The 55,971-nt window shown below is 67.7% G+C and carries 54 protein-coding genes (1 of these 54 only partly in view); 13 read left to right on the forward strand and 41 right to left on the reverse strand.

Annotated elements, in window-relative coordinates; genetic code table 11:
• Window positions 1–560 precede the first annotated feature (560 nt).
• From tyrS to argC, 8 genes are all read right to left on the reverse strand, one after another.
• The gene (gene tyrS / locus ABVF28_RS01505; protein WP_371029246.1) at window positions 561–1,865 is read right to left on the reverse strand and encodes a tyrosine--tRNA ligase; all 1,305 of its coding nucleotides are present in this window, start codon (window positions 1,863–1,865) and stop codon (window positions 561–563) included.
• Between the two features lie 28 nt (window positions 1,866–1,893).
• Window positions 1,894–2,535 (reverse strand): DNA-3-methyladenine glycosylase, encoded by a 642-nt coding sequence (locus ABVF28_RS01510; protein WP_371029247.1) that lies wholly within the window; start codon window positions 2,533–2,535, stop codon window positions 1,894–1,896.
• 8 nt (window positions 2,536–2,543) lie between these two features.
• Window positions 2,544–3,977 (reverse strand): argininosuccinate lyase, encoded by a 1,434-nt coding sequence (gene argH, locus ABVF28_RS01515; RefSeq protein WP_211891556.1) that lies wholly within the window; start codon window positions 3,975–3,977, stop codon window positions 2,544–2,546.
• Window positions 3,978–3,979: 2 nt separating this feature from the next.
• Window positions 3,980–5,179 carry an argininosuccinate synthase gene (locus tag ABVF28_RS01520; RefSeq protein WP_104311539.1) on the reverse strand — a complete coding sequence of 400 codons (1,200 nt, stop codon included), beginning with the start codon at window positions 5,177–5,179 and terminating at the stop codon, window positions 3,980–3,982.
• 55 nt (window positions 5,180–5,234) lie between these two features.
• Window positions 5,235–6,164 carry an ornithine carbamoyltransferase gene (gene argF / locus ABVF28_RS01525; RefSeq protein ID WP_371029248.1) on the reverse strand — a complete coding sequence of 310 codons (930 nt, stop codon included), beginning with the start codon at window positions 6,162–6,164 and terminating at the stop codon, window positions 5,235–5,237.
• Window positions 6,165–6,219: 55 nt separating this feature from the next.
• Window positions 6,220–7,110, reverse strand: coding sequence for an acetylglutamate kinase (gene argB / locus ABVF28_RS01530; RefSeq protein WP_371029249.1), 891 nt, complete (start codon window positions 7,108–7,110; stop codon window positions 6,220–6,222).
• A gap of 89 nt (window positions 7,111–7,199) precedes the next feature.
• Window positions 7,200–8,363 carry a bifunctional glutamate N-acetyltransferase/amino-acid acetyltransferase ArgJ gene (gene argJ / locus ABVF28_RS01535; RefSeq protein WP_104311536.1) on the reverse strand — a complete coding sequence of 388 codons (1,164 nt, stop codon included), beginning with the start codon at window positions 8,361–8,363 and terminating at the stop codon, window positions 7,200–7,202.
• Window positions 8,360–9,409, reverse strand: coding sequence for an N-acetyl-gamma-glutamyl-phosphate reductase (argC, locus tag ABVF28_RS01540; RefSeq protein WP_104311535.1), 1,050 nt, complete (start codon window positions 9,407–9,409; stop codon window positions 8,360–8,362). The genes argJ and argC overlap by 4 nt, the downstream gene beginning before the upstream one ends.
• A gap of 243 nt (window positions 9,410–9,652) precedes the next feature.
• On the opposite strand from argC, the gene ABVF28_RS01545 reads away from it, so the two are divergent.
• On the forward strand, window positions 9,653–10,924 hold the full coding sequence (locus tag ABVF28_RS01545) for a SufS family cysteine desulfurase (protein ID WP_371029407.1): 1,272 nt from the start codon (window positions 9,653–9,655) through the stop codon (window positions 10,922–10,924).
• Window positions 10,921–11,376, forward strand: coding sequence for a Fe-S cluster assembly sulfur transfer protein SufU (gene sufU, locus ABVF28_RS01550; protein ID WP_179557574.1), 456 nt, complete (start codon window positions 10,921–10,923; stop codon window positions 11,374–11,376). The genes ABVF28_RS01545 and sufU overlap by 4 nt, the downstream gene beginning before the upstream one ends.
• Before the next feature lie 90 nt (window positions 11,377–11,466).
• Here the strand turns inward: sufU and pheT are convergent, their stop codons facing one another.
• Window positions 11,467–14,034: a phenylalanine--tRNA ligase subunit beta gene (gene pheT, locus ABVF28_RS01555; RefSeq protein ID WP_371029250.1), complete on the reverse strand. Its 2,568-nt coding sequence runs from the start codon at window positions 14,032–14,034 to the stop codon at window positions 11,467–11,469.
• Between the two features lie 2 nt (window positions 14,035–14,036).
• Window positions 14,037–15,083, reverse strand: coding sequence for a phenylalanine--tRNA ligase subunit alpha (pheS, locus tag ABVF28_RS01560; protein WP_179557572.1), 1,047 nt, complete (start codon window positions 15,081–15,083; stop codon window positions 14,037–14,039).
• Between the two features lie 274 nt (window positions 15,084–15,357).
• Here pheS and ABVF28_RS01565 point away from each other — a divergent pair, with 274 nt between their 5' ends.
• From ABVF28_RS01565 to ABVF28_RS01580, 4 genes are all read left to right on the forward strand, one after another.
• Entirely contained in the window at window positions 15,358–16,107 is a 750-nt protein-coding gene (locus ABVF28_RS01565) for an amino acid ABC transporter ATP-binding protein (protein WP_371029251.1), read from the forward strand.
• A 67-nt stretch (window positions 16,108–16,174) separates the two neighbouring features.
• Window positions 16,175–17,083, forward strand: a complete 909-nt coding sequence (locus ABVF28_RS01570) for a glutamate ABC transporter substrate-binding protein (protein WP_104311531.1) — start codon at window positions 16,175–16,177, stop codon at window positions 17,081–17,083.
• 91 nt (window positions 17,084–17,174) lie between these two features.
• A complete protein-coding gene (locus ABVF28_RS01575; protein ID WP_104311530.1) occupies window positions 17,175–17,828 on the forward strand; it encodes an amino acid ABC transporter permease in 654 nt (217 codons plus the stop codon).
• Window positions 17,825–18,826, forward strand: a complete 1,002-nt coding sequence (locus tag ABVF28_RS01580; protein WP_104252997.1) for an amino acid ABC transporter permease — start codon at window positions 17,825–17,827, stop codon at window positions 18,824–18,826. The genes ABVF28_RS01575 and ABVF28_RS01580 overlap by 4 nt, the downstream gene beginning before the upstream one ends.
• A 91-nt stretch (window positions 18,827–18,917) precedes the next feature.
• Here the strand turns inward: ABVF28_RS01580 and ABVF28_RS01585 are convergent, their stop codons facing one another.
• The 4 genes from ABVF28_RS01585 to infC form a co-directional block, all read right to left on the reverse strand.
• Window positions 18,918–19,718 (reverse strand): RNA methyltransferase, encoded by an 801-nt coding sequence (locus tag ABVF28_RS01585; protein WP_104311529.1) that lies wholly within the window; start codon window positions 19,716–19,718, stop codon window positions 18,918–18,920.
• A 197-nt stretch (window positions 19,719–19,915) separates the two neighbouring features.
• On the reverse strand, window positions 19,916–20,302 hold the full coding sequence (gene rplT / locus ABVF28_RS01590) for a 50S ribosomal protein L20 (protein ID WP_104252999.1): 387 nt from the start codon (window positions 20,300–20,302) through the stop codon (window positions 19,916–19,918).
• Window positions 20,303–20,342: 40 nt separating this feature from the next.
• Window positions 20,343–20,537: a 50S ribosomal protein L35 gene (gene rpmI, locus ABVF28_RS01595; protein WP_068481113.1), complete on the reverse strand. Its 195-nt coding sequence runs from the start codon at window positions 20,535–20,537 to the stop codon at window positions 20,343–20,345.
• Window positions 20,537–21,208 (reverse strand): translation initiation factor IF-3, encoded by a 672-nt coding sequence (gene infC, locus ABVF28_RS01600; protein ID WP_104253000.1) that lies wholly within the window; start codon window positions 21,206–21,208, stop codon window positions 20,537–20,539. Before infC ends, rpmI begins: the two co-directional genes overlap by 1 nt.
• A gap of 292 nt (window positions 21,209–21,500) precedes the next feature.
• Here infC and ABVF28_RS01605 point away from each other — a divergent pair, with 292 nt between their 5' ends.
• A complete protein-coding gene (locus ABVF28_RS01605) occupies window positions 21,501–21,875 on the forward strand; it encodes a DUF1844 domain-containing protein (RefSeq protein WP_104311528.1) in 375 nt (124 codons plus the stop codon).
• A 50-nt stretch (window positions 21,876–21,925) separates the two neighbouring features.
• On the opposite strand, the gene ABVF28_RS01610 is transcribed toward ABVF28_RS01605, so the two are convergent.
• The 12 genes from ABVF28_RS01610 to ABVF28_RS01665 all read right to left on the reverse strand — a co-directional run bounded on the left by ABVF28_RS01610 (window position 21,926) and on the right by ABVF28_RS01665 (window position 33,206).
• The gene (locus tag ABVF28_RS01610; protein ID WP_371029252.1) at window positions 21,926–23,467 is read right to left on the reverse strand and encodes a phytoene desaturase family protein; all 1,542 of its coding nucleotides are present in this window, start codon (window positions 23,465–23,467) and stop codon (window positions 21,926–21,928) included.
• On the reverse strand, window positions 23,464–24,303 hold the full coding sequence (locus tag ABVF28_RS01615; RefSeq protein WP_371029253.1) for a carotenoid biosynthesis protein: 840 nt from the start codon (window positions 24,301–24,303) through the stop codon (window positions 23,464–23,466). Before ABVF28_RS01615 ends, ABVF28_RS01610 begins: the two co-directional genes overlap by 4 nt.
• An 82-nt stretch (window positions 24,304–24,385) precedes the next feature.
• Window positions 24,386–25,078 (reverse strand): hypothetical protein, encoded by a 693-nt coding sequence (locus ABVF28_RS01620; RefSeq protein WP_371029254.1) that lies wholly within the window; start codon window positions 25,076–25,078, stop codon window positions 24,386–24,388.
• Window positions 25,075–26,643 (reverse strand): phytoene desaturase family protein, encoded by a 1,569-nt coding sequence (crtI, locus tag ABVF28_RS01625; protein ID WP_371029255.1) that lies wholly within the window; start codon window positions 26,641–26,643, stop codon window positions 25,075–25,077. The genes ABVF28_RS01620 and crtI overlap by 4 nt, the downstream gene beginning before the upstream one ends.
• The gene (locus ABVF28_RS01630; RefSeq protein WP_104311524.1) at window positions 26,640–27,509 is read right to left on the reverse strand and encodes a phytoene/squalene synthase family protein; all 870 of its coding nucleotides are present in this window, start codon (window positions 27,507–27,509) and stop codon (window positions 26,640–26,642) included. Before ABVF28_RS01630 ends, crtI begins: the two co-directional genes overlap by 4 nt.
• Entirely contained in the window at window positions 27,506–28,627 is a 1,122-nt protein-coding gene (locus ABVF28_RS01635) for a polyprenyl synthetase family protein (RefSeq protein WP_104311523.1), read from the reverse strand. The genes ABVF28_RS01630 and ABVF28_RS01635 overlap by 4 nt, the downstream gene beginning before the upstream one ends.
• Before the next feature lie 99 nt (window positions 28,628–28,726).
• Complete coding sequence (locus ABVF28_RS01640; RefSeq protein WP_371029256.1) at window positions 28,727–29,584, reverse strand: SseB family protein; 858 nt, start codon at window positions 29,582–29,584, stop codon at window positions 28,727–28,729.
• Between the two features lie 18 nt (window positions 29,585–29,602).
• Window positions 29,603–30,346 carry a bifunctional 1-(5-phosphoribosyl)-5-((5-phosphoribosylamino)methylideneamino)imidazole-4-carboxamide isomerase/phosphoribosylanthranilate isomerase PriA gene (gene priA / locus ABVF28_RS01645; protein WP_104286150.1) on the reverse strand — a complete coding sequence of 248 codons (744 nt, stop codon included), beginning with the start codon at window positions 30,344–30,346 and terminating at the stop codon, window positions 29,603–29,605.
• A gap of 121 nt (window positions 30,347–30,467) precedes the next feature.
• Entirely contained in the window at window positions 30,468–31,121 is a 654-nt protein-coding gene (gene hisH, locus ABVF28_RS01650; RefSeq protein WP_179557567.1) for an imidazole glycerol phosphate synthase subunit HisH, read from the reverse strand.
• Complete coding sequence (gene hisB / locus ABVF28_RS01655; protein ID WP_104311520.1) at window positions 31,118–31,726, reverse strand: imidazoleglycerol-phosphate dehydratase HisB; 609 nt, start codon at window positions 31,724–31,726, stop codon at window positions 31,118–31,120. Before hisB ends, hisH begins: the two co-directional genes overlap by 4 nt.
• 9 nt (window positions 31,727–31,735) lie before the next feature.
• Window positions 31,736–32,824, reverse strand: coding sequence for a histidinol-phosphate transaminase (locus tag ABVF28_RS01660; RefSeq protein ID WP_371029257.1), 1,089 nt, complete (start codon window positions 32,822–32,824; stop codon window positions 31,736–31,738).
• A 67-nt stretch (window positions 32,825–32,891) separates the two neighbouring features.
• Entirely contained in the window at window positions 32,892–33,206 is a 315-nt protein-coding gene (locus tag ABVF28_RS01665; protein ID WP_104311518.1) for a LysM peptidoglycan-binding domain-containing protein, read from the reverse strand.
• A 225-nt stretch (window positions 33,207–33,431) separates the two neighbouring features.
• Here ABVF28_RS01665 and lexA point away from each other — a divergent pair, with 225 nt between their 5' ends.
• On the forward strand, window positions 33,432–34,085 hold the full coding sequence (gene lexA, locus ABVF28_RS01670; RefSeq protein ID WP_104253014.1) for a transcriptional repressor LexA: 654 nt from the start codon (window positions 33,432–33,434) through the stop codon (window positions 34,083–34,085).
• Between the two features lie 96 nt (window positions 34,086–34,181).
• Here lexA and hflX read toward each other — a convergent pair whose 3' ends face one another.
• Entirely contained in the window at window positions 34,182–35,705 is a 1,524-nt protein-coding gene (gene hflX, locus ABVF28_RS01675; RefSeq protein ID WP_104311517.1) for a GTPase HflX, read from the reverse strand.
• Window positions 35,706–35,741: 36 nt separating this feature from the next.
• Here hflX and ABVF28_RS01680 point away from each other — a divergent pair, with 36 nt between their 5' ends.
• Window positions 35,742–36,353, forward strand: coding sequence for a class I SAM-dependent methyltransferase (locus tag ABVF28_RS01680; RefSeq protein WP_371029258.1), 612 nt, complete (start codon window positions 35,742–35,744; stop codon window positions 36,351–36,353).
• Here ABVF28_RS01680 and dapF read toward each other — a convergent pair.
• From dapF to miaB, 3 genes are read right to left on the reverse strand one after another with little or no spacing between them, the layout of a single operon-like run.
• On the reverse strand, window positions 36,322–37,233 hold the full coding sequence (dapF, locus tag ABVF28_RS01685) for a diaminopimelate epimerase (protein WP_371029259.1): 912 nt from the start codon (window positions 37,231–37,233) through the stop codon (window positions 36,322–36,324). The two genes, ABVF28_RS01680 and dapF, sit on opposite strands and share 32 nt — an antisense overlap.
• Before the next feature lie 51 nt (window positions 37,234–37,284).
• Window positions 37,285–38,202 carry a tRNA (adenosine(37)-N6)-dimethylallyltransferase MiaA gene (gene miaA / locus ABVF28_RS01690; protein WP_371029408.1) on the reverse strand — a complete coding sequence of 306 codons (918 nt, stop codon included), beginning with the start codon at window positions 38,200–38,202 and terminating at the stop codon, window positions 37,285–37,287.
• Window positions 38,199–39,722, reverse strand: a complete 1,524-nt coding sequence (gene miaB, locus ABVF28_RS01695; RefSeq protein WP_371029260.1) for a tRNA (N6-isopentenyl adenosine(37)-C2)-methylthiotransferase MiaB — start codon at window positions 39,720–39,722, stop codon at window positions 38,199–38,201. The genes miaA and miaB overlap by 4 nt, the downstream gene beginning before the upstream one ends.
• Window positions 39,723–39,789: 67 nt before the next feature.
• Here miaB and ABVF28_RS01700 point away from each other — a divergent pair, with 67 nt between their 5' ends.
• The gene (locus tag ABVF28_RS01700) at window positions 39,790–40,731 is read left to right on the forward strand and encodes a hypothetical protein (protein WP_371029261.1); all 942 of its coding nucleotides are present in this window, start codon (window positions 39,790–39,792) and stop codon (window positions 40,729–40,731) included.
• Here the strand turns inward: ABVF28_RS01700 and ABVF28_RS01705 are convergent.
• The 10 genes from ABVF28_RS01705 to lepA all read right to left on the reverse strand — a co-directional run bounded on the left by ABVF28_RS01705 (window position 40,693) and on the right by lepA (window position 52,402).
• Entirely contained in the window at window positions 40,693–41,556 is an 864-nt protein-coding gene (locus tag ABVF28_RS01705) for a regulatory protein RecX (RefSeq protein WP_371029262.1), read from the reverse strand. The two genes, ABVF28_RS01700 and ABVF28_RS01705, sit on opposite strands and share 39 nt — an antisense overlap.
• On the reverse strand, window positions 41,553–42,635 hold the full coding sequence (gene recA / locus ABVF28_RS01710; RefSeq protein ID WP_104311510.1) for a recombinase RecA: 1,083 nt from the start codon (window positions 42,633–42,635) through the stop codon (window positions 41,553–41,555). Before recA ends, ABVF28_RS01705 begins: the two co-directional genes overlap by 4 nt.
• Before the next feature lie 258 nt (window positions 42,636–42,893).
• Window positions 42,894–43,124, reverse strand: a complete 231-nt coding sequence (locus ABVF28_RS01715) for a DUF3046 domain-containing protein (protein ID WP_104311509.1) — start codon at window positions 43,122–43,124, stop codon at window positions 42,894–42,896.
• Between the two features lie 90 nt (window positions 43,125–43,214).
• The gene (locus ABVF28_RS01720) at window positions 43,215–43,526 is read right to left on the reverse strand and encodes a helix-turn-helix domain-containing protein (protein WP_104253024.1); all 312 of its coding nucleotides are present in this window, start codon (window positions 43,524–43,526) and stop codon (window positions 43,215–43,217) included.
• 170 nt (window positions 43,527–43,696) lie between these two features.
• A complete protein-coding gene (locus ABVF28_RS01725) occupies window positions 43,697–44,236 on the reverse strand; it encodes a CinA family protein (RefSeq protein WP_371029263.1) in 540 nt (179 codons plus the stop codon).
• Window positions 44,233–44,862, reverse strand: coding sequence for a CDP-diacylglycerol--glycerol-3-phosphate 3-phosphatidyltransferase (pgsA, locus tag ABVF28_RS01730; protein ID WP_179557558.1), 630 nt, complete (start codon window positions 44,860–44,862; stop codon window positions 44,233–44,235). The genes ABVF28_RS01725 and pgsA overlap by 4 nt, the downstream gene beginning before the upstream one ends.
• Before the next feature lie 14 nt (window positions 44,863–44,876).
• The gene (locus ABVF28_RS01735) at window positions 44,877–47,732 is read right to left on the reverse strand and encodes a DNA translocase FtsK 4TM domain-containing protein (protein ID WP_371029264.1); all 2,856 of its coding nucleotides are present in this window, start codon (window positions 47,730–47,732) and stop codon (window positions 44,877–44,879) included.
• Between the two features lie 85 nt (window positions 47,733–47,817).
• Window positions 47,818–49,491: a ribonuclease J gene (locus tag ABVF28_RS01740; protein WP_104311506.1), complete on the reverse strand. Its 1,674-nt coding sequence runs from the start codon at window positions 49,489–49,491 to the stop codon at window positions 47,818–47,820.
• 45 nt (window positions 49,492–49,536) lie between these two features.
• On the reverse strand, window positions 49,537–50,511 hold the full coding sequence (gene dapA / locus ABVF28_RS01745; protein ID WP_371029409.1) for a 4-hydroxy-tetrahydrodipicolinate synthase: 975 nt from the start codon (window positions 50,509–50,511) through the stop codon (window positions 49,537–49,539).
• A gap of 46 nt (window positions 50,512–50,557) precedes the next feature.
• Window positions 50,558–52,402, reverse strand: a complete 1,845-nt coding sequence (lepA, locus tag ABVF28_RS01750) for a translation elongation factor 4 (protein ID WP_371029265.1) — start codon at window positions 52,400–52,402, stop codon at window positions 50,558–50,560.
• Window positions 52,403–52,511: 109 nt separating this feature from the next.
• Here lepA and ABVF28_RS01755 point away from each other — a divergent pair, with 109 nt between their 5' ends.
• From ABVF28_RS01755 to ABVF28_RS01765, 3 genes are all read left to right on the forward strand, one after another.
• The gene (locus ABVF28_RS01755; protein WP_371029266.1) at window positions 52,512–54,113 is read left to right on the forward strand and encodes an ABC-F family ATP-binding cassette domain-containing protein; all 1,602 of its coding nucleotides are present in this window, start codon (window positions 52,512–52,514) and stop codon (window positions 54,111–54,113) included.
• Between the two features lie 141 nt (window positions 54,114–54,254).
• Window positions 54,255–54,515: a 30S ribosomal protein S20 gene (gene rpsT, locus ABVF28_RS01760; RefSeq protein ID WP_068493103.1), complete on the forward strand. Its 261-nt coding sequence runs from the start codon at window positions 54,255–54,257 to the stop codon at window positions 54,513–54,515.
• 10 nt (window positions 54,516–54,525) lie between these two features.
• Window positions 54,526–55,116 (forward strand): DUF1697 domain-containing protein, encoded by a 591-nt coding sequence (locus tag ABVF28_RS01765; protein WP_371029267.1) that lies wholly within the window; start codon window positions 54,526–54,528, stop codon window positions 55,114–55,116.
• Between the two features lie 151 nt (window positions 55,117–55,267).
• Here the strand turns inward: ABVF28_RS01765 and holA are convergent, their stop codons facing one another.
• Window positions 55,268–55,971 carry the 3' portion of a DNA polymerase III subunit delta gene (gene holA, locus ABVF28_RS01770; protein ID WP_104311502.1) on the reverse strand. It continues 310 nt past the right edge of the window, so 704 of the gene's 1,014 nt are visible here — the last part of the coding sequence; the start codon falls outside the window, past its right edge — the gene reads right to left on this strand; the stop codon is at window positions 55,268–55,270.

Below are 55,971 nucleotides of genomic sequence, written 5' to 3' on the forward strand. Positions count from 1 at the left end.
ATAAACATCACGCCACCACACCGAAGTGCGATGACAAGTTTGAAACTGACAAAAAACAAAACAACACCAAACCCGAAGGCTCAGTACTGACTTGTATTGTCCAAATATGTTTCCAAAAGGAATCCTTACCCCTCCAAAAAGAAGAGGCACGGGATCAAATTGGCATTTGACATAGTGCACGCTGTTGAGTTCTCAAGAATCGAGCGCTTCCCTCTTCAGACCTCACGGCCATCTCTAAGGAGCAATCGCTTGCACTGCGAACCCCGGACAAGAACCACGGACCGTGAGCATGAAGCTCATCCTCCGCACAACCACCTGGAAGAACCAGAGGCCGTTGATCTCGCTACCCGGTGAGGCAGGAGTTCCGAGTGTAGATCATGTTGCTCCAACTTGCAAGAACAAGTGGCAGATGCTGATCTTTCTTTCAGAACTGTCCGGCCCGTGCGACCCGCTCTCGCGTTTCGCTCCGTCGGCCTGACGAGTGATTACATTACGCAGGGCCAGCCCGGCGCACAACTCGACGCACATCCCGGGCGTGTCGGTGACAGCCGGACGAGCCGTCAGGCCCGGAATACCAGGCCTGCGAGCGTCTTCTTGCCCCGACGCAGCACAGCTACTCCGCCGGCAAGCGCGGCCGATTCACTCACGACGGTGGACTCATCGGTCACTCGCTCGTTGTTGAGCGAGACCCCACCCTGCGAGATCGCACGGCGGGCCTCACCGAGACTCTTCGCGAGTCCGGTGTCGACAAGGGCCTGCGCGACCGGCGCACCATCCACGATCTCTGCGTTCGGAAGTTCGAGGATCGCCGAGCGCATCGTCTGGCCATCGAGCTCGGAGAGCTCGCCCTGCCCGAAGAGCGCCGCGGAAGCTGCGATGACCGCTTCGGTCGCTGCCTCACCGTGCACCAGCGAAGTCACCTTCGAGGCGAGCGTCTTCTGCGCGACTCGCTTGAAGGGCTCGGTCTCGACAAGGGTCTCGAGCTCGGCGATCTCGGCACGAGTGAGGAACGTGAAGATCTTGATGCGCGCGATGACATCGGCGTCGTCGGTGTTGAGCCAGAACTGGTAGAACGCGTACGGACTCGTGAGCTCGGCGTCGATCCAGATCGCATTGCCCTCGCTCTTGCCGAACTTCGTCCCATCCGCGTTGGTGATGAGGGGCGTCCCGAGCGCATGGACGCTTGCGCCTTCCGTGCGGCGGATCAGATCGACACCGGAGGTCAGGTTGCCCCACTGGTCGCTGCCACCCGTCTGCAGAACGCAGCCGTAGTTGCGATGCAGCTCGAGGAAATCGATCGCCTGCAGGATCTGGTAGCTGAACTCCGTGTACGAGATACCCGCCTCGGAGTTGAGCCGGGCCGAGACGGCATCCTTCTTGAGCATCGAACCGACACGGAAGTGCTTGCCGATCTCACGCAGGAAGTCGATCGCCGAGAGCGGCGCCGTCCAATCCAGGTTGTTCACCATGCGCGCCGCGTTGTCACCCTCGAACGACAGGTAGCCATCGATCTGCCCGCGGAGGCCCTCGACCCATTCGGCGACGGTCTCTCGGGAGTTGAGCGTGCGCTCCGCAGTGGGGCGCGGATCGCCGATGAGACCGGTCGAACCGCCGACGAGTCCAAGCGGCTTGTGGCCGGCGAGCTGCAGGCGACGGAGGAGGATCAGCTGCACCAGGTGGCCGAGGTGCAGGCTCGGAGCGGTCGGATCGAACCCGCAGTAGTACGTGATCGGCCCCTCGTTCATCCGCTCCTTGAGCTCGGCCAGATCGGTCGAGACGTGGATGAACCCGCGCCACTCGAGTTCGTCGATGACGTGCTCGAAGGTGGCGTCGTTGTGCTGGGTCGTCAGATCACGCGTAGTCACCGCGCAACCGTATCAAGCAGTTGACAACTCAGTGCCGCCCCGCGCGGAGTGACCTGTGCGCGATGTAGCGGGAGACGGACGCCTCGCCGTCGAGCCAGAGGCGCCAGTCGAACGGATGCGCACCACCCGGGGCGCCAACCCCGACGCGAAGCCCGCGCACGACAGCACGCCGCGCGTTCGGCGCAGGCGGCTCAAGCGCGAAGGGGTCGGCGTCGAAGCGGGCGCCGTCATCGCCGATCATCGCGCCGAGCGCCGTGACCAGGTTTCCCGGTCCGCGGGCCAGCTCATGGTCGCGCAGCGGAGCAGCCGAACGGCGGCCCTCGCTGCGCCGAGCCCTCGCCAGCTCGACCCCGTCGACGACCTCCCCGGCTCGCAGAAGGACTGCGGATGAGATCCCGGCCTCCCCCGCCACAACGTTGAGGCAGGTGTGGATGCCGTAGATGCGGTACGCGTACAGGTGCCCGGCGGGGCCGAACATCGTCGAGTTCCTCGCCGTTCGACCCCGGAAGCCGTGCGACCCCGGGTCATCCGATCCCGCGTAGGCCTCGACCTCGGTGAGGCGGATGGACACGGTGCCCTCGGGCGAGGTACGCGAAAGGACCGCCCCCAGCAGCGCGTCTGCTGCGGGGAGCGGTCCTTCGCGAAGGGCCCCGTGGAGGTCCTGGTGCACTTGGGAGCCTAGGACCTGAGCGACGCCAGTCGCTCGCGGAGTTCTGCGATCTGCTCGGTCACACGGACGGGAGCCGTGCCGCCCCGTCCGTCTCGGGTCGCGACGGAGCCGTCGACCGACAGGACCTCGCGTACCTCAGGTGAGAGATGCTCGGACACCGCCGAGATCTCGTCGTCGCTCAACCCGTCGAGGTCGACTCCCCTGGATTCTGCAGCCTGGACCATGGACCCGGATACCTCGTGGGCCACCCGGAATGGGACCTGGCGCTTCACGAGCCACTCTGCGACGTCCGTCGCGAGCGAGAAGCCCTGCGGCGCGAGCTCACGCATCCGCTCACCGTGGAACGTGAGCGTCGCCACCATTCCCGTGAAGGCGGGCAGCACGAGCTCGAGCGTCTCGACGGAGTCGAAGATGGGCTCCTTGTCCTCCTGCAGGTCGCGGTTGTACGCGAGCGGGAGCGCCTTGAGCGTCGCCAGCAGGCCGGTCAGGTTGCCGATGAGACGCCCTGCCTTGCCGCGAGCGAGCTCGGCGATGTCCGGGTTCTTCTTCTGCGGCATGATGCTCGACCCCGTCGAGTAGGCGTCATGCAGCGTGACGAAGCCGAACTCCTTCGTGTTCCAGAGGATGATCTCCTCGGAGAGACGCGACAGGTCGATGCCGATCTGCGCCGCGATGAAGGCGAACTCCGCGACCAGGTCGCGGCTCGCCGTCGCGTCGATCGAATTCGGCGAGGAGGACGCGAACCCGAGCTCGCGCGCAACACGCACGGCGTCGAGCCCGAGCGTCGATCCGGCCAGGGCGCCCGCGCCATACGGCGACTCGTCGAGTCGCCGACCGAAATCGCGCAGACGATCGAGATTGCGAACGAGCGGCCACGCGTGGGCGAGGAGGTGGTGCGAGAGCAGCACCGGCTGGGCGTGCTGCAGGTGCGTCCGGCCAGGCATGATGACCTGGATGTTGAGCTCGGCCTGCTGCGCGAGCACGTCGACGAGCGTCTCGAGCTGCTCCGCGATGGTCGCACTGTGATCGCGCAGATACATGCGCACGAAGGTCGCGATCTGGTCGTTGCGGCTGCGACCCGCGCGCAGCTTGCCGCCCAGCTCCGGACCCGCGATCTCGATGAGCCCGCGCTCGAGAGCGCCGTGCACATCTTCATCGCTCTCCGCCGCCACGAACTCGGCAGCGACGACACGTCGCTCGAGCTCGGTGAGCGCGTCGAGCATGCCAGCGAGCTCAGCCTCATCGAGGTAGCCCGCGGCCGCGAGCGCACCAGCGTGCGCCCGCGACCCGGCGATGTCGTACGTGGCGAGCTGCCAGTCGAAGTGGGTGGACTTCGACAGCCGCGCGAGCTCCGGGGACGGCCCGTCGCTGAAGCGACCGCCCCAGAGCGCGCCCTGCGTGGTCACTCCCCCGGACTTCGGTCCGCCCTCGGATGCGACCATGCTCAGAGTTCCGGCTTGTCGCGGCGCGCGGAGATCTTGGACGGCAGGCTCCAGAGCTCGATGAAGCCCTTGGCGTGCGACTGGTCGAACGTGTCGCCGGTGTCGTAGGTCGCGAGGCTGTAGTCGTAGAGCGACTCCTCCGAACGACGGCCCGTGACGACGGCGCGGCCGCCGTGCAGCGTCATGCGCACCTCGCCGGAGACGTGCTCCTGCGTGTGGTTGATGAACGCATCGAGCGAGCGCTTGAGGCCCGAGAACCAGAGTCCGTCGTAGACCAGGTTCGACCACTCGGCCTCGATGCCGCGCTTGAAGCGTGCGACATCGCGCTCGAGCGTCAGGTCCTCGAGGTGCTCGTGCGCCTCGATGAGGGCCAGGCCGGCCGGGGACTCGTAGATCTCGCGGCTCTTGATGCCGACGAGACGGTCCTCGACGACGTCGATGCGACCGACACCCTGGTCACCGGCGAGCGTGTTCATGAGCTCGACGACCTGGATGGGCGAGAGCGCCTCGCCGTTGATCTTGACCGGGACGCCCTGCTCGAACGTGACCGTCACCTCGGTGGGCTCGCGAGTCTCGTCCGGGCTCTTCGTGTAGGTGTAGAGGTCTTCGATCGGCGGGTTCCAGGGGTCCTCGAGGAAGCCGGTCTCCACCGCGCGACCCCAGACGTTCTGGTCGATCGAGTACGGGCTCTTCTTCGACTGCTCGATCGGCAGGTTGTGCTCCTGCGCATACACGATGGCCTTGTCACGTGTGAGCGCGAGGTCGCGCACCGGCGCGATCGATGTGAGCTCCGGGGCCACGGCCGCGACGGCAGCCTCGAAGCGAACCTGGTCGTTGCCCTTGCCCGTGCAGCCGTGCGCGATCGAGTCGGCACCGAGCTCGCGGGCGGTCTTCGCCAGGTGCTTCGCGATGAGCGGGCGAGAGAGCGCCGAGACCAGGGGGTAGCGCTTTTGGTAGAGCGCGTTCGCCTTGAGCGCAGGCACGATGTAGTCGCTCGCGAACTCCTCGCGAGCGTCGACGACCACGGACTCGACAGCGCCGCAGTCAAGCGCTCGCTGTCGCACCTTCTCCATGTCCTCACCGGCCTGTCCGACGTCGATCGCGAGTGCGACCACGTCCTTGCCGGTGGCATCCTTCAGCCAACCGATGCCGACGGAGGTATCGAGACCTCCGGAGTATGCGAGAACGACGCGTTCCGTCATCAATGCTCCTAGCGTTTGAGTCTTGTGTTCAGTCTATGTGCGGTGGATGCGCGGGTCAGGCCGCGGCTTTGGCGAGCAGCCAGACGAGGAGTGCCTTCTGGGCATGGAGGCGGTTCTCCGCCTCGTCCCAGATGACCGACTGCGGACCGTCGATGACGGCAGCGTCAACCTCGTAGCCACGATCGGCGGGGAGGCAGTGCAGGAAGATCGCGCCTTCAGCCGCGTTCCCCATGGTCTCCTCGGTGACGCGGTAGGCGCTGAGCGCGTCGATGCGGGTCTGCTTCTCGTCTTCGCGTCCCATCGATACCCACGTATCGGTGACGACGACGTTCGCGCCTGCGACGAGGGCGTCGACGTCGTCGCCGACGACGACGGAGCCGCCGGTCTCCGCGGCGATGCGCTCGGCGTCGGCCACGACGTCGGCGCGCGGCTGGTAGCCGACGGGCGCAGCGATGCGGACGTGCATCCCCGCCGTCGCGCAGGCGAGGAGGTAGGAGTGACCCATGTTGCTCTCACCGTCGCCGAGGAAGACGAGCGCGCGCCCCGCAGGGTCACCGAGGTGCTCGTTGACCGTGAGCAGATCAGCGAGCAGCTGGCACGGGTGGAAGTCGTCACTGAGGGCGTTCACGACCGGAACGAGCGCGCCGTGCGCCATCTCCTCGAGGCCGCTCTGCGCGTAGGTGCGCCAGACGATGGCGGCGACCTGGCGCTCGAGGACGCGAGCCGTGTCCGACGCCGTCTCCTTGCCACCGAGCTGGCTGGACGCCGTCGAGATGATGAGGGGCGAGCCGCCGAGCTCCGAGATCCCGACGTGGAACGAGACTCGCGTGCGCGTCGAGGTCTTGTCGAAGATCACGGCGACGCTGCGAGGGCCCTCGAGCGGACGCGCGGAGAAACGATCGCGCTTGAGCACCGCGGCGAGCTCGAGCACCTCGCGCTGCTCGGCGGGTGTCAGATCGTCGTCGCGGAGGAAGTGGCGAATCACAGTGTTGCCTTTCAGTGGGTGACGGAGAGGTGTCAGAACGACGGGCGTACGCGCATCAGGCGGAGACCTTGGTGCCGAAGCCCTCGGAGGTGAAGATCTCGAGCAGCATCGAATGGGGCACCCGGCCGTCGATGATCGCGGCCTGGTCGACACCGCCCTCGACGGCTTCGATGCACGCCTGCACCTTCGGGATCATGCCGGCCGACAGCGTCGGAAGCAGGGTACGCAGCTCTTCGAGCTTGATCTCGGAGACGAGCGAGTCGACATCCGGCCAATCCCGGTACAGGCCCGCGACATCGGTGAGCATGATGAGCTTGGCCGCGCCGAGCGCCTGCGCCAGCGCCGACGCGGCTCGGTCAGCGTTGATGTTGAGCGCCTTTCGGGGCGTGTCGATGTCGCTCGCGATCGACGAGACGACGGGGATGCGGCCGGCCGCGATGTCGGCCTTGACCACCGTCGGGTCGACGCTCTCGATCTCACCGACGAGGCCGAGATCGACGGTCTCGCCGTCGACGAGGAGCTTCTTCCGCCTCGCCTGGAACAGGCCGGCATCTTCTCCGCTGGTCGCCACCGCGATCGGAGCGCGCTCATTGATCGCCGCCACGAGCTCACGCGCTACCTGGCCCCCGAGCACCATGCGGACGACCTCCATGGCCTCCTCACTGGTGACGCGGTAGCCGTCCTTGAACTCGCTCTCGATGCGCAGCCTGCCGAGCATGCGAGAGATGTGCGGGCCGCCGCCGTGCACGATCACGGGCTTGATGCCCGCGTAGCGCAGGAACGCGATGTCAGATGCGAACGCCTCGAACAGCTCGGTGTCGACCATGGCGTTTCCGCCGAACTTGATCACGAGGACACGACCCGAGAACTCCTGCATCCACGGCAGCGCCTCGATGAGCGTCTCGACCTTGGAGGTCGCCTTCTCGTACAGGTCAGGAGTGGTCATGCTGCCCCTTTCGGGCCGGTCAGAAACCGTCGGGCTGGTCCGGCAACCGCTCGGCGGCTGCCGCTCCTCATCTCGACTCGCGTGGCTCGTCAGGACGAGTACGCGCTGTTCTCGTGCACGTAGTCGTGCGTCAAGTCGTTGGTGAGGATGGTCGCCTCGCTGACGCCCGCATGCAGGTCGATCAGGACGCTCGTGTCGCGCGGGGTGAGGTCGACGAGCTCTGCGGGCTCGTGCGGAGTGCCAGCGCGGCAGACCATGACTCCGTTGATCGTGACGTCCAGCGCCTGCGGGTCGAACTCCGCGTCCGTCGTGCCGACCGCCGCGAGCACGCGACCCCAGTTCGGGTCATTGCCGAAGATGGCCGCCTTGAAGAGGTTCGACCGAGCGACGGCCCGTGATGCGTCGAGCGCGTCCTCCTCGGTCGCGGCTCCGATCGTCGTGATCGTCACGTCGTGGCTCGCGCCCTCGGCATCCTGCTGCAGCTGACGTGCGAGGTCGGCGCACACGTCGGTGAGCACCGCCGTGAAGGCCGCCTCATCTGGCGTGACGCCGCTCGCGCCCGATGCCATAAGCGTGACCTGGTCGTTGGTCGACATGCAGCCGTCCGAGTCGACACGGTCGAAGGTCACCCGCGTCGCAGCCCGCAACGCTCGGTCGAGCGCCACGGACTCGAGGTCGGCGTCGGTCGTGATGACGACGAGCATGGTCGCGAGCCCGGGCGCGAGCATCCCCGCACCCTTCGCCATGGCTCCGACGACGTACCCCTCGCCCTGGCGCACAGAGCGCTTGGGCTTCGAATCGGTGGTCATGATGGCAAGCGACGCCTCATCGCCCGCTTCTGCGGTGTCGGAAAGCGACTCGGCCGTGAGCTCGACGCCGCGCAGGACGCCGTCGCGGAAGCTCTGGTCGCCGACGCCGATGAGCCCGGTCGAGCAGACCAGCACGTCGCCAGCTCCGATGCCGAGCTTCGCGGCCACAGCCTCCGCAGTCTGGTGCGTGGTCTGGAATCCGAAGGAGCCCGTGTAGCAGTTCGCGCCGCCGGAGTTCAGGACGATGGCGGAGATGGAACCGCCCCTGATGGCCTCCTGCGACCACAGGATGGGGTTGGCCTTGCATCGGTTGCTGGTGAAAACCGCGGCGCAGGCCGCGCTCGGACCGTCGTTGACGACGAGGGCGACGTCACGTCGCCCCTCCGACTTGATGCCGGCGGCGACACCTGCCGCACGGAAGCCTGCTGCTGCGGTCACGCTCACGGTGCCACTCCGTCCAGGGGAAGGCCAAGCGACTCCTCGAGTCCCAGGGCGATGTTCGCTGACTGCACCGCGGCGCCCGCGGTGCCCTTGCCGAGGTTGTCGATCGCGGCGACCGCGACGACCCTGCCCGCTCGCTCGTCGACACCGATGCCGATGGATGCGCGGTTCGAGCCGGTCACGTCACCGGTCCGCGGCCACTCCCCATCGGGGAGGAGCTGCACGAAGCGCTCAGCTCCATACGACTCCTCATAGGCGGCGCGCAGCTGGGCCGCATCCACGCCATCGGACAGGCGCGCCGTCGTCGTAGCCAGGATGCCGCGTGCCATGGGCACCAGGACCGGAGTGAACGCAAGCGTGACCTCGGCCCCACCCGCGCGGCGGAGGTTCTGCCTGACCTCGGGGTTGTGCCTGTGCCCGCCCGTCACGGCGTACGGGTTGGCCGAGCCCATGAGCTCCGATCCGAGCAGCGAGACCGCTGCCTTCTTGCCAGCCCCGGATGGGCCGACGGCGAGGACGGCGGTGAGGTCGGACGGCTGCACGAGCCCGCGGTGGAGCGCCGGGGCGAGCGCGAGCGTGATCGCCGTGACGTTGCAGCCTGGGACGGCGACTCGTGAGACTCCCTTGAGGTTCGCGCGCTGCTTGGTCTCGGCCCCTGAGAGCTCGAGCTCGGGCAGACCGTAGGCCCAGGTGCCGAAGAAGTCGCCGCCGTAGTACTCGGCCCAGTCCTCCTCGCGCTCGAGGCGGTGGTCGGCTCCGCAGTCGATGACCAGCGTCTCCTCCCCCAGCTCCGCTGAGATCGCCCCGGATGCTCCGTGGGGCAGCGCCAGGAACACGACGTCGTGCCCTCTGAGCACATCCGCGGTCGTCGGCTCGAGCACCAGGTCGGCGTAGCTCGCGAGGTGCGGATGCACGCGCAGCAGTCGCTCACCCGCATTCGCGTGCGCGGTGACGGTGCGGACCTCGAGTTCGGGGTGCGAGGCGAGAATGCGCAGGAGTTCGCCACCTGCGTACCCGCTCGCCCCAGCTACTGCAACGGAGAAAGCCATGCCGTTCATCCTAGGCCGTGCCACCCCCACCCACGGTCGGGTGGGCCCGCGGGCACCTCCTGGGGCGTCCCCTGCGGGAATGTCGAGCGCGCCACGCGCGTTCCACTCGTAGGCTTGACAGGCTGAGGCCTCGACGTTCACGCGTCGGCGGCGCGATGCCGATGAGAGGACGACGTGACACTGAACACCGAAGACGCAGCTTCCACCACGAGCGCCGACGGGGCACCGACCGCGGTCCAGGCGCTGAGCGACACACGGGCGAACCAGTTGCGACGAGACTTCCCGATCCTCGACCAGGAGGTGAACGGCGAGCCGCTCGTGTATCTCGACTCCGGCGCGACGTCACAGCGGCCGACTCAGGTTCTCGAGGTCGAGCGGCGTTTCCTCGAGCACGAGAACGCGGCCGTCCATCGCGGGGCGCACACGCTCGCGGCCCTCTCGACGGTCGCCTTCGAAGATGCTCGCGAGACTGTCGCCGCCTTCGTCGGCGCCGCCCCGGAGCAGATCTCCTGGACGCTGAACGCGACCGACGCCATCAACCTCGTGACCGGTGGCATCCGCATCGCCAGCGCGGGCCGCGGCGGACCACGGGCAACACGCCTGGCGATCGGCGAGGGCGACGAGATCCTCATCACCGAGGCCGAGCACCACGCCAACCTGGTGCCGTGGCAGGAGCTGGCGCTGGACACCGGCGCGACACTCGTCTACGTGCCGGTCAACGATCGTGGGACCTGGAGCGTCGAGGATGCGGCCGCCCTCATCTCCTCGCGGACCAAGGTCTTCGCCTTCGCGCACGTCTCCAACGTGACCGGCCTGGTCGCGGATGCGAAGCGCCTGACCGAGCTCGCGCACGACGCGGGTGCGATCGTCGTCCTCGACGCCTGCCAGTCGGTGCCGCACCTGCCAGTGAACTTCCCGGCGATCGGCGTCGACTTCGCCGCGTTCTCCGGGCACAAGATGCTCGGCCCCAACGGCGTCGGCGTCCTCTACGGGCGCGCCGAGATGCTCGACGCGCTGCCGCCCGCCCGCACAGGCGGGTCGATGATCTCGACCGTCACCATGGAGGCCAGCGACTTCATGGCTCCCCCGACGCGCTTCGAAGCCGGCACGCAGCCGGTCTCCCAGGTCGTCGCGCTCGCCGAGGCCGTGCGCTACCTCGAGTCGGTCGGCATGGATGCGGTCGCGTCCCACGAGGCCGAGATGGGCCAGCTCCTGCTCGCCGGCCTCTCCGGTGTTCCAGGCGTGCGCATCATCGGCGAGCCAGCCGGCGTGCCCCGCGCGGGCCTCGTCAGCTTCGAGGTCGAGGGCGTCCATTCGCATGACGTGACCCAGTTCCTCGACTCGAAGGGCATCGCGGTTCGCGGCGGCCACCACTGCGCACAGCCCCTCCACCGGAGGCTCGGGCTCACGGCGTCCACACGCGCCAGCAGCTACCTCTACACGACTCGGGAAGACGTCGACCGCTTCGTCTTCGCGGTCGGGCAGATCCGCGCCTGGTTCGGAGTGCACGCGTGAGCGCGCTCGACGGCCTCTATCAGCAGCTCATCCTCGAGCATTCGAAGAAGCGGTCGGGAGATGGTCCCCTCGCTGACGCCGAGGCCGAGCACTTCGAACGCAACCCCAGCTGCGGTGACGAGATCACCGTGCGCGTGAAGCTCGACGAAGCCGGCACCGGTCTCTCGGAGCTCGCATGGCAGGGCGACGGATGCAGCATCTCCATGGCTTCCGCGTCGGTGCTCAGCGAGCTCGCCGTCGGCAAGACCACCGCCGAGATCGAGGAGCTCGTCGCCGCGTTCCGCCTCATGCTCCGGACCCGCGACGGCTCGGAGCCCGACGAGGACCTGCTCGAGGACGCGGTCGCGTTCCAGGGCGTCTCGAAGTTCGTCATGCGCGTCAAGTGCGCCATGCTCTCCTGGGTCGCCCTCGAGGCGAGTCTCAAGGAGGCGTCGGTCGCCCGCGAGCACTGACTCCGTCAGCACGAAGCGCCGCCCCATGCGGAATGGCATCGCCCGGCCCCATCGGGGCCGGGCGATTTCCGTCTGGAGCTCGTGCGTCCGTCAGGCGCGCATGGTCGCGCCGAAGCGCTCCGCCGCCAGCGTCGCGCCCGACTCCTTGGCTTCGCTCGCCTCGGCGGCCGTCAGCGTGCGGTCGGTCGCACGGAAGCGAAGCGCGAACGTCAGGCTCTTCTGCCCGTCCTCGAGCCCCGCACCGCGGTAGTCGTCGACGATGGTGAGCTGCTCGAGCAGCGCACCGGCACCTTCGGTCACAGCCGCCGACACGGCGGCGGCGGGAACGGTGGCGTCCACGACGAGGCTCAGGTCCTGCGTGGCTGCCGGGAAGGTGGAGATGGGCTCTGGCAGCACCTCGCGTCGTGCCAGGTCGATGACCGCGTCGAGGTCGACTTCGAACGCGGCGACGACGCGTGGCAGGTCGGCCCCCTCAGCGATGTCGGGGTGCACCTCGCCCGCGAAGCCGACGACGATCTCGTCGATGCCGAAGCTCAGGAACAGCTCCGCGCAGCGGCCGGGGTGGAAGGCGCGGTGTGTCCCCTGCCTCACCTGGATGTCCGCGCCGGTCGCGAGGCCGAGCTGTGCGACCAGCTCGAGTGCGTCTTCCCAGGACGCGGCGGTCGGGGCGTGGCCGGGGCGCTTGGGCTCGCGCTGTCCGAGCACGATGCCGGCAGCATGCCGCGGTTGTGGCGGCAGGCCGGCCTCGAGCTCCGCGATGCGCTCGGGAGTCGGTCGAACGGCGACCGACGGCACCTCGTCGACGCCGTACACGACCCCGGACTCCGGCTTGAAGACGGTGCCCGTCTCGAAGATCGCCAGGTCCGTGAGGCCACGGGACACGTTCCGGTGCGCGATGGTGAGAAGTCCCGGCAGGAGGCTCGTCCGGAGCCAAGCCGCACGCGGGTCGAGCGGGTTGGCGAGCTTGACCGCCGCCACCTCGCCAGCATCAGGTCGGCCGAACGTGACCGTGTCCGCCTCGGCGACGAACGGGTAGCTCTGCACCTCGACGGCGCCGGACGCCGCCAGGACATCCGCCGCAGCCCGACGCAGGCGCTGCTCGCGGGTCAGCCCTCGCCCGGGAGGGGCGACGGGGAGGCGGGACGGGATGCGCTCGAAGTCGCACAGGCGCCCGATCTCCTCGACGAGCGTGACCGGCTCGGTGAGATCGCCGCGCCAGCTCGGAACGGTGACCCCGAGGAGCCCCTCCGCTTCCTCCCAGACCTCGCAGCCCACGGCACGCAGCGCACCGATCGTCTCGTCGAGCGAGTAGTCGACGCCCATGATTCGAGACGCGGCATCAACCGGGAGGATCAGCGACTCGGGGGTGGGGATCTGCTCGTGAACGCTTCCCGCACGAACCACACGTCCGCCAGCATGCTCGACCAGCAGGTCCGCGACGCGTGCCGCGGCCGGCTGCGCGACGCGGGGATCGACGCGACGCTCGAAGCGACGCGAGGCCTCGCTCGGCAGCTTGTGCCTGCGCGCGGTGCGCGCGATGGAGATCGGTGAGAACGACGCGGCCTCGATGAACACGTTGCGAGTCTCGGTGCTGAGCTCGGTCTCCTCGCCGCCCATGACCCCGGCCAGACCGATCGGTCCCCGATCGTCGGTGATGAGGATGTCCTCGGCGCTCAGCGTGCGCTCCTTGCCGTCGAGGGTCGTGAGCTGCTCCCCCTCCGCCGCACGCCGCACCCGGATGCCGCCGCGCAGCTTGTCCAGGTCGTAGCCGTGGATGGGCTGCCCCAGCTCGAGCATGACGTAGTTGGTGATGTCGATGGCGATGCCGAGCGGACGGATGCCCGCGAGGCGAAGTCGCTGGGCCATCCAGGTCGGCGTCGGCCGAGTGGCGTCGATGCCCTCGACGACGAGGCCGACGAACACGGGGGCCATCGGCTGGTCCCGCACGGAGGCGTCATCGTCGACCGAGACCGGGACGCGCACATCCTGCGCGTCAGCGGCGACGGCTTCGGCCAGGATCGCCTCGAGCTGCGGTCGCAGCGCGGGATCGCTGAAGGCGACGCCGGTCGCGTTCGAGTACTCCCGGACGAGGCCGCGGATCGACATCGCGTAGCCGCGATCGGGGGTGACGTTGACCTCGACGGCCTGCTCGGTGAGGCCGAGCAGCTCGATGGCATCGGTGCCCGGGGTCGCGCTGACGCCGAGCCTGGACAGCACGATGATGCCCTCGTGGTCGTCGCCCATGCCGAGCTCACGCTGGGACGCGATCATGCCGTCGGACACATGCCCGTACGTCTTCCGGGCCGCGATGGCGAAATCGCCCGGAAGGACGGCGCCGGGAAGCGTGACGACCACCGAGTCGCCCACGCCGAAGTTATGCGCGCCGCAGACGATGCCGCGCACATCCGCACCGCCATCGGCCGCGAGCTGACCCTCAGGCGCAACACGCACCTGGCACCAGTTGATGGTCTTCCCGTTCGACTGCGGCTCGGGCTCGGACGAGAGCACCTCACCCACGACGATGGGGCCCTGCAGCTGCGTGCCGTGCACGGCTTCGTCCTCGAGCCCGACACGAACGAAGGCATCGAGCACCGATGCCGGGGACACCGAGGCGGGGATCTCCGCGTACTCGCGGAGCCAGGAGAGTGGAGCGCGCATGACTAGATCACCATTCCGAACTGAGTGCTGAAGCGGACATCGCCCTCGACCATGTCTCGCATGTCGGTGAGCGCGTTGCGGAACATGAGGGTGCGCTCGACGCCCATGCCGAACGCGAAGCCCTGGTACTCCTCTGGGTCGACACCGGCCGCCAGCAGCACGTTGGGGTGCACCATGCCGCATCCGCCCCACTCGATCCAGCGCGGGCCGCCCTTGGCTCCCGGGTGCCAGATGTCCATCTCGGCACTCGGCTCCGTGAAGGGGAAGTAGTTGTTGCGCAGACGGATGCGGGCCTCGTCGCCGAACATCGACGTCGCGAAGTGCTCGAGCGTGCCGCGAAGGTGAGCCATCGTGAGGCCCTTGTCGATCGCGATGCCCTCGAACTGCGTGAAGACGGGCGTGTGCGTCGCGTCGAGCTCATCGGTGCGGTACGTGCGACCCGGTGCAAGCACATAGAGGGGCACGCCGCGCTCGATGAGGGAGCGCATCTGAACGGGCGACGTGTGGGTGCGCAGCACGAGGTGCCGGTCGGCGGGCTCGACGAAGAAGGTGTCCTGCATGGCTCGGGCCGGGTGGTCGGCGTCGAAGTTGAGCGAGTCGAAGTTGAACCACTCGCTCTCGAGCTCCGGCCCTTCCGCGATCTCCCAGCCCATGCCGACGAAGATGTCGCTCACCCGGTCCTGCAGCACAGTGAGCGGATGCCGGGCTCCCGTTCCGCGAGCGGGTCGCGCGAGCGTGACGTCGACGGTCTCCGCAGCGAGACGCGCGGCGGCCTCAGCTTCGGCCAGCTCCCGCTCGCGAGCGGCGAAGGACTCGTTGACCCGGCTGCGGGCCTGCCCGATGAGCTGACCGGCTTCCTTCTTGCTCTCCTTAGGGACGGAGCGCATGGCGGCGTTCAGCGACGCGATCGCCGAACCCTCCGCCAGGTGCTCGGCGCGCACGCGCTTGAGTGCGGTCAGGTCGGGCGCCGCGGCGATGGCGGCGAGTGCCGCGTCGACCGCGGAGCCGACGGCTTCCTGCGTGATGGGGTTCGATGAGGCGTCAGACACAAGCGTCGAGTTTAGCGAACGCAGTGGACAACGGCTCCAGAACCATGGATCCGCTTTTCTCACGCTGTGAGACGAGGCGTGTCGGGGCCTCCGGGAGAACGCGGCTTCGTCCCGTTCCTCGATCAGGATCCGCGTGAATCCGGCGATCTTCCAGGGTCCAGGTGTATCCATGAGCACCGAAATTGTGGCCGACGTGCACCAATCAGGTAACCATCTCGTTGCGAAAGCGAGAAATAGGCAACCGCGCAGTCTGACGCTGTGGTGGAATCGCTCCATGCAAAATCAGAGCGAGCCCCTCGTCGTCGTTGATCACGTCGAGAAGCACTACGGTGAATTCCACGCCCTGAAGGACATCAATCTCAACGTCGAGCGCGGTCAGGTCGTTGTCGTCATCGGGCCCTCCGGTTCCGGCAAGTCGACCCTGTGCCGCACGATCAATCGACTCGAGACGATCACCTCGGGGGAAATCCGGATCGACGGGAAGGTGCTGCCCAAGGAAGGGAAGGCACTCGCCGCGCTCCGCGCCGACGTCGGCATGGTCTTCCAGTCCTTCAACCTCTTCGCGCACAAGACCATCCTCGAGAATGTGGCTCTCGGCCCCATCAAGGTCCGCAAGGTCTCGAGGGCCGACGCCGAGAAAGAGGCAAAGGCGCTTCTCGACCGCGTCGGCATCGGCCACCAGGCGGCGAAGTTCCCTGCCCAGCTCTCCGGTGGTCAGCAGCAGCGTGTCGCGATCGCCCGCGCACTGGCCATGAAGCCGAAGGTCATGCTCTTCGACGAGCCCACGAGCGCCCTCGACCCCGAGATGATCAACGAGGTCCTGGACGTCATGGTCGATCTCGCGAAGGAGGGCATGACGATGATTGTCGTGACCCACGAGATGGGCTTCGCCCGCAAGGCGGCCGACCGGGTCGTCTTCATGGCCGACGGCCAGATCCTCGAAGACCAGGCGCCTGAGGACTTCTTCACGCACCCGAAGACCGACCGCGCCAAGGACTTCCTCTCCAAGCTCATCACCCACTGACGGCAGGCGCGGACCGCGCCCCGACCGTCCTCCAGGACCAGACAGACTTCCAACAGAAGGAGAAGAAATGCGAAAGACCAAGCTCAGCGCCATTCTCGGCGCAGGCATCCTGGCCTCACTCGTACTGACCGGATGCGCCGAAGGCGCCCCGCCCGCTGCAGGCGGCGACGAAGGCACCACGACCGGTGAAGCACCCGTCTTCGAGGTCGCGACGGACGTCGCGATCGAGGGCTCGCCCACGTTCGACGCCATCAAGGCGCGCGGCGACAAGGTCGTCGTCGGCGTCAAGGAAGACCAGCCGAACCTCGGCTACCTCGACGCAGTGACCGGTGAGCGCACCGGCTTCGACGTCGACGTCGCACGCTGGATGGCCGCATCGCTCGGCGTCTCCGAGGAGAACATCGAGTTCAAGCCGATCGCCTCCGCCAACCGCGAGCAGGCGATCTCCAACGGCGACATCGACTACTACGTCGGCACCTACTCCATCACCGACAAGCGCAAGGACCAGATCGACTTCGCCGGTCCGTACTTCGAGACCGGACAGGGCCTCCTCGTCGGCGCCGACTCCGAGATCACGGGTGTCGACGACCTCGTCGCCGGCGTCAACGTCTGCTCCGCGACCGGCTCGACGCCGATCCAGAACATCCGCGACAACTACCCAGAGGTCACGACCACCGAGTTCGACACGTACTCGCAGTGCGTCGAGGCGCTCCTCAACGGCCAGGTCGATGCAGTGACGACCGACGAGGCCATCCTCATCGGCTACGCGGCTCAGGACCCTGAGCAGCTCAAGGTCGTCGGCGAGCCCTTCAGCGAAGAGCTCTACGGCATCGGCCTCGCCAAGGGCGACGACGCGCTCCGCGACCACTTCAACACGACCCTCGAAGAGGGCGGCGACGTGTGGCAGTCGATCTTCGACTACAACCTCGGCTCCTCCGGAACCACGGTCTCGCAGCCAGCGGTCGACCGCTACTAATCCCACAGGCGAGCGGCGGCGAGACTCACTCTCGCCGCCGCTCGTTCGCACCTAGGGCGCCTCGCGCCCTGTCTCAGAAAGGAAGGCGAGCGTGTTCGATATCTTCACGAACCACCTCGACCTGTGGAGTGAGGCCCTCATCGGGACGCTCATCCTCTTCTTCGGGGGCGCGCTCCTCGCGCTCGTCCTCGGCTTCATCGTGGGTGCCATGCGGGTCTCGCCGGTCCCGATCGCTCGGGCCGTCGGCGCCGCCTACGTCAACATCGTGCGCAACACGCCACTCACGCTGGTGTTCTTCATCTTCGTCTTCGCCGTGCCCGTCCTCATCCCGATGGGCCGCACCGACTACCTGCTCCTCGGCATCCTCGCGCTGGGCGTCTACACCGCCACGTACGTCGCCGAGGTGCTTCGAAGCGGCATCAACACCGTGCCTGTCGGCCAGGCAGAGGCCGCGCGAGCCATCGGCCTTCCCTTCGGGCAGGTCATGACCCTCATCGTGCTCCCACAGGCAGCACGCGCCGTCGTCCCGCCCATGATGAGCGTCCTCATCGCACTGCTGAAGAACACCACCGTCGCTGCTGGGTTCTCGGCCGTCAACCTCGGCATCATCCGCGCCAACATGAGCGAGCGGGGTGAGAACGCGATGGAGGTGCTCATCTGGGTCGCCATCGTCTTCATCGTCCTCGTGCTCCTGCTCTCGTGGGTGCAGAACGCGCTCGAACGCCACTGGAAGGTTGCCCGATGAGCCAGACCTCAGTTCTCTACGACGTCCCGGGACCCCGCGCGCTCGCTCGCAACAAGCTCCTCGGGATCATCACGGTCGTCGTCATCGTCGGCCTCGTGGCGTTCCTGATCTACCGCCTCGGCGCAACGGGCAACCTGAGCGCCAACAAGTGGCAGATCTTCGGCTACGCGGCCATCTGGACGCAGATCGCGCAGGCGCTCTGGGCCACGCTCAGCGCCTTCCTGGTCGCCGCCGTCGGCGCGCTGGCGCTCGGATTCGTCCTCGCCATCGGCCGCCTATCGGACCACGCGTGGGTCCGCATCCCGTTCACGGTGGTCGTCGAGGGGCTCCGCGCGATCCCCGTCCTCATCCTCATGATGCTCATGTACTACGGCCTGCCCGCCATCGGCATCAAGATGGAGCCGTTCTGGGCCGTCGTCATCGCGCTCATCGCGTACAACGGCTCAGTCCTCTCCGAGGTCATCCGAAGCGGCGTCCAGTCGCTGCCGAGCGGACAGGCCGAGGCCGGCTACGCCATCGGCCTCCGCAAGAGCGGCGTCATGCAGATCATCCTGCTCCCGCAGGCCATCCGCGCGATGCTGCCCGTCATCATCGCGCAGCTGGTCGTGACGCTCAAGGACACGGCCCTCGGCTCGATCATCACCTACAACGAGCTCCTCTACATGGCGAAGCTCATCGGCGGCCAGGCAGACTACGGCCGCCCGTACATCCCGGTGACGATCGTGATCGGCGCCATCTACATCGCGACCTGCGTGCTGCTCTCATGGCTCGCGACCATCGTGCAGAAGCGCATCTCGCAGAACCCGAAGGTCATCGCGGGGGCGGCGCCGGAGCCGCTCACCAACGCGGGCAACGTGACCGACACGGAGCTCATCCTGGTCCAGCAGTCGGACGTCCTAGAACTCGAAGAGGACGAGCGGCAGAAGGCCAAGCACGATCTCGCCGAAGCGCAGCGGCAGAGCGATCTCCGCAAGCGCGACGACGGCGATCGCGTCTAGACGCACCAGCGACAAAACGCTCCCCGCTGGCAGGTACCGAGTCTCTCGGTCCTGCCAGCGGGGAGCGTTTCGTTACTGCGGCTCGCGGGCGCTACGCGCGCTGCGCGAAGGCGCTCTCGTACAGGCAGACGGATGCGGCGGTCGCGAGGTTCATCGACTCCGCCTGACCGTAGATCGGCACGCTCATCGTCGCGTCAGCGTAGGCCAGCTGCTCCGCATCGAGGCCACGGGCCTCGTTGCCGAAGAGCCACGCGGTCGGCTGAGCCAGCTCGCCCGACTCGCGCGCGGAGAGCAGGTCCGAACCGTCGATGTCGGCGGCCACGACGCGCAGTCCCGCGTCACGAGCGCGCGAGGTCGCGACGTCGAGCGTCACCTCGACAGCGATCGGAAGGTGGAAGATCGAGCCGGTGCTCGAGCGGACGACCTTCGAGTTGTAGAGGTCGACCGTGCGACCCGTGAGGATCACGGCGTCAGCACCCGCAGCATCAGCTGCCCGGATGATCGTGCCCAGGTTGCCAGGGTCGCGCACCTCCTCGAGGATGGCGACGAGCTTCGGGGAGCCGCGCAGCGCATCCCGGATGGAGGCCGGGAACTGACGGCAGACCGCGATCACGCCCTGGGGCGTGCGGGTGTCCGCCATCGCGTCGATGGCCTCCTCGCTCGCGAAGTCGACCTCGAGCTGCGCCTCCTCGGCGAGGCCGCGCAGCTCGGAGTGACGCTCGAGCGCCGTGGGCGTGACGAACAGCTCCTCGATGAGCTCGGGGCGCGAGACGAGCGCCTCACGGACGGCCTGCGGGCCCTCGATGACGAACAGGCCAGTCTCCTGGCGCTCGGACTTCTGCGAGAGCTTCCTGACTTCCTTGACTCGCGCGTTCCGCGGACTCTCGATCATGGTGTCGACTTCTTCCTGCGCACGGGGCGCTGCTTGGCTGGAGTGGTGGTTCAGGGGCCGACCTCATGCGGGGCGGCACCGTCCCGATGCGGGCGGCTGCGGAGCTCGAGGCAAAAGAAAATGCGGCCGAGAGCTGGACTCTCGGCCGCATGTTCAGACGGCCGCTGACTGCATATCGAGTCGGGCCGCGGAGTTCGCTACGCTGCTGCGCGCGGGGCCGACGTGTCGGCCGGGAGGGCCTGCTTGGCGGCCTCGACGAGACCCGCGAACGTCGCGGGCTCGTTCACGGCGAGCTCAGCGAGGATGCGGCGGTCGACCTCGATGCCGGCAAGGCCGAGGCCCTGGATGAAGCGGTTGTACGTGAGGCCGTTCGCGCGGGACCCGGCGTTGATGCGCTGGATCCAGAGGCGACGGAACTCGCCCTTCTTCGCGCGACGGTCGCGGTACGAGTAGACCATCGAGTGGATGACCTGCTCCTTGGCCTTCCGGTACAGGCGCGAACGCTGTCCGCGGTAGCCGGATGCGCGCTCAAGGATGACGCGACGCTTCTTCTGGGCGTTAACCGCCCGCTTTACACGTGCCATGTGTGTTGATTCTCCTCAGTAAGTTCGTGTGCGGGGCGGCTTAGTGGCCGAGCAGCTTCTTGGCGACCTTGGCGTCTGCCGGGGACAGGAGCTGGTCCTGGTTCAGGCGAGCCTTGCGACCGGGGGACTTGACCTCGAGGTTGTGGCGGAGGCCAGCCTGCTGCTTCATGATCTTGCCGCTTCCGGTGACCTTGAAGCGCTTCTTGGCGCCCGAGTGGGTCTTCTGCTTCGGCATTACTTCTCCTCTGTTGGTGCAGACTCTGCTGCAGACTCTGTCGCAGCTTCATTTACAGCTGGTTGTGCAGCTTCGTCTGGTGACGGCTGCCCGTGCTTGGCCGCCCGCGACGCCTCGCGAGCTGCGTTCCGCTTTGCGGAGGCATCGGCCTTCACGTCGGACTTGTTCCGGAACGGGCCGATGATCATGACCATGTTGCGGCCATCGATCATGGGGTTGGACTCGACGGTGCCGTACTCCGAGACCTCTTCAGCGAAGCGCTGGAGAAGACGCACGCCCATCTCCGGGCGCGACTGCTCGCGACCGCGGAACTGGATCATGGCCTTGACCTTGTCGCCGTCTTCGAGGAAGCCGATAGCGCGCTTGCGCTTGGTCTCGTAGTCGTGGGCGTCGATCTTCAGGCGGAAGCGGACCTCTTTCAGGACCGTGTTGGCCTGGTTGCGGCGGGCTTCTTTGGCCTTCTGGGCGGCCTCGTACTTGAACTTCCCGTAATCCATGATCTTGGCGACGGGTGGCTTCGAGTTAGGGGCGACCTCGACGAGGTCGAGCTCAGACTCCTGCGCGAGGCGCAGGGCCATCTCGAGCTTGACTACTCCGACCTGCTCACCGCCCGGGCCGACAAGGCGGACTTCACTGGCACGGATGCGGTCATTGGTACGTGGTTCGCTGATGGAAGGCTCCTGACTTCACTGAATGTGGAAAGGAGGCGTCACACCAACAGCACTGCGCTCGCAGCGTGTTTCCACCCGACGTCATGGAGTCTGCAGATCGCGCAACTCGTGCACGTCCTGCAGGCTCTGTGACCTCTTCCCGCGCAGCCGTGAGGCCGAACTGAGGAAGGGAGTGGAGCAACCCGGTAACCTACGTAGAGCGGTTTGCGCGGGTGGGACGAATCCTCTTTCGCGGTCTCTGCACAGCAGAAACCGATCGCTACATTACCAGAACTTCGCACAAAGGACCAGCGTGACCGACGCCTCACTCGAAAACCCCTCCGCCACCGATCCCGAGTACGGCGACCTGCGCCGCGACATCGGCGAAGTGCCCGCGGTGGAGCTCATCACGACCACTGCAGTCCACCTCATGAGCGCCGCAGCGGTCGCCTGCGGACTCGATGAGGACAGCGGTGAGGACGAGCTCGACCTCGACGAGGCCCGCAAGCTCATCTCAGCACTTGCCGGCCTCCTCACCGCGAGCCTCCCGTACCTCGGCGACCACCACGCGCGACCGCTCCGCGACGGTCTTCGCTCGCTGCAGCTCGCGTTCCGCGAAGCGTCGGACCACCCAGACGCCGTCGGCAAGGGGCCGGGCGAGGACCTCACGGGTCCCGTCTACGGCTAGTCGTTCGCAGCCGCCTGCCGGATCGCCGCGCGTCGCGGTGGGCAGGCGGCTCAGGGAGCGGTCGAGCCTCGCCCCTCAGCCGGGCCGATCATCTCCGCCACGATGGCCGCGGAGAGGGTCACGAGCGGCAGGCCGCCCCCGGGGTGCGATGACCCCCCGACCAGGTAGAGTCCCTCGACCGGCTGCCGGTTCGCAGGACGCAGGAACGACGCCTTCGCCCCGTTCGACGCCGTGCCGTAGATCGACCCCCCTGGTGAGCGCGTCTCCCGCTCGAGGTCGGCGGGCGTGCGGATGCGCATCCACCGCACGTGGTCGCGCACGTCCACGCCACGTTCGGCCATCAGCTCGAGCAGCGACTCCGCATACTGCTCGGCGAGGCCGGGCTCATTCCAGTCGACGCCGTGCTCAGGGTCGTGGCGAGGCGCGTTGACGAGCACGAACCAGGCACCGCTGCCTGGACCGGGAACGATCTCCGGGTCCTCGGGTGCGGCGATGTAGATCGTGGGCCGCTCGACCGGCTTCGGCCCCGACTGCGCCTGCCCTCCGACGCCGAAGATCGCGTCGAACTCAGCGTCGTAGTCCTCGGCGAAGAGCACCCGGTGGTGCGTGGCTTCGCCGTGTTCGAAGGCGGCCTCGTCCAACCCGTCGAGCGCAAGCAGCAGGACGAACCCGGACAGCGACGGGTCGAGCTTCGCGTGGCTCCTCGCCGCGCGCCGGGCGCCCTCGCTGCTGAGCAGCTTCCCGTAGACCGTCTCCGCGTCTGCGTTCGCGACCACCACGTCGGCGGCGATGCGCTCGCCGTCCGCCGTCTCGACGCCCGATACCCGCGCACCCTCCTGCAGGATGCGGGTCACATCCACCCCCATCCGGATTCGCGCACCGCACTCGCGGGCCCGGTCGGCGATGGCTGCGCCCAGGCGCCAGAGACCACCAGGCACGTACCAGGACCCGTACGCCTGCTCTGCAAACGGGACGGTCGCAAGGGCCGACGGCGCCCGCCTCGGGTCCGAGCCGGTGTAGGTCGCATAGCGGTCGAGCAGCGCGCGCAGGCGCGGGTCGGCGAGGTCCTGCTCGCCGAACCCGCGGAGGCTCCGCCACGGGGCGACCTTCGCGAGCGACAGCGGGTTCGCGGCGAGCCTCGCGATACCGGCCGCGGTGATGGGCGACTCGAGGAACGGGCCACGGGCGATGTCCCACACCTTTCCGGAGCGCTCGAGGAACCTCGACCACTGCCGCCCGGTTCCTGAACCGAGTGCCGCATCCAGCGCACCGGGGATCTCTTCGATGCGACCGGGCATGTCGAGCTCGGTGCCGTCCGCGAATCGATACCTGCACGCGACCTCGAGGCGCCGGAGCTCGAGCACCGACTCGAGCGGCGCACCCGTCTGACCGAACAGCTCGGCGAAGACGTACGGCATCGTCACGAGCGATGGCCCAGTGTCGAAGAGGAAGCCATCGTGCTCGATGGTGCCGAGCTTCCCGCCGATGACGTCGGACTGCTCGAGAACCGTCACGTCGTGACCGAGCGACGCGAGGCGCGCCGCCGAGGCGAGCCCGCCGACGCCCGCGCCGATCACGACGACACGGCTCATCGCGGAGCGTCCCCGCTGCGAGCGCCGGTTGTCACGAGGTCATCTGCCGACCTGCGCGCACGCCAGTCGCGCAGCAGCACGACGACAAGCGGCACCGCGATAGCGCCCATGATGATGCCGCCGACGAGAGCGACGCTCGGACGCTCGAAGAAGGTCAGGTTGCCGACGACGCACGTCGCATAGGTCCACAGGTAGACCGTGAACGGAACCGCGTCGCCCGGTGCGCCCTCGATCCGCTTCGACCTCGCGGCCACGGCATCGATGAGCCCGCAGATGATGAGGGAGACGAGGTACCAGCCGAGGAAGTTCGTGAGCGGGATGCCGTCGACGCCAGGGATGCCGGGATCAGGGTGCTTCCAGCCCCAGTGCCCCGAGTCGACCATCTGCGGGTCGAGGAACACGTCCCAGGCGGTCAGCGCCCACGCGGCGACCGCGACGCGCGCGATGCGGCGCAGGACCCCGGGGGCCGTGCCGACGAGGCGCCGCGCGATGATGACCGCCGGATAGGCGATCGTCACCCACGCGAGGGGCACGATCAGGGGCACCTCGAAGAGCGAGAAGCCCAGCGACGGGGTATAGATGTACTGCCCGAACGGGAAGCTCGTCGCGACGCCGACGACCTCGGCGAAGAAGCCGATCGCGGCCGCTGCGAGCAGCACGGACGCGAACTTCGGCCCCCTCGTCGCCCATGCGTGCAGCACGCCGGTGGCAGCCAGGAGCGCGACGCTCGCGATCGTCAGCGGTATCGTTCCCCCACCCGTGAAGGCGAAGAGACTCTGCACGAACATGCCGGCGGCAAGGGTCACCCACATGAGTCGTCGTGTGATGGCGTTCATCTTGAGTCCGTTCCTCTCGGTCGTGGCTCTGGATCTTCGTCGTCTGGTCCCGTGGCCCGTGGTGGGTCTCGCCGCGCGGAGCTCATCCCGTCTCGCCCGCCCACCCTTCGACCGCATCCACTGCGAATCTGGCGAAGAGCTCCTCCGCGAACCACTCGCCAGCCCTGCTGTCGAGCATCGCCGCGCGGTGCGACGGCGCACCGGCGATGAACTCCCGAAGCGCTGGCGCCGAGTCCCACAGCGTGAAGGTGCCCAGCAGGCCGGCCGGGAGCTCCCCCATCCCGAATCCGAGCCGCAGACCACGCGACCTCGCCTGCATCAGCTCGGCGGCGATGGGCGGCACGGTCCCAGAGAAGCGGTGCACCGCCGAGGGACGGATCCGGGCGCGAGTGATCACGGCGACCCGCTGCCCCTCGGCCGCTTCGGCAACCGCCGGGCCGAACGGCTCGCGGCCGCCCCACAGCCCGACGGAGCGGATGGCGCGCATGCGAACCCTGACCCGCTCCCGCGCGCTCGCATCCCAGGCGGCGACCAGTGGCCCACGGTCGAAGGCATCAGCCGCCTGCTGCGACTCCCAGGAGGCGACCAGCGCCCAGTGCCCGAGGTCGGCGTCTCGCGACGAGAAGCTCGTCCCCTTCGCCGTGCCGAGGATGCGGGAGAAGCGCAGCCCCTCCGGCCTGCGTCGCCCGAGCAGCTGCAGCGTCGTCTTCGCCGTCAACCCGAGGCCGGTGCTCGCGCTGCCGGTTCCCCAGAGGTGGACGGTGGCGACCGTCACCGGTTCTCGACCCCCAGCGGCCCGGCGCTGCGGTCGCCCCGCACATGCTTGAGGACGAGCTCCGCGCTGATCAGGCACATCGGCACACCAACACCGGGGTTGACCGTCGCACCCGCGTAGTACAGCCCCTTGACCTTCGGGGAGGCATTGCCCGCTCGGAGCATGGCCGACTGGGCGAGCTCGTGCGACGGGCCGAGGATGCCGCCGCGCCACGAGTTGTAGTCGTTCACGAAGTCCGCGGGCCCGAGCGTGCTCCGAACGACGATGCGGCTGGCCAGATCGGGAGCCCCGGTCCACTCGGCGAGCTGGGCGATCGCGAGGTCGGCGATGCGCTCGACCTCCGCGTCTCCCCGGCCGTCCGCTCCTCCCCCGCCGATGGCGGGATCCCCCTTCACCGGGATGAGCATGAACAGGTTCTCGTGCCCGTCTGGCGCGACCTCGGGATCGGTTGCGCTCGGCTTGCACACGTAGACGGAGACCGGGTCCGGCAGCGCGACGCCCGTCCCGAAGATGGCGTCGAAGTTCTCGCCCCACTCCTTCGTGAGGAGCAGCGAGTGGTGCGGGAGCGTCGGCAGCTCGCCCTCGATACCGAGCATCACGAGCACGGCGCCCGGACCGGAGTCGGTCTTCTGCCACACCCGCTCCGGGTAGCTGCGGTACCGCTCCGGCAGCAGCTGCGTCTCCGTGTGGTGCAGGTCAGCCGCCGAGACGACCACCTCGACGTCCTCGAAGTGCCGCTTGCCCGCCGCGTCCCGCCAGTGCACACCACGGCTCCACCCGTGCGAGACGGCGATGCCCGTGACCTCGGCCTCGAGCCTGAACTCGACTCCGGCCTCGACCGCGAGGCCGTGCAGCGCATCCACCACGGCCGTGAAGCCACCCATCGGGTACTGCACGCCCTCGACGAGATCCATGCGGCTCATGAGGTGGTAGATCGCCGGCGCGCGGCGCGGGTCGGTTCCGAGGAACACAGCCTGGTACGCGAGGATCTGGCGAAGCAGCGGATGCGTGAAGGACTCCTCGACGAACTTCTCGAGGGGCGTGGTCAGCCAGGTGAGGAGATCCGGCAGCTCGCGGCGGACTCTCTCGCCGACAAGGGACAGCGGGTTCGCGAACGTGTTGTAGAGGAAGACGTCCTCGGCCATGTCCATGGCGCGTCTGGCGGTCTCGAGGTAGTCATCGAACGCGGAGAGCGCGTCAGGCTCGAGCTCGGCGACCAGCTCACGCACGGCGTCCTGGCCGTACGGGATGGAGATGGGCTCGCTGCGTGCGCCGTCGGCGGTCGGCTCCGGGAAGACGCGGTAGCCGGGGTCGAGCATCCTGAGGTCGAGCTGCTCCTCGGTGCTCGTGCCCGCCAGTGCGAAGTAGTGGTCGAAGACGCTCGGCATGAGGTACCAGCTCGGGCCGGTGTCGAAGCGGAACCCATCGACTTCAAGAAGACCGGCTCGGCCTCCCACCCTGTCGTTCTTCTCGAGCACGGTCACGGCGAAACCGTCCCGCGCGAGGAGGATCGCCGTGGCGAGCCCCGCCATTCCAGCGCCGACGACAACTGCTCGAGTGCTCATGATCGTGTCTCCAGAAGGACTCGTGCTGCGATACGCGCCTTCTCGGCGCCGGGAACCCTGACTCGCGTCGTGCGCAACTGCTCCGCTGGCGTCGCCGCGATGCGGTCGGCCAGGGCGGAGAAGAGCGCGCTCGCGAGCGCGACACCCCTCCTGCAGTCTCGCGGAAGCAGCGGGATGCCCGCATCCGCCGTCTCGATATCTGCGCGGATGCGGTCGAGCCAGATGAGCTTGCGACGCTCGTCGAGCGGCGCCGACTCGAGCCCCTCCACCGGGAGGTAGTCCCGGCCGAGCCGATCGGCGTCATCACCCACGTCGCGCAGGAAGTTCACGTTCTGGAAAGCCGCGCCGAGCGCGCACGCAGCCGCGTCTATCCGCTCGCGTTCCTCGTCCGTGCGAGAGACGCCCGTCAGGAAGACGCGGACGCACATCAGGCCGACGACCTCGGCGGAGCCGTAGACGTACCGCCGCTGCTCCTCCACGTCGAGGGACTTCGGCTCCAGGTCCATGCGCATCGACGCGAAGAAGGGGACGACCAGTTCGGCCCCGAACCCACAGCGTCGCGCCGTCACCGCGAACGCGTGCACCACCAGGTTGGTGCTGAATCCGGATTCGATCGCCTCCAGCGTCTGCGCCTCCAACCCGTCCAGCGCAGCGTGCTGCTGTTCGAGCGAGAGGCCGGCGAGCGCTCCCACACCGTCGACGATCTCGTCGGCGACCCGGACGAGCGCGTAGATGCTGCGCACGGGCTTCACCGTGCGGCGGCCGAGCAGCCGCGTGGCCGCCCCGAAGGAACTCGAGTACGCGAAGATGACCTCTGCCGCAGACTTCTCCGCCGTGCGCGTGTACTGCTCGAGCGGAGAGATCATGAGGTGCGCCGCTCCAGCAGCATGAGCAGCCGCTCCATCATCTCAGCAAGATTCCTATCGCCCTCGCGGCCCGAGGCGCCAACGGCACGGGCCGCGGCGCTCGCCCTCGCGAACTGCGCCGCGAGCTCCTGCTCGACAGCCGCACGTGAACCGGACGCGTCGATGAGGTCGCGCGCCTTCGCTCCGTCGACCTCGCTGAGCTGCGGGTCGCCGAGCAGCGACTCGAGCTCGTTCCATACGGGTGTCCCGCACGCGAGCGCGATCAGTGCCGTGAACTTGCCCTCGCGAATATCCGAGTACGGCGCCTTCCCGAGCTTGTGCTGATCTCCGAAGACGCCGAAGAGATCATCCTGGAGCTGGAACGCCAGGCCAGCCGCATCGGAGAACTGTGCGATGAGCCGCGCGTCCACGAGGTCTTCTCCACCCGCCGCTATCAGGCCGAGTTCCAGCGGAAGCAGAACGGTGTACGCCGACGTCTTGTTCGAGCTCATGGACAGCACCTCGGCGAGCGCGGGATGGTCTGCCCGGACCGACAGGCTGACATCGCTGAACTCTCCGGCCACAGACACGGAGAGCGCACGCTCGATGGCGTCGAGCACACGGAGGCGCACCGCATGCGGCAGGTCGATGCGCGCGACGCGCAGGTGGGCTTCCGAGAGCAGGAGGTCACCGACCAGGATCGCGGCGGCCTGGCCGAGACGGTTCCCGCGTTCGTCATCGAACTCCGAACCGCCGACGATCTCCTCGACGCTCCCAAGCAGGTTCCGCACACCACGGCGCATCGTGTCGTTGTCTATGACGTCGTCGTGCGTCAGGAACGCAAGATGGAGGAGCTCGGTCGCCGTCGCCAGCTCGATCACCGCATCCGGCACCTCTTCCGCGCCCGTGTAGGCGAGGTAGCTCTGGACGACCAGGGCCGGCCGAAAGAGCTTGCCGCCCTCCGCACTCCGAGCCGTAATGCGCCAGAGGGTCGCGAGGCCTTCATCGATGACACTGGCCGCCTGGACGCGCCCGTCGAGGAACTCCTCAATGCGCCGTCGCACCTCGAGCAGCTGCTTCGCTGCAAGCTCGAAGTCCGAACCCTGGCCACGGGGGCTCGCCAGAGGCTCACGAATCACTCGGCACCACTCCCTTTAGTTCGGTTGGCTAGCTATAAGAGTATCTAATTACTTCTCGGTGAGCCTACAGGCAAGCCTTGCCCGACATGCTGAGCCAGGTCAATCCCCTCTGCGACGCCACCAAGAGCGCTTAGAATCGAGGCCCGAGCGGCCCTGCGCCTCCCCCGCGTGAGACCCGGCGGCACGGGAGAAGGAGATGCCGAGGGAATCGACCTCGGTGCGGAACGCTTCACTCCCCTGCAGCAGCTCACTGGCCCGCCGCGACAGGTCGGCGAGCTCATCGCGGCCGACCGCTGGCCCCACATGGAGCACCACCCGCAGCTCCGGTCCGGTCAGCCGGGCCTCCGGATCGCCAGGCACGAGGTCGACACCGAGCACCTCGACCAGCTCTGCCATGACCCGAGAGAGCTCATCGGCGACCACGGGGTTGACCCACGGAGCGACCCACTCTTGCTCTTGCGCGATCGCCCACACCGCAGGTCGACGGACGACGAACTCCGTGTCACTCGTCGCGTCGACGACGATGAGGTCGCTGCCCTCGGCCGCAGCGGAGATGGCGGCACGTTGCATGAGCGCCGGGACCGGGCGGGCGGTCGGGTTCCACCGCTTCATCGCATCAGCCGACGTGAACACGGGAAGGACGGTGCGACCATCCGGACCGGCGACGGTCACGATCGAGAGATCGGCGCTCTTGTCGACGGTGGCACCTTGCTCGTTGACACCGGCCTCGCCGAGCTTCGCGACGAGAGGGATGAGCACTCTCGCTTGACGGAGAGCGTCGACGACGGCGTCCGGCCCGGCCTCGCGTGCGCGAAAGCGCTGCATCGCGGCGAGGAACGCTGCGGGCGCGGTGCCGTCGTCGTCACGGAAGGGGTTGTCGCCGAAGGTCCGCCCCGACCAGCTCTGGCCGGCCGAGTCAGCTTCGCTCGGGTGGAAGTGCTCAGGCAGGGACGGCATGGGTCAGCGCCTCTCGATTCAGGACGAGACGTCGAGCGCTTCGACCAGCGTGAACGCCCCGGAGTAGAGGGCCTTGCCGATGATCGCACCTTCGAGCCCCTGCGGGACCAACCCACGGAGAGCGACGAGGTCATCGAGACTCGAGACGCCGCCGGAGGCCACGACAGGTCGATCGGTGCGGTCGAGGATGTCGCTCAGGAGCTGCAGGTTCGGGCCCTGCAGCGTGCCGTCCTTGGTCACGTCGGTCACGACGTAGCGAGCACAACCGGCTTCTTCAAGACGCTCGAGCACTGTCCAGAGGTCGCCGGCATCGCGCGTCCAGCCGCGGGCCGCGAGCGTCGTGCCCCGCACGTCCAGACCCACGGCGATCAGCTCGCCGTAGCGGGCGATGACACTGGCGGCCCACTCCGGGTTCTCGAGCGCCGCGGTACCGAGGTTGATGCGGCTCGCACCGGCTTCGACCGCACGCTCGAGCGACTCGTCGTCGCGGATCCCGCCGGACAGCTCGACGTTGACGTGCTTGGCGGCCCGGATGACGCGCTTGATGACGCCGCGGTTCTCACCGCGCCCGAAGGCGGCGTCGAGGTCGACGAGGTGGATCCACTCGGCGCCCTGCTCGATCCAGTCCTCGGCCGCATCGACGGGGTCGCCGTAGTTCGTGGCCGAGTCGGCTTCCCCCTGGACCAGGCGGACGGCCTTACCACCCGCGAGGTCGATTGCGGGGAAGAGCACGAGCTCCGGTGACGTGTTGAATTCGCTCACGAGCGTTGGTTCCTTGTTCTCGTTCAGAGGCGCCTGGACGTCGACGCCGGAAGGTCAGGCCCTGGCCGTCCGGGCAATAGCGTATCGGCAGGCAGTCGCCACGCGCGCCGAGGCGATCGGCCTAGGCCCGCGTCGGGAGCGTCTCGATCCAGTTGCGGAGCAGGCGAACGCCGGCCTCGCCAGATTTCTCGGGGTGGAACTGCGTGGCGGAGAGCGGGCCGTTCTCGACGGCCGCGATGAAGCGCTCGCCGTGCTCCGCGTATGTGACGAGCACCGGGCGGGCCTTGGGATGCGGCTCGAGCGGGAGCTCGTGCGCCGCGTACGAGTGCACGAAGTAGAAGCGCTCATCGGCGATGCCCGCGAAGAGCTTGGAGTCGGTCGGCGGCTCGACGAGGTTCCAGCCCATGTGCGGAAGCACGTCGGCGTGGAGCTCGGTCACTTCCCCTGGCCACTCGCCGAGGCCCTCGGCGCGCTCCCCGCCCTCGATGCCGCCGTCGAAGAAGATCTGCATGCCGACGCAGATGCCGAGGACCGGGCGACCGCCGGCGAGGCGCCTGCCGACGATCTCGCCGATGCGCTGCCGGTTGATGGCTTCCATGACGTGCGCGAAGCTGCCCACGCCCGGGACGACATACCCGTCGGCGTCGTAGGCCGCGGCGCGGTCGGCGGTGAGCTCGACGTCGGCTCCCGCCGCTTCGAGCGCCTTGACTGCCGAGTGCACGTTGCCTGAGCCGTAGTCGGCGACGACGACGCGCGGACGGGCGGGTCCGGTCACAGGGCGCCCTTCGTCGAGGGGATGCCGACGACCTCGGGGTCGAGGCGCTTCGCAGCGCGGAACGCCCTGGCGAATGCCTTGAACTCTGCCTCGGCGATGTGGTGGGGGTCGCGCCCGCGGATGAGTTCGACGTGCACGGTCAGACCGGCGTGGAAGGTGATCGCCTCGAAGACGTGGCGCACCATCGCCCCCGTGAAGTGACCGCCGATGAGGTGGTAGACGAACGCGTCCGGCTCCCCCGTGTGCACGAGGAACGGTCGCCCTGAGATGTCGACGACTGCCTCAGCCAACGACTCGTCGAGCGGAACCCGCGCGTCGCCGTACCTGGCGATACCGGACTTGTCGCCGAGGGCCTGCCGGATCGCCTGACCGAGGACGATCGCCGTGTCCTCCACCGTGTGGTGCACGTCGATCTCCGTGTCGCCCGTGGCGCGGACCGTGAGGTCGGTGAGCGAGTGCTTCGCGAAGGCCGTGAGCATGTGGTCGTAGAACGGCACCGACGTCTGGATGTCGGCGATGCCGGTGCCGTCCAGGTTCAGGCTCAGCTCGATGGAGGACTCGCTCGTTGCTCGCGAGAGCGTCGCAGTGCGTGGCGTCGTGGTCATCCCTCCAGCCTAGGCCTTTCCGGCGTTCGTGATCTCGGCGAGAGCGTCCAGGAACGCGGACGTCTCCGCCCGTGTACCCGCCGTCACCCTGAGCGTGTTCGGGATGCCGACGTCGCGGACCAGGATGTCGCGTTCCAGCAGCCGAGCGAAGGTGTCTGCCGGGTCATCGACACCCCCGAAGAGCACGAAGTTCGCCCCGGACTCCCAGGGCGTGAAACCGAGCGCCGGGAGCTCTGCGAGAAGGCGGTCCCGCTGCTCGCGGATGGCGTCGACCTGCTGCAGCATGATCTCGGAGCACTCGAGTGCGGCGGTTGCCGCGGCCTGGGTGATCGCAGACAAGTGGTAGGGAAGGCGGACCAACCGCACGGCATCCACGACGGCGGAGTCGGCCGCGAAGTACCCGACTCGAGCACCCGCGAACGCGAATGCCTTGCTCATGGTCCTCGAGACGACGAGCCGCTCGCGCCCGGAAAGCAGCGAGAGCGCGGTCTCCTCGCCGTCTGGGAGGAACTCGGCGTAGGCCTCGTCGACGATGAGGATGCCGTCGGTCGCTTCGTAGGCCGCGGCGATCACGCTGAGGTCGGTCGCGGTGCCCGTCGGGTTGTTGGGCGAGCAGATGATCGTGATGTCGGGCTGCTCCCGCTCGATGGCCTCGGTGACGAGCTCTGCGGTGATCGTGAAGTCACCGGCGCGCGGCACTGGCACCCAGGTGGACCCCACACCTTGGGTGAGCAGCGGGTACATCGAGTAACTGGGCGTGAAGCTGAGCACACTCCGGCCTGGCCCCCCGAAGACCTGCAAGAGCTGCTGCATGATCTCGTTGGAGCCGTTCGCCGCCCACACCTGCTCGGGAGAGATGCCGTGACCCAGGTAGACACTCAGCTGCTCCCGGAGTGCGGTGAACTCGCGGTCCGGGTACCGGTTGAGACCCGGGAGCTCGCGAGCGATCGCTTCGATGATGCGTCTTGCGACGACCTCTGGAACCTGGTGCGGGTTCTCGTTGACGTTGATGGCGACGCGCACCGGTTGCTGAGGCGCACCATATGGGGTGAGTCCGCGAAGGTCGTCGCGGATGGGCAGGTCTTCGAACGAGGTCACCGGACAAGCCTACGACGAGGCCCCCACCACGCCCCGGCCGAGGTGTTCGTCGACGACATGTACGACGTCAGTCGAGCGGGAGCGCGAGGCGCTGGCCGGCCTGAACCGTGCCGTTCTCGAGCGCGTTGAGCTTGGAGATCTCGACGATGACGTCGCGGACATCTGCGTCGCCCGCGACCTCCTCGGCGATTCCCCAGAGAGTGTCGCCCGCGCCGACCGTGACGTACTCGAACTCGACATCGGCTGTCTCGTTCGATGCCGCTGCAGAGGTCATGTGCGTGGCGCCGAGCGCGATGGCGGCGGCGACGGGCAGCGCGGCGAGCGCCAGGACGACCCGGCGGCCTCGAGCGGTGAGGCGGAGCGGTGCGGCAGTGTTGTTCATGATTCCTCCTGATTCGTCCACATCTTCGAGCGGTCGAATGTATGTACTGAATATAGCTACGAACAAAGTGTCAAGTCAAGGTCGAACGTTCGAATCTGCCGAACTTTCCTCCACAACACTCGAAGAAATGTTTCGTAGCTGCGTGCACCCTCGGTAGGGTTGGCGCTATCAGGCAGTGCACCACCTGCCACCGACATTCCGTGTCGGAGAGCGGACGGAGACGACATGGCCAAGAAGCCAGCGAGTGACATCTACAGAAAGCTGACCGAGAAGCAGGAGCGCATCCTGACCTGCATCATCGAGTCGGTTCGCACTCGCGGGTACCCGCCGAGCATGCGGGAGATCGGCGATACGGTCGGGCTGGTCTCGCTCTCGAGCGTGACCCATCAGCTCGGGCAGCTTGAGAAGTTCGGCTACATCAAGCGGAACCCGGGCATGCCACGCGCTCTCGAGGTGCTCGTGCACTTCGACCATGCCGACGATGGCGACTCGAACGACACGGCGGAGGCCGCCTTCGTACCCGTCGTGGGTCGCATCGCAGCCGGCATCCCGATCACGGCTGAGCAGCAGGTCGAGGATGTCTTCGCGCTCCCCCGCCAGATCGTTGGCAAGGGCGAGCTCTTCCTGCTCCGCGTGGTCGGCGAGTCGATGATCGACGCCGCCATCTGCGATGGCGACTGGGTCGTGGTGCGGTCACAGCGCACTGCCGAGAACGGCGACATCGTCGCCGCCATGCTCGACGGCGAGGCCACGGTCAAGACCTTCCGCAAGCGGGACGGACACATCTGGCTGCTCCCCCGCAACAGCGACTTCGAGCCGATCCTGGGCGACGAGGCTGAGATCCTGGGCAAGGTCGTCGCGGTGCTTCGATCCATCTGATCCTCTCCAGAGAAGACCCGCCTGAACGCAGAAGAGCGGCAAGCCCATCGGGCTTGCCGCTCTTCTGCGTTCAGTGCTCAGTCGCGCTGCAGCGACTCAGCCCGCGACGGTGAACTCTTCGAACAGGCCGAGCTGGTCGGGATTCACTCGCGCCTTGAGGCGCGTGCCACCCTCCTCGTGACCCAGCTCGAGCACAGCACCGCGCTCGTGGAGGTAAGAGACGAGGTCGCCGCGTTCGAACGGCACGAGCACGTCGATCGTGACCTCCGGCGTCGGAAGCAGTTCTGCGATTCGCGCGAGCAGCAGGTCGATGCCCTCGCCGGTGTGCGCAGACACGAAGATGCCGTCATTCGCGAGGCCCTGCAGTTCAAGGCGGCGATCGCTGTCGACGAGGTCGGCCTTGGTGAAGACGACGATCTCCGGGACGTCGTGCGCCTCGACCTCGCCGATGACGTCACGCACGGTGGCGAGCTGGGCGGCCGGGTCCGGGTGCGAGGCGTCGACGGCGTGCACGATGACATCGGCAGCCTGCAGCTCCTCGAGCGTCGATCGGAAGGCCTCGACAAGCTGGTGAGGCAGGTTGCGCACGAACCCGACGGTGTCGGCGATCGTGTACGGGCGGCCGTCTTCCGTGGATGCCTTGCGCACCGTCGCGTCGAGCGTCGCGAAGAGCACGTTCTCGACGAGCACACCTGCGTGGGTGATGCGGTTGAGGAGGCTCGACTTGCCGGCGTTGGTGTAGCCGACGATGGCGACGGCCGGCACCTGGTTGCGCTCGCGAGTCGCGCGCTTCACGTCGCGCGCGTCCTTCATGTCCGCGATCTGGTGCCGGAGCTTGGCCATCTTCGTGCGAATGCGGCGACGATCGAGCTCGATCTTCGTCTCACCGGGACCTCTCGAGCCCATGCCGGCTCCGCCGCCGACCTGCCCACCGGCCTGGCGGGACATCGACTCACCCCAGCCTCGGAGGCGCGGGAGCATGTATTCCATCTGCGCCAGCTCGACTTGAGCCTTGCCCTCTCGGCTCTTCGCGTGCTGAGAGAAGATGTCAAGGATCACGGCCGTGCGGTCGATGACCTTGACCTTGATCTCGTCCTCGAGCGCACGCCGCTGGCTTGGCGCGAGCTCCGTGTCCGCGACGACCGTGTCGGCTTCGAGGGCCGCGACGATCTCCTTGAGCTCAGCGACCTTGCCTCGGCCCAGGTACGTGGCCGGGTCCGGGTTGGGTCGCCGCTGGAGCACGCCGTCCAGGACGACGGCGCCCGCCGTCTCCGCGAGAGCGGCCAGCTCCTGCATGGAGTTCTCGGCCTCCTCGAGGGAGTTGCGACGGTAGACCCCGACCAGGACAACCCGCTCAAGACGCACCTTGCGGTACTCGACCTCGGTGACGTCCTCGAGTTCCGTGCGCAGGCTCTCGACGCGCCGCAGGGATTGGCGCGCCTCGCGTTCGAGCTGGTCACCATCGGATTCGCCGTCGTACCCCGTGCTCGCACCGTCCTGCAATGCCTGCGCACGCCCGGACGAGAACAGGGTCATGGTCGCGCCCGGCTCTCTCGCCGCTCGCAGGATTCGGTCGATCGCGTCGTTGCTCTCGCCTGGAGGAGTTTCAGAATCTCGCATATTCGTACGATTCTACGCCGGTGCTAGCGTCTAGGGGTGACCGCTCAGCATTACTTCTCAGCAACCCCAGACGGCCCGCTCGAGCGGCGAAGCATCCAGGTCAGGCTCCGGGGGCACGCCGCGACCGTCACCACGGCCGGCGGCACCTTCAGCCCGGAGCACCTCGACCGAGGCACGCAAGCTCTCCTCGCCGCCGCCCCGAAGCCTCCAGCAACTGGCACGGCGCTGGATCTCGGCTGCGGCTGGGGCGCGATCAGCCTAGCCCTGGCGCTCGAGTCGCCCGAACTCGATGTGTGGGCGGCCGATGTCAACGAGCGAGCGCTCCTCCTGACCCGTGAGAACGCGGAGAACCTCTGCCTCCATCGGATCAGGACATCCCTGCCAGCCGATGTCCCCGCTGACGCCCGCTTCGACCTCATCTGGTCCAATCCGCCCATCAGGATCGGCAAGGACGCGCTTCATGAGCTGCTCATGGACTGGCTTCCCCGCCTCAGCGCAGACGGGGAGGCATGGCTCGTCGTCGCGAAGAAGCTCGGCGGCGACTCGCTGCAGGCCTGGATCGCGAAGCAGTTCGGCCCGGAGCTGTCCGTCGAGCGCCACTCGACGGACGCCGGATTCAGAGTGCTGCGGGTACGGCGAGCTCAGTAGCGAGGTCGTCCTCGACAACGCCGGTGAAGGCGATCTCAGCCGGCCCGGACAGGAACACGTGCTCGACGCCGTCGACAGGTGCGACGGTGACGTTGAGGACGCCACCCGGGACTCGCACGGACCACACGTCCGGCGCGCCTGCGCCAGCCCAGGAGCGGACAGCAAGCGCCGATGCAACGGCGCCTGTTCCGCAGGAGAGCGTCTCGCCGACACCGCGCTCGTGGACGCGCATCCGAATGTGCCCGACCCCGTCCTGGACGAGCTGGTCGTGCGGCACCACGAACTCGACGTTCGCGCCGAGCTCGGGGGCAGGCTCGATGAGCGGGGCGTGGAAGAGCTCGAGACGATCCAGCTCCTCCTCACTCGAGAGGGCCACGACGACGTGAGGGTTGCCGACATCGATGCCGAGGCCCGGGCGGGACACACCGATGTGCGGCACGGTCACCAGCGGCTCTCCGCCATCCAGACGCCACGGACCCATGTCAACGCGGAAGCCGTCACCCTCGCGCTCGACGATCCGGAGTCCAGCGCGGGTCCCGATCTCGAGGCGCTCGCCCTTCGCCAGCGTCGCCAGCCCGGTCTCGGTGAGGAACCGAGCGAAGGCGCGGACACCGTTGCCGCACATCTCGGCGATGGATCCGTCGCCGTTGCGGTAGTCCATGAACCACTCTGCACCGGGGTTCACGGCCTGCAGCTCGCGGCCCTCTGCAAGGTGCGCGGAACGGACGGCGCGGATGAGCCCATCGCCGCCGACGCCGAAGTTGCGATCGCACAGCCGCGCCACCCGCTGAGGCCCGAGCTCGAGTTCGCCATCCGGGTCGGAGACGAGGACGAAGTCGTTGCCGGTGGCCTGCGCCTTGGTGAACGCGAGTTGTGTCATGGCGTCAATGCTACGGACATCTGACCCGGCCCGTGCGCAGCGGACACGGCGTCAGAGTCCGGCTGCTTCGATGATGCGCTGGGCGGCGAAGCTCTCGCCGCTGTGCGCGCGAACGGCTCTGCTGTAGCGACGGAACCACGAGACCTGTCGCCTCGCGTACTTCCGAGTGAGGAGCTGCGCCTCCGCGATCGCCTCGGCCCGAGACGACTGGCCTCGAAGTTGCGCGAGCGCCTGCTGGTAGCCGATGGCTCGTCTCGCGGTGGTGCCGCGTTCGAGGCCCGCTTCCGCCAGCATCTCCGTCTCTTCCAGGAGTCCGCTCTCCCACATCCGCTCCACCCTGGCGTCCAGCCGCGGCGTGAGCACTTCGCGGTGCTCTTCGACGACGGCGAAGGTCACGTCCCGCCAGGTCGCCTCCTGGTCGGGCAGCTGCGCGCTGAATGGCTCGCCGGTGACCTCGATCACCTCGAGCGCGCGCACGAGACGACGGCCGTTCCGCGCGTCCATCGTGGCTGCGGCGGTCGGGTCCTGCTCGCGCAGACGTGCGAACAGCGGGCCAGGTCCGTCGCTCTCCAGCTCGGCCTCGAGTCGCGCGCGGACCTGCGGGTCGGTTCCAGGGAAGCGCAGATCGAAGCACACGCCAGCGATGTAGAGACCGGATCCGCCGACGAGGATGGGCACGTCCCCTTCGGCCTCGATCTGCTCGATGAGCGCCCTCGCACGTTCCTGGTACCAGGCGACGCTCGCGTCCTCGGTCACCTCTAGGACGTCGAGGAGGTGGTGCCGAACTCCCTCGCGTTCCTCGAGGCTGAGCTTCGCGGTGCCGATGTCCATGCCGCGGTACAGCTGCATGGCGTCGGCGTTGATGATCTGCGCTCCTCGACCCGTGGCGCGAAGGCGCGCGGCAACCTCGAGCGAGAGCCGCGACTTGCCCGTACCGGTCGCTCCCCCGATCGTGATGAACACGGTCAGGCTCGCCGGAGCGTCGGGAGACCGAGCGAGACGCGGCTCTGGGCACCTCCCGGCGCGGGTACCGAGCAGCTCTCCGCGAGCGAACGATCCCAGGCATCCCCCGCCGTCGTCCGGCGGACGTCGAGGTGGGATGAGCGAGCGTCGGCCACGAGATGGAAGGAAGCCGCGGCCGTGATCTCGACGGTCACGACGTCACCGGGTCGCGGACGTTCCACACCAGTCGGCACAGAGAAGTGCACGAGCCTGTTGTCTTCGGCTCGCCCGGACATGCGGTGTGTCTCGCCGTCCTTCTTCCCCTCGCCGGCGCTGACCAGGATCCGCTGCACCGAGCCGACGAGCTTCTCGTTCTCCTCGCGGCTGATGCGGTCCTGCAATGCCATCAGCCGCTCGTAGCGCTCCTGCACGACGGCCTTCGGCACCTGATCCGGCATCGTCGCGGCGGGCGTGCCCGGCCGGATCGAGTACTGGAATGTGAAGGCGCTCGCGAACCTCGAGGCCTCGACGACGCGCATGGTCTCGGCGAAGTCCTCTTCGGTCTCGCCCGGGAAGCCGACGATGATGTCGGTGGTGATGGCAGCGTGCGGCATCTGCTCCCTCACCTTGTCGAGGATGCCGAGAAACTTCGTGCTGCGGTACGAGCGCCGCATGGCTTTGAGGATGCGGTCCGAGCCGGACTGCAGGGGCATATGCAGCTGAGGCATGACGTTGGGCGTCCCCGCCATGGCATCGATGACGTCCTGCGTGAAGGCGGCGGGGTGGGGGCTCGTGAAGCGCACGCGCTCGAGGCCTTCGATCTGGCCGGAAGCGCGGAGGAGCTTGCTGAATGCCTGGCGGTCGCCGAACTCGACCCCGTAGGAGTTGACGTTCTGCCCGAGCAGCGTCACCTCGATCGCGCCGTCGTCGACGAGCGCACGCATCTCGCCGAGGACGTCGCCCGGCCTACGGTCCTTCTCTTTGCCACGGAGAGACGGGACGATGCAGAAGGTGCAGGTGTTGTTGCATCCCACCGAGATGGACACCCACCCGGAGTAGGTCGAGTCGCGCTTGGTCGGCAGGGTCGACGGGAAGACATCGAGTGACTCGAGGATCTCGAGCTGGGCCTCGTCGTTGTGACGTGCCCGCTCGAGCAGGCTCGGCAGGGCCCCCATGTTGTGTGTTCCGAAGACCACGTCGACCCAGGGGGCCTTTTCCAGGATCGTTCCGCGGTCCTTCTGGGCCAGGCATCCACCGACGGCGATCTGCATGCCTTCGTGTTCTCGCTTGATGGCCGCCAGCTGCCCGAGATTGCCGTAGAGACGGTTGTCCGCGTTCTCTCGGACGGCGCACGTGTTGATGACGACGACGTCTGGTTCGAGGCCGTCGGCTTCGACGTACCCAGCAGCTCGCAGCGAACCGGACATGCGCTCAGAGTCGTGCACGTTCATCTGACAGCCGAGCGTGCGCACTTCGTAGCTCCTCGGCGACCCGTCTGGTCTGCGTGCAGCTGGGGAGGGTGCGATGGGTGTGGCTGTCTCGCTCATGATCCGCCAATTCTACGTTCGCTTCACGATGGCGCACTGCCACCGCTACGCTGGCGGGATGCGAGCCATGACCACTGATGACGGCGTCACACCGGCGACTTCTCTTGCTCTCCAGAGAGGGCTGCTGCAGACCGACGCTGGCCGCGTTGAGGCGCGCGGGGAGCGATCGGCTGTCATCTCGGCGCCGAGCGGGGCCCTGTATGTCGGTCCGGCGGGCGGTGAGAACGGAGTCGACGGCCTGGTGCTGAAGGTGGGCGGCGGTCCGCTGCAGGCCGTGACCACGCTGGTCACGGATGAGTTGGGATCCTCGCGCCTCGAGGCTCTGACGATCTCGATGCATGACGAACCGGAGCGCTGGAGGGACGCCCCTCGCGATGAGGCGTACTGGCATTCCCTGCCGAGTGAGCTCCAGGGCGAGGTCCCGGTTGTCGAGCCGCGGCATGGGCTGCTGATCGTCTGCGACGCGGGGCTGCGCGATCAGTATCGGCAGAGCGAGTTCGCGTGGGATCGGTGGGTGGACGAGGTGGTCGCTCCGGCCGCGGCGTCGGACGGGGGGCCCGTGACGGCCGTGGAGTTCGCTGGGCGGACCGAGATGCTCCTGGCCCTCGGGGCGACGTCGTTCCCGTCGGGTGCTGCGGTGTTCGCTGGTTTCGATGCCAACCTGCAGATCGCGGCCCTGCACCTGGCACCCGTTGCCGAGCGGGAGCAGGAGGCCGCGATCGTGGCGGTACGCCGTGCTCGCGCGGCGCTTCGGGACGGCGAGCCGTCACGCGCGGCGACGCAGGCGATGGCTGCCATCTCGGCACTGGAAGCGGAACGCGACTTGCGCGCCGCAGGTCGCGTGGGCTTCGTGCTGGCTGAAGCACACGATCGGGCTGGTGCTCCAGCCGCAGCCCGGCGAGCCCTCGAGGAGGCTCTGGTCCGCCTCGAGGTCGCCCGCGACGCTGAGGGGCAGCGCGTTGCGCTGGCGCTACTCGACGGGAGTGACGCCGAAGAACACGCCGGCTGAGCCGCTCGACGGGCGGCGCGTCCTGGGACCTCCCTGGACGGCTTCCCTGGCGGCGGCGAACGCGACGCCTGCAGAGTAGCCGCGCCTGGAGAGGAACCCGGCGATGCGTCGGATTGCCGCGTCGGGCTCGACCCCGGTCACTCGCCTGGCACGTTCAGTGGCGAGTTCGGTGGCACGTTCGAGTTCGTCGTCGCGATCGATCTCGGCGAGCGCCTCCTGGATCGCTTCCGTGGAGAGGTGCCGGTCGCGAAGTGTCCGCTCGACGCCCTGGATGCCCGACCGCTTCTTATCTCTGGCCTTGTGCACGAGCAGCTCGGCGAGCCTGAAGTCGTCGAGGTAGCCGAGCTCAGTGCAGCGTTCGATCACCTGCTCTGTCTCGTCGTCGTCAAGACGAAGCGACGCCTCATAGTCGGCGGCCTCCTCGGAGCCGTCCTCGGGAGCCTGCGCACCCTGAGGGTCCTCGCCCCGCCAGTCGCGGAGCAGGCGCCGGGCCTCCTCGATGGACCGGTCGCTGCGAGCGAGCGCACGGACCAGTGTCTCCTGTGCCTCCTCGACCAGCCGTTGCCGGGATTCCGCGTCCATCCCAGCGGGCACGACGGCCGTGAAAGCCTGTGTCTCGCCTTGCCCGCCTGGGATGGAAACGAGTCTCGTGGCTCCGCCGGTCGAGGGGCGGGACTCTGCCGCAGAGCTGGCAGCGTCTCGCCTCCCCGGACTCGACGGAGCTTGCTCTGTGGCCGGGTCCACCACGTCAGCCTCCGACGCTGACTGGTCGCTCGCCGGTGACGACCCGAAGAGCGGTGTCACCGGAGCGAGCTCGTCGGTCATGCGCCGCGCCGCTGAGCGACCTTCGCCTCGGCGGCGACAGGCGCGAGCGGTGCCTCGACGGCCTCGGCAGGCGAGTCGGCTGGCTGGCCGACACCGAGCTTGGCGAGGATCTTGCGCTCGATCTCCTCGGCGATCTCGGGGTGCTGGATGAGGAAGTTTCGGGCGTTCTCCTTGCCCTGCCCGAGCTGGTCGCCCTCGTAGGTGTACCAGGCGCCCGACTTGCGCACGAGGCCGTGCTCGACCCCGAAGTCGATGAGCGAGCCCTCACGGGAGATGCCGACGCCGTAGAGGATGTCGAACTCCGCCTGCTTGAAGGGCGGTGCCATCTTGTTCTTGACGACCTTCACGCGGGTGCGGTTGCCGACGGCGTCCGTGCCATCCTTCAGGGTCTCGATGCGACGGATGTCGAGGCGGACCGAGGCGTAGAACTTCAGCGCCTTTCCACCGGCGGTCGTCTCGGGGCTGCCGAAGAAGACGCCGATCTTCTCGCGGAGCTGGTTGATGAAGATGGCGGTGGTCTTCGTCTGGCTGAGCCCACCCGTGAGCTTGCGGAGGGCCTGCGACATGAGGCGCGCCTGGAGTCCGACGTGGCTGTCGCCCATCTCCCCTTCGATCTCAGCCTTCGGCACGAGGGCCGCCACGGAGTCGATGACAACGAGGTCGACGGAGCCAGAGCGGATCAGCATGTCCGTGATCTCGAGCGCTTGCTCACCGGTGTCTGGCTGGGCCACGAGGAGAGCGTCGATGTCGACGCCGAGCTTCTTCGCGTACTCGGGGTCGAGCGCGTGCTCCGCGTCGATGAAGGCCGCGATGCCACCGGCACGCTGCGCGTTCGCGATGGCGTGGAGCGTCAGCGTGGTCTTCCCCGAGGACTCCGGCCCGTAGATCTCGACGATGCGGCCGCGAGGGAGCCCCCCGATGCCGAGCGCGACGTCGAGTGCGACGGATCCGGTTGGGATGGTCTCGACGGGTGCGCGCTCGTCGCTCCCGAGGCGCATGACCGACCCCTTGCCGAACTGGCGGTCGATCTGGGCGAGTGCGGCGTCAAGAGCCTTTTCGCGGTCTGCTGGGTTTGGCATGGTGGTGGTCCTCTCGGAATGTGGCGGTCGCCTCTCGGCTGTCGCGCGCTGATGGAGAGCGCTGACGACAAGGCGGATAGGGTTCCTTGGCTACTCGACAATCACGCTAGAGGCGACCACCGACATTCTGTGATCGAGGTCCCTCATCTGTGGACAAGTCTCCGAGGAGTCCGACGTGAACACCCTACGCGCTTCGAACACGACTTCGAACATCCGACAGGCGTGTCGGATGGAAGGCAGTGGCTCAGGAGGTCGAGGTCAGTCCCGAGTCCGGGGGTCTATCGTGCCGACGCCGTGACGCCTGGACTCTGGCACTCCCGTGTCCGCGCAGAGCGCGAGCCAGATGTCGCGCGGCTCGACTCCGTCGTCAAGCGCCTGCAGCGCCGTGCGGTCCCCGACAGCCCCGAGCACCAGGTCGCGCATCAGGGAGCGCCCGTAGGCGTCACCGAATTCATCGACCACGGCCCTGTCGAACTCGCTCTTGCGCATCCCCCAAGCGTACGCCGACGGCGCCGCAGCTGATGCTGCGACGCCGTCGGTCGCTTCTCTCGACCAGGGGAACCCTGCGAGAGCGTCGCGCTAACGCGTGACGAGTGGCTTGCGAACTCCGAGCAGGAGGTCGTCCGGAACGGTGTCGGGGATGCTCGTGTCGAAGCGTTCGTGGACGGCCAGACGGTCGCCCACTTCGCGATAGATGGTTGAGAGGGGGGTCTCGAGGGCTTCCGCCACCGACGCGAGGATCTCGCTCGAGGCTTCCTTCTGCCCGCGCTCGACCTCACTCAGGTAGCCGAGTGCAACCGAGGCGCGACCCGCGACCTGCCGGAGCGTGTGCCCCTTACGCAGGCGCACATCGCGCAGGACTTCACCGATCTCTTGACGCGCTAGGACCATAGCGGGGTCCTCCTTACTGCCGTATGCCAAGAACTGTAACTTACGAGACTTCGTGGAGACTTCGTCACGCTGAGAACAACCAAGCAAACATCGATGGTATTCCTGAAAGAAAGCCGAATGTTGAGGCGATTCGACTCAACCTTCGAGGAAGCTTCGCTCACGATACCGCGTCAGTGTTCCACGAGCATTTCCAGCACGTTGTGAACGGCTGCCTCGACGGTGGCTCCGCGGACCCGCTGCCGGCTGCCGGCGGGGTCGTCGAGACGGACCAGCGAAGAGAAGTCGAGTTCGACGACCTTGTCGCCGAAGAGCGAGGAGATGCCGATGAAGACCACGCCGGGAGCTCGGCCGGCCTGCGCCTGCGGGCCTGCGACGCCCGTTGTCGAGAGTCCGATGTCGAGGCGCTCGCCACGACCAGCGGCAAGAGCGGTCCGCGCGCCGAGTGCCATGGCGGCGGCGACATCAGGGTCGACCGGTCCCCGCTCGGCCAAGAGGTCCTCGTCGACCCCGAGCAGCGACTGCTTGAGCTCGGTGCGGTAGGCGACGATGCCGCCCGCGAGCGATGCGGAGATGCCAGGGATCTTGACGAGCTCTGCGACGAGTGCGCCTCCGGTGAGGGACTCGGCGACGCCGATGCTGAGGCCGGCCTCGAGCAGCACCCGTCCCAGCTCGATCGTCTGCGGCAGTGCTGGGGTGATTCCGCCGGTCATCGCTGAGTCCCGTCGTCGGCCCGAAGCTCGGGCGTTTTCTTGTTCTGCGGCCGGTAGGCCTGCCAGAGGTAGTCGATCCCGGACCACACGGTGAGGATGAACGCCGCCGACATGAAGACGATGTTGACCCAGTGCACCCAGTCCCCGAAGACGACCCAGAGCGGGAGCAGCGCGAGCGAGATGGCGAACGCCTGGACAAGCGTCTTGAGCTTGCCGCCCCGCCCGGCCGGCAGGACGCGCTTCTTGGCGACCGCCAGTCGCCAGAAGGTGATACCCAGCTCGCGCACGAGGATGATGATCGTCACCCACCACGGGAGCTCGCCGAGCACGGAGAGCATCACCAGCGCGGTGCCGGTGAGTGCCTTGTCGGCGATGGGGTCGAGGAGCTTGCCGAGGTCCGTGATGAGGTTGCGGCTGCGGGCGATGTGCCCGTCAAGGCTGTCGGTCGCGATGGCCACGATGAACAGCACGGCGGCCGCCCAGCGCCAGGCACCATCGGTGTTGCCGTCCAGCAGGAGGAACCACACGAAGACGGGCACCAGCAGGATGCGCGCGATCGTGATGAGGTTCGGCACGCACCAGTTGCTCACCGGCCCGTCGCCTCCACGGAGTATTCGACCGGTCATGGTGCTGCCTCTCGCTAGTCGCGCCCCGTCAGACCCCAGGCGTCTTCGTCGCCGCTCTCGCCTTCGACTTCTTCAAGCCCATCGTATTGGGCGGCGACTGCGTCGAACGACGCGGCCATGCCGTCAGGCTCGGCCAGCGGCACTGCGGCCGCCGGCGCGGCGGCACTCATGGCCGGGTCCTGTCCACGGATGCGCGCGAGAACACCGGGCAGCTCTTCGGCCGTGACGAGCACGTCGCGGGCCTTCGAGCCCTCCGATGGCCCCACGATCTCGCGGGACTCCATCAGGTCCATGAGGCGTCCGGCCTTGGCGAAGCCGACGCGCAGCTTGCGCTGCAGCATCGAGGTCGAGCCGAACTGCGAGTTCACGACGAGCTCCGCCGCCGCGAGCAGCAGCTCGAGGTCGTCCCCGATGTCGGCGTCGATCTCCTTCTTCTCCACGACCTGCGCCACGTCGGCCCGGTACTCGGGCTGCGCCTGACGCTTGACGTGAGCGACGATCTCCATGATCTCTTTGTCGTTGACCCACGCTCCTTGCACTCGAGCGGCCTTGTTCGCCCCAGACGGCAGGAAGAGCGCGTCACCCTGCCCGATGAGCGACTCGGCACCGACCTGGTCGAGGATGACGCGTGAGTCGGTGGAGCTGGTCACGGCGAACGCGAGGCGGCTCGGCACGTTGGCCTTGATGAGTCCCGTGACGACGTCGACGCTCGGACGCTGCGTGGCGAGCACGAGGTGGATTCCCGCGGCGCGGGCGAGCTGGGTGATACGGACGATGGAGTCCTCGACGTCGCGAGGGGCGACCATCATGAGCTCGGCGAGCTCGTCGACCACGACGAGCAGATACGGGTAGGGCTTGAGCTTTCGCTTCGACCCTTCAGGCAGGATGATGCCGCCGGAGCGGATCGCAGCGTTGAAGTCGTCGACGTGCCGGTAGCCGAAGCTCTCCAGATCGTCGTAGCGCATCTCCATCTCCTTCACGACCCACTGCAGCGCCTCCGCTGCCTTCTTGGGGTTCGTGATGATGGGCGTGATGAGGTGGGGGACGCCACTGTACGGGGTCAGCTCGACCCGCTTCGGGTCGACGAGCACCATGCGCACCTCGGCAGGCGTCGCCCGCATCAGGAGCGACACGATCATCGAGTTGACGAAGCTCGACTTTCCGGCTCCCGTGGCACCGGCCACGAGAAGGTGCGGCATCTTCGCGAGGTTGGCGAGCACGAAGCCGCCCTCGACGTCCTTGCCGACGCCGATCGTCATGGGGTGCCTGGCGGCGATCGACTCGGGCGACTGGAGGACGTCACCCAGGGACACGACCTCGCGGTCGGAGTTGGGGATCTCGACGCCGATGGCGCTCTTGCCGGGGATCGGAGACAGGATGCGCACCTGATTGCTCTTGACCGCGTACGCGATGTTGTTCGAGAGCTGCGTGACTCGCTCGACCTTGACGCCGGGGGCCACCTCGACCTCGTAGCGCGTCACCGTCGGGCCCCTCGAGAAGCCGGTCACCTTGGCGTCGACCTTGAACTGAGCGAAGGTGGAGTTCAGCGCTTCCACGATGAGGTCGTTCGCCTCGGTGCGGGCCAGCGCGGGCGCACCCCTGGACAGCATCGACTGCACTGGGAGGCTGTACCCCTGGCCGGACGAGTCGGCGTCGCGGGAGTCCCACTGCTCACCGTCATCATCCGCGGCTGCGGGCGCAGCCTCCGGGGACGGGGTCGTCACGACTGCCGCCGCAGAAGCCGCCGGCGCCCCGAAGAGGTCGGCGAACTCGTCCGGGTCGGTCGGCGTCGAGTCGTCCTGGATGCCGGTCGCGGAGAAGAGGGTGGGATCGGCGACGTCGATGACATCGGTCGCATCGTCCATACGCAGGCCAGGGAGCACCGCGGTGGGCTGCGGTCCGGTGACGGCGTTGTCGGGATCTTCCGAGGTGAGCCCTCGCAGCACGGTCGTCGTCGCCTCGGGATCAATGCGGTGGTGCTCGTGCTTCTTGGTGTCGGCGACCGCCGTCTCGTACGGCTGCTCCTCGTAGTCGACGTCGTCTTCACGGCCGGACTCGTTCCGGCGCCACCAGGGAAGTCGCTCGGCGTCGGCGGAACGCGAGCGGTCGTCGTCACCGAGCAGGCTCTCGTCATCAGCACCGACTGCCTTGCCAGGCTTCGCGGAGCGTGCGTGCGCCGCGGACTCCTCGTCGATGCCGAACATCCACTCCCAGAGCTCGCGCAGTCGAGAGACGACCTTGTGCGGTGGGGTCTTCGTGATGATGAAGACCGAGAGCAGGACAAGCAGGCCGGCGACGATGGCCGCGCCGATCGGGGTGATGATGACCCCGAGGGTGCCACCGAGGAGCCACCCGAACACCCCGCCGCCAAGCGCAAGCGCGGGCATGCCGTTGGCCGGGTCCGGGTTGTCCGCGATGACGTGGCAGATCGCGGAGCTCGAGACCAGGCCGAGGAACAGGCCGACCCCGATGCGTCCGTTGTCGCTGACCGACGAAGGGTGCCGGAACAGCCACAGCGCGAAGAAGGCCAGCACCACCGGAAGGGCATAGGAGATGCGGCCGAAGAGCCCGCCGAAGGTGAAGTCGTTGAGGGCTGTGGCGACGCCGTTGCCCGGGAAGAACCAGACGACCACGCCGCCGATGACCGCGAGCAGGAAGAGCAGGAACGGGAATCCGTCGCGCCGCTGATCCTTCTCAAGCGTCTCGGGCCCCAACGCACGAGCTGTCTGGCCCGCGACGTTCGCCGCTGCCATCCAGGCGCGGGTGGCGATGCCAGGCTTCTCGGTCTCCACCGGAGCCTTGGCAGCTGCCGCGCTCGCCCGCTTCTTGGGCGCGGGGGTTCGCTTCGTGTTGGACGAGGTTGTGGCCATGGTGCCCAAGGTACCTGCGGCCACCGACAGGATCGAGGATGACGCCCCGAGAGCCGCCGAGATCGGCGGCCCCCGGAGCATGACGTCAGGCTTCGATGACCACCGGGATGATCATCGGGTGACGGCGGTGCTTCGTGTTGACCCAGCGGCCGATCGTGCGACGCACGACCTGCGAGAGCTGGTAGGAGTTCGAGTTGCCTGCCTCGACGGCCTCCTTGAGCGCCTTCTGGATGCCGGGGATGATGTCGTCGAAGACAGCCTCATCCGGAGCGAAGCCTCGCGCGTGGATCTCAGGTCCGACGAGGATGTTGCCTGTCGCCGCCTCGACCACGGTGAAGATGGAGATGAATCCTTCTTCAGCGAGGATGCGGCGGTCCTTGAGGTCCGCGTCGGTGATCGTCCCGACGGTCGAGCCGTCGACGTAGATGAAGCCGATGTCGAGCTGGGCGACCTGACGAGCGACGCCGTCCTTCATGTCGATGACGGCACCGTTCTCGACGATCAGCACGTTCTCGTCGGCGATGCCGGACTTCTTCGCGATCTCGGCGTTGGCGACGAGGTGACGGATCTCACCATGCACGGGCATGACCTGACGCGGCTGCAGGATGTTGTAGCAGTAGAGCAGCTCGCCCGCCGCGGCGTGGCCCGAGACGTGGACGTTGGCGTTGGCCTTGTGCACGACGTTCGCGCCGAGCTTGATGAGCGCGTTGATGACGCGGAACACCGAGTTCTCGTTGCCCGGGATGAGGCTCGAGGCGAGGATGACGGTGTCGTCCTCCCCCACCTCGATGGCGTGCGTCTTCGACGCGATGCGACTGAGGACGGCCATCGGCTCGCCCTGCGACCCCGTCGACATGAAGACGATCTCGTTGTCGGGGAGCTTCAGCGCCTTCTTGTGGTCGATGAGCACACCCTGCGGCACGTTGAGGTAGCCGAGCTCGGACGCGATGCCCATGTTGCGCACCATGGAACGCCCCATGAGCGCGACGCGGCGACCGTTGGCCGCCGCCGCGTCGATGACCTGCTGCACGCGGTGCACGTGGCTCGAGAAGCTCGCGACGACGACCTTGCCCTTGGTGCGCGAGATCACGTCCTCGATGACCGGGCCGATGTTGCGCTCCGTCGGCGTGAAGCCCGGAACCTCGGCGTTCGTGGAGTCGGCCATGAAGAGGTCGATGCCCTCTTCGCCGAGTCGCGCGAACGCGCGGAGGTCCGTCAGGCGACCGTCGAGCGGCAGCTGGTCCATCTTGAAGTCGCCCGTGTGGAGCACGGTGCCCGCGTCCGTCGTGATGTGCACGGCGAGCGCATCCGGGATCGAGTGGTTGACGGCCACGAACTCGAGCGAGAACGGGCCGAGCTCCTCGACCTGCCCCTCCGCCACCGTGAGCGTGTACGGCTTGATGCGGTGCTCTTTGAGCTTCGCCTCGACGAGCGCGAGCGTCAGCGTCGAGCCGATGAGTGGGATGTCCGGCTTGAGGCGGAGGATGTACGGCACCGCTCCGATGTGGTCCTCGTGGCCGTGGGTCAGCACGATGCCGACGACGTCGTCCAGACGAGCGCGGATCGAGTCGAAGTCCGGGAGGATCAGGTCGACGCCGGGCTGCGTCTCTTCGGGGAAGAGCACGCCGCAGTCGACGATGAGGATCTTCCCGTCGATCTCGAACGTCGCCATGTTGCGGCCGACCTCGCCCAGGCCTCCGAGCGGGATGATCCGCATGGAGCCTGCAGCGAGCTTGGGAAGGTGTTCGGTCTTTGTCATATGAGCCTTAGAGAAGTCAGCGTTGCCGCTGGTGAGATGGTCGAATCAGCGGGTTGTGCCTGGGATGCGCGGGAGCGCACCACCCGCGGCCGCGTTGCGGTCAGGCCGGAAGTTCGTGAAGCTCGCGCCTTCGACGTCGCGAACCAGGTCGAGCTCGTCCTCGATGAGGGCGGCTTCCCACTCCTCCGGACCGACAAGCGGCAACCGGACTCGCGGGGACTGGATACGGCCGAGGCCGTGCAGGATGTACTTGGTCGCCACGGTGCCCGGAACGTGGGTCATGGTGGCCCGGACGAGCGGCTCGAGGCGCTTGTGCGCATCCGTCGCCGTCCGGAGGTCGCCCGCGTTGACGGCGTCGACCATCGTGCGGTACGGCTGCGACGCGATGTTCGCGGTCACGCCGATGAGGCCGGTCGCGCCGATCGAGAGGAGCGGCAGCGTGTTGGCGTCGTCGCCCGAGAAGTAGAGCAGCTCCGTCTGGTTGAGCACACGCGACACCTGGGCGAGGTCGCCCTTGGCGTCCTTCACCGCGATGATGTTCGGGTGCTTCGCGAGGCGCAGGATCGTCTCGTACGTGATCGGGATGCCGGTGCGGCCCGGGATGTCGTAGAGGATGAGCGGCAGGTCGGTCGCGTCCGCGATCATGCGGAAGTGCGTGAGCACACCCGCCTGCGTCGGCTTGTTGTAGTACGGGGTGACGGCCATGACGCCGTCGGCACCCGCATCCGCCGCCTGCTTCGCGAGCTGGATGGCGTGCGCGGTCTCGTTCGACGGGCCACCGGTGATGATCTTGGCGCGCCCTGCCGAGACCTCCTTGCCGACGACGACGAGCTTGAGCTTCTCGGCGTCGGTGAGCGTCGACGTCTCGCCGGTCGTCCCGGTGACGACGATGCCGTCAGCGCCAGCCGAGATGACGTCGTCGATGTGCTTCTCGACGCCCGCCCAATCGACTTCTCCGTCGTGCGTCATCGGGGTCACGAGTGCGACGAGCACCTGGCCGAAAGGGTTGTCCTGTTCCATCACGTCTCTCAGGCTACTTCCACTAGGTAAAGACTGCGTCTTCTTGCTACTTCTTCTTCTCGACATCGCCGCTCAGGGCGGCGATGAACGCCTCCTGCGGCACTTCCACGCGGCCGACCATCTTCATGCGCTTCTTGCCGGCCTTCTGCTTCTCGAGCAGCTTGCGCTTTCGCGAGATGTCGCCGCCGTAGCACTTGGCCAGCACGTCCTTGCGGATGGCGCGGATGGTCTCGCGGGCGATGATGCGGGCGCCGATCGCTGCCTGGATCGGCACCTCGAACTGCTGGCGCGGGATGAGCTTGCGCAGTCGCTCGGTCATGAGGAGCCCGTAGGCGTACGCCTTGTCCTTGTGGATGACGGCGCTGAACGCGTCGACGCGCTCGCCCTGCAGGAGGATGTCGACCTTCACGAGGTCGGCGACCTGGTCGCCCATGGGCTCGTAGTCGAGGGAGGCGTACCCCTGCGTCCGGCTCTTCAGCTGGTCGAAGAAGTCGAACACGATCTCGCCGAGCGGCATCGAGTAGCGCAGCTCGACGCGCTCCTCGCTGAGGTAGTCCATGCTGATGAGCGTTCCGCGCTTGCCCTCGCAGAGCTCCATGATCTTGCCGACGTAGTCCTTCGGCGCGAGGATCGCCGCGCGCATCATCGGCTCCCGCACCTCGAGGATCTTGCCCTCCGGGTACTCGCTCGGGTTCGTGACCGTGTGGAGCTGCTTGTCCTCCGTCTTGACCTCGTAGACGACCGACGGCGCGGTCGTGATGAGGTCGAGGTCGAACTCGCGCATGAGGCGCTCGGTGACGATCTCCAGGTGGAGGAGGCCGAGGAAGCCGACGCGGAAGCTGAAGCCGAGCGCGACGGACGTCTCCGGCTCGTAGTTGAGGGCGGCGTCGGAGAGCTTGAGCTTGTCAAGCGCCTCACGCAGCTCCGGGTAGTCGCCGGCGTCGATCGGGTAGAGGCCGGAGAAGACCATGGGCTTCGGCTCGGTGTAACCGGGCAGCGGGTCCTCGGACGGCCGCGTGCTTCCCGTGACGGTGTCGCCGACCTTCGAGAGACGGACGTCCTTGACGCCCGTGATGAGATAGCCGACCTCGCCGACGCCGAGGCCCTTGGCCACGGTAGGCTCTGGCGACGAGACGCCGATCTCGAGCATCTCGTGTGTGGAGCCGGTCGACATCATCTTGATCTTGTCGCGGGCCTTGAGCTCGCCGTCGACGACACGGACGTAGGTGACGACGCCGCGGTAGGCGTCGTAGACCGAGTCGAAGATCATCGCGCGGGCCGGTGCATCCGCCACCCCGACGGGGGCTGGGACGCGCTCGACGACTCGGTCGAGGAGCTCCTCGACGCCCATGCCCGTCTTGCCGCTCACTCGCAGCACGTCGTCGGGGTCGCCGCCGATGAGGTTCGCGATCTCGGCCGCGAAACGGTCGGGGTCGGCGGCAGGCAGGTCGATCTTGTTGAGGACCGGGATGATCTCCAGGTCGTTCTCCATCGCCAGGTACAGGTTCGCGAGCGTCTGGGCCTCGATGCCCTGCGCGGCGTCCACAAGAAGGATGGCGCCCTCGCAGGCGGCGAGCGAGCGGGAGACCTCGTACGAGAAGTCGACGTGGCCGGGCGTGTCGATCATGTTCAGCGCGAAGGTGTCGCCCTCGACGGCCCACGGCATGCGCACGGCCTGGCTCTTGATCGTGATGCCGCGCTCGCGCTCGATGTCCATGCGGTCGAGGTACTGTGCACGCATGGCGCGCTCATCGACGGAGCCCGTGAGCTGCAGCATCCGGTCGGCCAAGGTGGACTTGCCATGGTCGATGTGGGCGATGATGCAGAAATTGCGGATCCGGGCGGGGTCGGTCTGAGCCGGCTCGAGCGGAGTGGAGGCGCGTGGTGACATGGTGTCGCCTATCCTCCCATGAGCCGCGAGTCCGCCGCTCATCGCCCGGTGATCGCGCGCGCTGCCAGCGGCACGCACCGCCCGAGAACGCCCAGGAAGGCACCACTGCATGAGTCTCATCCGCCTCAACGACGTCGAGGTCGGCTTCGGCCCCTCCCCCGTACTCAAGGAGGTCTTCCTCACGCTCGACCGGGGCGACCGCATCGGGCTCATCGGCCAGAACGGCTCGGGGAAGTCGACGCTCCTCAAGCTCATCCTCGAGCAGGTCTCGCCCGACAACGGGACCGTGTCGATCGACGACGGCGTGCGCATCGGCTACTTCTCGCAGTTCTCCGAGCTCGACGGCTCCTCGACGATCCTCGAGACGCTCGAGACGCTCTTCGCTCACGTCCACGAGATGGAGGCGGAGCTCGCGCAGATCGACGCCGCCATCGCGGCCGAACCGGACGCCGACTCGCTCGACCGCCTCATTCTGCGTCAGTCCGAGCTCTTCGAGGAGATGGACCGGGCGGACGGCTGGGACTACAAGCGCCACATCGACACCGCCCTCACGAAGCTCGGCTTCAACGACGACCACCGCACGAGCCCCATCGAGAAGCTCTCCGGCGGCTGGCGCAACCGCGCGGCCCTTGCCAAGCTCCTGCTCGAGCAGCCAGACGTGCTGCTGCTCGACGAGCCCACGAACTTCCTCGACGTCGCCGGCGTCGAATGGCTCGAGACGTGGTTCCGCTCGTTCCGCGGCGCCGCGATCATCGTGTCGCACGACCGCACGTTCCTGGATGCAGTGGTCACGCGCATCCTCGAGGTCGAGAACCTGCACCTGCACGAGTACCCGGGTGACTTCGGCGAGTACGTCATCCAGAAGCAGTTCAGACTCAAGACCCTCCAGGCGCAGTTCGTGCACGAGGCGGAGCTGCTCGCCTTCGAGGCCGAGGGCATCTCCGACCGGCGCGAGGCCGCGAAGGCGGGCGGCAAGGGGCTCGGCAAGCGCCTCTCGAGCATCAAGAAGAAGCGCGCGCCGCGGCCGGTCGACGAGATCGTCACCGAGATCTACGGCTCACTGCACGTCAAGGATGTGCTCGCGCGCGTCTCCGGCCTCGGCAAGAGCTACGGCGAGCACACGCTCTTCGACGACGTCACCCTCGAAGTGCACCGCGGCGACCGCATCGCGGTCATCGGCCCGAACGGCAGCGGCAAGTCGACGCTTCTGCGCGTGCTCACGGGCGAGGAGAAGGCCGATACCGGGCGGGTCGACTGGCCGAACGGCGTCAAGGTCGTCTCCTACAACCAGGTGCTCGCCGAGCTCGACGAGTCGGACACCGTCTCGCACTCGGTCAACGCCATGCCGGACAGCATCGCGCTCCGAGCCACGAAGAAGTCCGTAGCCCGGTTCCTCAGCATGTTCCGCTTCAGCGAGGCGGAGCTGAAGTCCCGGATCGGGACCCTCTCCGGTGGCCAGCGCGCCAGAGTCGCGATGGCCCAGTGCCTGCTCTCCGGCGCCTCCGTGCTCGTGCTCGACGAGCCGACCAACCACCTCGACCTGCCGAGCACGCAGGTCATGGAGCGCGCGCTCGTGCACTTCCCCGGCGCCGTCATCGTCGTCAGCCACGACCGGTTCTTCATCGACAAGGTCGCGACCGGTACGGTCGTGTTCGGCACCAAGACGGATGCGCCAGCCGAGCTCGAGATCACCATCGCGGATCCGGCATAACCACTGCCGGGTACCGACGTCGCCTGAAGCCTGGTAGAGTTTCTGTTTGGCTTACGCGTCGCCCACTCGGCGCGGATTGGCGGCACGGCCCTCTTCCGTGCGGCACCGTTCCAGTACACCTTCCTGTAAGAAAGAAGCAACGTGGCAAATATCAAGTCGCAGATCAAGCGCATCGGCACCAACCGCAAGGCGACCGAGCGCAACCGCGCTTACAAGAGCGAACTCCGCACGGCTATCCGTCGCGTGCGTTCGGCTGTCTCCGAGGGCAACAAGGAGCAGGCTGAGCTCGCGCTCACCTTCGCTGCCAAGAAGCTCGACAAGGCCGTCTCCAAGGGCGTCATCCACAAGAACCAGGCAGCGAACCGCAAGTCGGCCATCGCCAAGACGGTCGCAGCGCTCTAAGCCTCCCGTCATGCCGACATCGACCCCCGCATCCTCGTCCGAGGTGCGGGGGTCGATTCGTCGTATCGCCCTGCTGCAGAGCATCAACCTCGGTCAGCACCGGAAGCTCCCGATGGCGGACCTCAAGGCCGCGCTCGAGGCCGCCGGGCACACCGGTCTCGCGACGATCCTGCAGACGGGCAACGTGCTGTTCAACGCTCCGCCAGCGAAGTCGAACGCCGAACTCGAGACGAGGCTCCGCGCAGAGATAACGGCTGCCTTCGACCTCGACGTGCCGGCGCTCGTGCGCGACGCGGACGAGTGGCGAGCGGTGGTCGAGCTGGACCCGTTCAGGCATCTCGACCCGCATCCGAGCCGCTACGTCGTCGTGTTCTGCGCGGAGCCACCGGAGGAGCGCGTCGCGGCCGCGCTCGAGGGCGTCGACCTCGAGGACGACCGCTGGGCCGTGCACGGTCGCGAGATCTACGTCTCCTGCCCCAACGGGCAGATCCAGTCGCCCGTGCTGCAGCGCCTCGGCCGGCCGAAGAGCTCGGACCCGTCGAGCGGACCGGCCACGGTCCGCACCTGGGGCACCGTGCTGCGGATCGCCGCGAAGCTCTAGGGGCCGCCTCTCGGGCCTGCCCTGGGGCGACGGTCCGGCCTCGTGACCAACTTGCGTGCTCAGGGTCACGCCGCAGAGCGCTGTTGGCCCGCGGGCACGGTTCGATCACGGAAGCTGGTCAGCCGAAGCCGGCCAGGGTACGCGGATGCGGTCAGACGTCGCGAAGTGCGATGCAGCGGAGCATCCGCTCCACGGCGAACTGCGGGTCCTTGCCTCCGCCCTTGACGGCGTGGTCGGTCTCGGCGACGAGCGTGATGGCGCGTCCGAGCGACGAGTCATCCCAGTCGCGCAGCTCACGACGGGCCTGGCCGACTTGCCAGGGGGATGCCCCGGCACGGCTTGCGATCTGAGCGTCCGACCCGCTGAGGCCCTGCACCTTCGCCATGATGCGCAGCTTCGAGGCGACGGCCGAGACGATGGGCACGGGGTGCAGTCCGGTCGAGAACCCGTGCCGGACAAGCGCGAGCGCGTCGCGGACTCGCCCCGCGAGCGCCGCATCCGCGATCTTGAAGCCGGTCGTCTCGACGCGGCCTCCGAAGTACTTGTCGACGTGCTCGTCGGTGATGGTGTCGCTGGTGACCGTCAAGAGCTGACGGGCGGCTCCGATGAGCTCGGCGAGGTCGGTGTTGAAGGCGGCGACGAGCAGCGCGGCCGCCTGCGGCTCGATGCGACGGCCGGCGCCGCGGACCTCGGCGACGACGACGTCGACGAGCTCGCTCGGCTTCGGCTTCTGGCAGTCGATCTCAACGGCGACGTCCTTGGCGGCGCGGACCGCGTCGAGAAGCTTCTTGCCGCGGACTCCCCCGCCGTGCCTGAGCACCAGCGTTGCGCCGTCCACGGGGATCTTCGTGTAGT

The organism is Pseudoclavibacter sp. JSM 162008 (genome assembly GCF_041366455.1).
GTDB lineage: Bacteria > Actinomycetota > Actinomycetes > Actinomycetales > Microbacteriaceae > Pseudoclavibacter.

What these genes read in the sequence shown, in the direction of transcription:
- ABVF28_RS01665 (WP_104311518.1), bottom strand. Translation starts at nt 33,206, where the DNA reads ATGAACAACACTGCCGCACCGCTCCGCCTCACCGCTCGAGGCCGCCGG.
- hisB (WP_104311520.1), bottom strand. Translation starts at nt 31,726, where the DNA reads ATGACCACGACGCCACGCACTGCGACGCTCTCGCGAGCAACGAGCGAG.
- recA (WP_104311510.1), bottom strand. Translation starts at nt 42,635, where the DNA reads ATGCCAAACCCAGCAGACCGCGAAAAGGCTCTTGACGCCGCACTCGCC.
- ABVF28_RS01610 (WP_371029252.1), bottom strand. Translation starts at nt 23,467, where the DNA reads ATGAGCCGTGTCGTCGTGATCGGCGCGGGCGTCGGCGGGCTCGCCTCG.
- pheT (WP_371029250.1), bottom strand. Translation starts at nt 14,034, where the DNA reads ATGCGCGCTCCACTCTCCTGGCTCCGCGAGTACGCGGAGATCCCCGCC.
- ABVF28_RS01520 (WP_104311539.1), bottom strand. Translation starts at nt 5,179, where the DNA reads ATGACGGAACGCGTCGTTCTCGCATACTCCGGAGGTCTCGATACCTCC.
- lexA (WP_104253014.1), top strand. Translation starts at nt 33,432, where the DNA reads ATGGCCAAGAAGCCAGCGAGTGACATCTACAGAAAGCTGACCGAGAAG.
- ABVF28_RS01715 (WP_104311509.1), bottom strand. Translation starts at nt 43,124, where the DNA reads ATGCGCAAGAGCGAGTTCGACAGGGCCGTGGTCGATGAATTCGGTGAC.
- argH (WP_211891556.1), bottom strand. Translation starts at nt 3,977, where the DNA reads ATGGTCGCATCCGAGGGCGGACCGAAGTCCGGGGGAGTGACCACGCAG.
- rpmI (WP_068481113.1), bottom strand. Translation starts at nt 20,537, where the DNA reads ATGCCGAAGCAGAAGACCCACTCGGGCGCCAAGAAGCGCTTCAAGGTC.
- ABVF28_RS01740 (WP_104311506.1), bottom strand. Translation starts at nt 49,491, where the DNA reads ATGACAAAGACCGAACACCTTCCCAAGCTCGCTGCAGGCTCCATGCGG.
- lepA (WP_371029265.1), bottom strand. Translation starts at nt 52,402, where the DNA reads ATGTCACCACGCGCCTCCACTCCGCTCGAGCCGGCTCAGACCGACCCC.
- argB (WP_371029249.1), bottom strand. Translation starts at nt 7,110, where the DNA reads ATGACCACTCCTGACCTGTACGAGAAGGCGACCTCCAAGGTCGAGACG.
- ABVF28_RS01565 (WP_371029251.1), top strand. Translation starts at nt 15,358, where the DNA reads ATGCAAAATCAGAGCGAGCCCCTCGTCGTCGTTGATCACGTCGAGAAG.
- ABVF28_RS01630 (WP_104311524.1), bottom strand. Translation starts at nt 27,509, where the DNA reads ATGATCTCTCCGCTCGAGCAGTACACGCGCACGGCGGAGAAGTCTGCG.
- ABVF28_RS01735 (WP_371029264.1), bottom strand. Translation starts at nt 47,732, where the DNA reads ATGGCCACAACCTCGTCCAACACGAAGCGAACCCCCGCGCCCAAGAAG.
- dapA (WP_371029409.1), bottom strand. Translation starts at nt 50,511, where the DNA reads ATGGAACAGGACAACCCTTTCGGCCAGGTGCTCGTCGCACTCGTGACC.
- ABVF28_RS01570 (WP_104311531.1), top strand. Translation starts at nt 16,175, where the DNA reads ATGCGAAAGACCAAGCTCAGCGCCATTCTCGGCGCAGGCATCCTGGCC.
- ABVF28_RS01615 (WP_371029253.1), bottom strand. Translation starts at nt 24,303, where the DNA reads ATGAACGCCATCACACGACGACTCATGTGGGTGACCCTTGCCGCCGGC.
- miaB (WP_371029260.1), bottom strand. Translation starts at nt 39,722, where the DNA reads ATGAGCGAGACAGCCACACCCATCGCACCCTCCCCAGCTGCACGCAGA.
- ABVF28_RS01705 (WP_371029262.1), bottom strand. Translation starts at nt 41,556, where the DNA reads ATGACCGACGAGCTCGCTCCGGTGACACCGCTCTTCGGGTCGTCACCG.
- ABVF28_RS01585 (WP_104311529.1), bottom strand. Translation starts at nt 19,718, where the DNA reads ATGATCGAGAGTCCGCGGAACGCGCGAGTCAAGGAAGTCAGGAAGCTC.
- pgsA (WP_179557558.1), bottom strand. Translation starts at nt 44,862, where the DNA reads ATGACCGGTCGAATACTCCGTGGAGGCGACGGGCCGGTGAGCAACTGG.
- ABVF28_RS01755 (WP_371029266.1), top strand. Translation starts at nt 52,512, where the DNA reads ATGAGTCTCATCCGCCTCAACGACGTCGAGGTCGGCTTCGGCCCCTCC.
- ABVF28_RS01580 (WP_104252997.1), top strand. Translation starts at nt 17,825, where the DNA reads ATGAGCCAGACCTCAGTTCTCTACGACGTCCCGGGACCCCGCGCGCTC.
- ABVF28_RS01725 (WP_371029263.1), bottom strand. Translation starts at nt 44,236, where the DNA reads ATGACCGGCGGAATCACCCCAGCACTGCCGCAGACGATCGAGCTGGGA.
- ABVF28_RS01720 (WP_104253024.1), bottom strand. Translation starts at nt 43,526, where the DNA reads ATGGTCCTAGCGCGTCAAGAGATCGGTGAAGTCCTGCGCGATGTGCGC.
- ABVF28_RS01640 (WP_371029256.1), bottom strand. Translation starts at nt 29,584, where the DNA reads ATGCCGTCCCTGCCTGAGCACTTCCACCCGAGCGAAGCTGACTCGGCC.
- argC (WP_104311535.1), bottom strand. Translation starts at nt 9,409, where the DNA reads ATGGCTTTCTCCGTTGCAGTAGCTGGGGCGAGCGGGTACGCAGGTGGC.
- dapF (WP_371029259.1), bottom strand. Translation starts at nt 37,233, where the DNA reads ATGACACAACTCGCGTTCACCAAGGCGCAGGCCACCGGCAACGACTTC.
- rplT (WP_104252999.1), bottom strand. Translation starts at nt 20,302, where the DNA reads ATGGCACGTGTAAAGCGGGCGGTTAACGCCCAGAAGAAGCGTCGCGTC.
- crtI (WP_371029255.1), bottom strand. Translation starts at nt 26,643, where the DNA reads ATGAGCACTCGAGCAGTTGTCGTCGGCGCTGGAATGGCGGGGCTCGCC.
- ABVF28_RS01765 (WP_371029267.1), top strand. Translation starts at nt 54,526, where the DNA reads ATGCCGACATCGACCCCCGCATCCTCGTCCGAGGTGCGGGGGTCGATT.
- ABVF28_RS01700 (WP_371029261.1), top strand. Translation starts at nt 39,790, where the DNA reads ATGACCACTGATGACGGCGTCACACCGGCGACTTCTCTTGCTCTCCAG.
- hflX (WP_104311517.1), bottom strand. Translation starts at nt 35,705, where the DNA reads ATGCGAGATTCTGAAACTCCTCCAGGCGAGAGCAACGACGCGATCGAC.